Origin of the sequence: Salmonella sp. 2020_1395 (genome assembly GCF_043848115.1) — a bacterium.
Lineage (GTDB): Bacteria > Pseudomonadota > Gammaproteobacteria > Enterobacterales > Enterobacteriaceae > Salmonella > Salmonella enterica.
In genome coordinates this window covers 282,597-338,649 of the sequence record NZ_JBCMFH010000004.1, presented here as the reverse complement: position 1 = coordinate 338,649, position 56,053 = coordinate 282,597, and the positions used below count along the sequence as shown (strand labels likewise).

Annotated in this window: 60 protein-coding genes, 3 tRNA genes and 1 pseudogene (1 of these 64 running past the window's edge); 45 read left to right on the top strand and 19 right to left on the bottom strand. The window is 51.4% G+C overall.

Annotated features, from left to right (window positions below):
• Positions 1-207: 207 nt before the first annotated feature.
• On the top strand, positions 208-522 hold the full coding sequence (fliE, locus tag ACH0WD_RS09065) for a flagellar hook-basal body complex protein FliE (RefSeq protein WP_000719037.1): 315 nt from the start codon (positions 208-210) through the stop codon (positions 520-522).
• A gap of 119 nt (positions 523-641) precedes the next feature.
• On the opposite strand, the gene ACH0WD_RS09060 is transcribed toward fliE, so the two are convergent.
• The 3 genes from ACH0WD_RS09060 to yedE all read right to left on the bottom strand — a co-directional run bounded on the left by ACH0WD_RS09060 (position 642) and on the right by yedE (position 2,729).
• Positions 642-1,028 (bottom strand): hypothetical protein, encoded by a 387-nt coding sequence (locus ACH0WD_RS09060; RefSeq protein ID WP_077905751.1) that lies wholly within the window; start codon positions 1,026-1,028, stop codon positions 642-644.
• Between the two features lie 265 nt (positions 1,029-1,293).
• Positions 1,294-1,527 (bottom strand): sulfurtransferase-like selenium metabolism protein YedF, encoded by a 234-nt coding sequence (gene yedF / locus ACH0WD_RS09055; protein ID WP_000790504.1) that lies wholly within the window; start codon positions 1,525-1,527, stop codon positions 1,294-1,296.
• On the bottom strand, positions 1,524-2,729 hold the full coding sequence (yedE, locus tag ACH0WD_RS09050; protein ID WP_001519382.1) for a selenium metabolism membrane protein YedE/FdhT: 1,206 nt from the start codon (positions 2,727-2,729) through the stop codon (positions 1,524-1,526). Before yedE ends, yedF begins: the two co-directional genes overlap by 4 nt.
• Before the next feature lie 185 nt (positions 2,730-2,914).
• Between yedE and yedD the strand changes: the two genes are divergently transcribed.
• Positions 2,915-3,328 (top strand): lipoprotein YedD, encoded by a 414-nt coding sequence (gene yedD, locus ACH0WD_RS09045; RefSeq protein ID WP_000754694.1) that lies wholly within the window; start codon positions 2,915-2,917, stop codon positions 3,326-3,328.
• Between the two features lie 39 nt (positions 3,329-3,367).
• On the opposite strand, the gene amyA is transcribed toward yedD, so the two are convergent.
• The 4 genes from amyA to fliD all read right to left on the bottom strand — a co-directional run bounded on the left by amyA (position 3,368) and on the right by fliD (position 7,120).
• Positions 3,368-4,852: an alpha-amylase gene (gene amyA, locus ACH0WD_RS09040; protein ID WP_000795484.1), complete on the bottom strand. Its 1,485-nt coding sequence runs from the start codon at positions 4,850-4,852 to the stop codon at positions 3,368-3,370.
• Between the two features lie 71 nt (positions 4,853-4,923).
• Positions 4,924-5,292, bottom strand: a complete 369-nt coding sequence (gene fliT / locus ACH0WD_RS09035) for a flagella biosynthesis regulatory protein FliT (protein ID WP_000204899.1) — start codon at positions 5,290-5,292, stop codon at positions 4,924-4,926.
• A complete protein-coding gene (gene fliS / locus ACH0WD_RS09030) occupies positions 5,292-5,699 on the bottom strand; it encodes a flagellar export chaperone FliS (protein WP_000287760.1) in 408 nt (135 codons plus the stop codon). Before fliS ends, fliT begins: the two co-directional genes overlap by 1 nt.
• Positions 5,700-5,713: 14 nt before the next feature.
• Positions 5,714-7,120, bottom strand: coding sequence for a flagellar filament capping protein FliD (fliD, locus tag ACH0WD_RS09025; RefSeq protein WP_000146815.1), 1,407 nt, complete (start codon positions 7,118-7,120; stop codon positions 5,714-5,716).
• Here fliD and ACH0WD_RS09020 point away from each other — a divergent pair.
• The 10 genes from ACH0WD_RS09020 to sdiA all read left to right on the top strand — a co-directional run bounded on the left by ACH0WD_RS09020 (position 7,119) and on the right by sdiA (position 16,182).
• Positions 7,119-7,358, top strand: a complete 240-nt coding sequence (locus ACH0WD_RS09020) for a hypothetical protein (protein WP_001141165.1) — start codon at positions 7,119-7,121, stop codon at positions 7,356-7,358. The genes fliD and ACH0WD_RS09020 overlap by 2 nt on opposite strands.
• A gap of 17 nt (positions 7,359-7,375) precedes the next feature.
• Positions 7,376-8,893, top strand: coding sequence for a flagellin (locus tag ACH0WD_RS09015; protein ID WP_000079835.1), 1,518 nt, complete (start codon positions 7,376-7,378; stop codon positions 8,891-8,893).
• Positions 8,894-8,971: 78 nt separating this feature from the next.
• Positions 8,972-10,177: a flagellin lysine-N-methylase gene (fliB, locus tag ACH0WD_RS09010; protein ID WP_000659243.1), complete on the top strand. Its 1,206-nt coding sequence runs from the start codon at positions 8,972-8,974 to the stop codon at positions 10,175-10,177.
• Positions 10,178-10,373: 196 nt separating this feature from the next.
• Positions 10,374-11,093 (top strand): RNA polymerase sigma factor FliA, encoded by a 720-nt coding sequence (locus ACH0WD_RS09005; RefSeq protein WP_001087453.1) that lies wholly within the window; start codon positions 10,374-10,376, stop codon positions 11,091-11,093.
• A gap of 58 nt (positions 11,094-11,151) precedes the next feature.
• A complete protein-coding gene (gene fliZ, locus ACH0WD_RS09000; RefSeq protein WP_000218080.1) occupies positions 11,152-11,703 on the top strand; it encodes a flagella biosynthesis regulatory protein FliZ in 552 nt (183 codons plus the stop codon).
• Positions 11,704-11,849: 146 nt separating this feature from the next.
• Positions 11,850-12,650 (top strand): cystine ABC transporter substrate-binding protein, encoded by an 801-nt coding sequence (tcyJ, locus tag ACH0WD_RS08995; protein WP_000761640.1) that lies wholly within the window; start codon positions 11,850-11,852, stop codon positions 12,648-12,650.
• A gap of 153 nt (positions 12,651-12,803) precedes the next feature.
• The gene (gene dcyD / locus ACH0WD_RS08990; protein ID WP_001128188.1) at positions 12,804-13,790 is read left to right on the top strand and encodes a D-cysteine desulfhydrase; all 987 of its coding nucleotides are present in this window, start codon (positions 12,804-12,806) and stop codon (positions 13,788-13,790) included.
• A gap of 20 nt (positions 13,791-13,810) precedes the next feature.
• Entirely contained in the window at positions 13,811-14,479 is a 669-nt protein-coding gene (gene tcyL / locus ACH0WD_RS08985) for a cystine ABC transporter permease (protein ID WP_001158238.1), read from the top strand.
• Positions 14,476-15,228, top strand: a complete 753-nt coding sequence (gene tcyN, locus ACH0WD_RS08980; protein ID WP_001273038.1) for an L-cystine ABC transporter ATP-binding protein TcyN — start codon at positions 14,476-14,478, stop codon at positions 15,226-15,228. The genes tcyL and tcyN overlap by 4 nt, the downstream gene beginning before the upstream one ends.
• A gap of 231 nt (positions 15,229-15,459) precedes the next feature.
• Positions 15,460-16,182, top strand: a complete 723-nt coding sequence (gene sdiA / locus ACH0WD_RS08975) for a transcriptional regulator SdiA (RefSeq protein WP_001157167.1) — start codon at positions 15,460-15,462, stop codon at positions 16,180-16,182.
• 66 nt (positions 16,183-16,248) lie between these two features.
• Here sdiA and ACH0WD_RS08970 read toward each other — a convergent pair whose 3' ends face one another.
• Together ACH0WD_RS08970 and ACH0WD_RS08965 are read right to left on the bottom strand one after the other, a co-directional pair.
• Positions 16,249-16,473, bottom strand: coding sequence for a DUF2594 family protein (locus tag ACH0WD_RS08970; RefSeq protein ID WP_000106483.1), 225 nt, complete (start codon positions 16,471-16,473; stop codon positions 16,249-16,251).
• The gene (locus tag ACH0WD_RS08965; protein ID WP_000546186.1) at positions 16,470-16,625 is read right to left on the bottom strand and encodes a hypothetical protein; all 156 of its coding nucleotides are present in this window, start codon (positions 16,623-16,625) and stop codon (positions 16,470-16,472) included. Before ACH0WD_RS08965 ends, ACH0WD_RS08970 begins: the two co-directional genes overlap by 4 nt.
• A 311-nt stretch (positions 16,626-16,936) precedes the next feature.
• Between ACH0WD_RS08965 and uvrY the strand changes: the two genes are divergently transcribed.
• From uvrY to ACH0WD_RS08915, 10 genes are all read left to right on the top strand, one after another.
• Complete coding sequence (uvrY, locus tag ACH0WD_RS08960) at positions 16,937-17,593, top strand: UvrY/SirA/GacA family response regulator transcription factor (protein ID WP_000611323.1); 657 nt, start codon at positions 16,937-16,939, stop codon at positions 17,591-17,593.
• On the top strand, positions 17,590-19,422 hold the full coding sequence (uvrC, locus tag ACH0WD_RS08955; protein ID WP_001289467.1) for an excinuclease ABC subunit UvrC: 1,833 nt from the start codon (positions 17,590-17,592) through the stop codon (positions 19,420-19,422). Before uvrY ends, uvrC begins: the two co-directional genes overlap by 4 nt.
• Before the next feature lie 56 nt (positions 19,423-19,478).
• Positions 19,479-20,027, top strand: a complete 549-nt coding sequence (pgsA, locus tag ACH0WD_RS08950) for a CDP-diacylglycerol--glycerol-3-phosphate 3-phosphatidyltransferase (protein ID WP_001160192.1) — start codon at positions 19,479-19,481, stop codon at positions 20,025-20,027.
• Between the two features lie 151 nt (positions 20,028-20,178).
• A tRNA-Gly gene (locus ACH0WD_RS08945) sits at positions 20,179-20,254 on the top strand.
• Positions 20,255-20,306: 52 nt separating this feature from the next.
• Positions 20,307-20,380: transfer RNA gene (locus ACH0WD_RS08940), tRNA-Cys, on the top strand.
• An 11-nt stretch (positions 20,381-20,391) separates the two neighbouring features.
• Positions 20,392-20,478, top strand: a tRNA-Leu gene (locus ACH0WD_RS08935).
• Positions 20,479-20,728: 250 nt separating this feature from the next.
• Entirely contained in the window at positions 20,729-21,061 is a 333-nt protein-coding gene (locus ACH0WD_RS08930) for a hypothetical protein (protein WP_001747701.1), read from the top strand.
• Between the two features lie 213 nt (positions 21,062-21,274).
• The gene (locus ACH0WD_RS08925) at positions 21,275-22,714 is read left to right on the top strand and encodes an SH3 domain-containing C40 family peptidase (protein ID WP_077905752.1); all 1,440 of its coding nucleotides are present in this window, start codon (positions 21,275-21,277) and stop codon (positions 22,712-22,714) included.
• Between the two features lie 212 nt (positions 22,715-22,926).
• Positions 22,927-23,253, top strand: coding sequence for a glucose-6-phosphate dehydrogenase (locus ACH0WD_RS08920; RefSeq protein ID WP_000240837.1), 327 nt, complete (start codon positions 22,927-22,929; stop codon positions 23,251-23,253).
• Positions 23,254-23,491: 238 nt separating this feature from the next.
• Positions 23,492-24,157, top strand: a complete 666-nt coding sequence (locus ACH0WD_RS08915) for a YecA family protein (RefSeq protein ID WP_000781522.1) — start codon at positions 23,492-23,494, stop codon at positions 24,155-24,157.
• Between the two features lie 74 nt (positions 24,158-24,231).
• On the opposite strand, the gene tyrP is transcribed toward ACH0WD_RS08915, so the two are convergent.
• Positions 24,232-25,443 carry a tyrosine transporter TyrP gene (gene tyrP / locus ACH0WD_RS08910; protein ID WP_001747700.1) on the bottom strand — a complete coding sequence of 404 codons (1,212 nt, stop codon included), beginning with the start codon at positions 25,441-25,443 and terminating at the stop codon, positions 24,232-24,234.
• Positions 25,444-25,669: 226 nt separating this feature from the next.
• On the opposite strand from tyrP, the gene ACH0WD_RS08905 reads away from it, so the two are divergent.
• Positions 25,670-25,909, top strand: coding sequence for a YecH family metal-binding protein (locus tag ACH0WD_RS08905; RefSeq protein WP_000377238.1), 240 nt, complete (start codon positions 25,670-25,672; stop codon positions 25,907-25,909).
• A gap of 45 nt (positions 25,910-25,954) precedes the next feature.
• On the opposite strand, the gene ftnA is transcribed toward ACH0WD_RS08905, so the two are convergent.
• Together ftnA and ACH0WD_RS08895 are read right to left on the bottom strand one after the other, a co-directional pair.
• A complete protein-coding gene (ftnA, locus tag ACH0WD_RS08900; protein ID WP_000920619.1) occupies positions 25,955-26,452 on the bottom strand; it encodes a non-heme ferritin in 498 nt (165 codons plus the stop codon).
• Between the two features lie 239 nt (positions 26,453-26,691).
• On the bottom strand, positions 26,692-27,027 hold the full coding sequence (locus ACH0WD_RS08895; protein ID WP_000803229.1) for a YecR-like lipofamily protein: 336 nt from the start codon (positions 27,025-27,027) through the stop codon (positions 26,692-26,694).
• A gap of 255 nt (positions 27,028-27,282) precedes the next feature.
• Between ACH0WD_RS08895 and ACH0WD_RS08890 the strand changes: the two genes are divergently transcribed.
• Positions 27,283-27,921, top strand: coding sequence for an RpiB/LacA/LacB family sugar-phosphate isomerase (locus ACH0WD_RS08890; RefSeq protein ID WP_000684811.1), 639 nt, complete (start codon positions 27,283-27,285; stop codon positions 27,919-27,921).
• A gap of 178 nt (positions 27,922-28,099) precedes the next feature.
• On the opposite strand, the gene ACH0WD_RS08885 is transcribed toward ACH0WD_RS08890, so the two are convergent.
• Complete coding sequence (locus ACH0WD_RS08885) at positions 28,100-28,603, bottom strand: non-heme ferritin-like protein (protein ID WP_000741707.1); 504 nt, start codon at positions 28,601-28,603, stop codon at positions 28,100-28,102.
• A gap of 550 nt (positions 28,604-29,153) precedes the next feature.
• Between ACH0WD_RS08885 and ACH0WD_RS08880 the strand changes: the two genes are divergently transcribed.
• The 4 genes and pseudogenes from ACH0WD_RS08880 (at position 29,154) to otsA (ending at position 32,544) form a co-directional block, all read left to right on the top strand.
• Positions 29,154-29,711 carry a DJ-1/PfpI family protein gene (locus ACH0WD_RS08880; RefSeq protein WP_000754792.1) on the top strand — a complete coding sequence of 186 codons (558 nt, stop codon included), beginning with the start codon at positions 29,154-29,156 and terminating at the stop codon, positions 29,709-29,711.
• 228 nt (positions 29,712-29,939) lie between these two features.
• Positions 29,940-30,122, top strand: a pseudogene (gene araH / locus ACH0WD_RS08875) (L-arabinose ABC transporter permease AraH); the annotation flags it as partial.
• 222 nt (positions 30,123-30,344) lie between these two features.
• Positions 30,345-31,148, top strand: coding sequence for a trehalose-phosphatase (gene otsB, locus ACH0WD_RS08870; RefSeq protein WP_000830109.1), 804 nt, complete (start codon positions 30,345-30,347; stop codon positions 31,146-31,148).
• Positions 31,123-32,544 carry an alpha,alpha-trehalose-phosphate synthase gene (gene otsA, locus ACH0WD_RS08865; RefSeq protein WP_000089042.1) on the top strand — a complete coding sequence of 474 codons (1,422 nt, stop codon included), beginning with the start codon at positions 31,123-31,125 and terminating at the stop codon, positions 32,542-32,544. Before otsB ends, otsA begins: the two co-directional genes overlap by 26 nt.
• A gap of 17 nt (positions 32,545-32,561) precedes the next feature.
• Here the strand turns inward: otsA and uspC are convergent, their stop codons facing one another.
• Both uspC and ACH0WD_RS08855 read right to left on the bottom strand, forming a co-directional pair.
• Positions 32,562-32,990 (bottom strand): universal stress protein UspC, encoded by a 429-nt coding sequence (gene uspC / locus ACH0WD_RS08860; RefSeq protein WP_000122606.1) that lies wholly within the window; start codon positions 32,988-32,990, stop codon positions 32,562-32,564.
• On the bottom strand, positions 32,987-33,106 hold the full coding sequence (locus tag ACH0WD_RS08855; RefSeq protein ID WP_031602422.1) for a hypothetical protein: 120 nt from the start codon (positions 33,104-33,106) through the stop codon (positions 32,987-32,989). Before ACH0WD_RS08855 ends, uspC begins: the two co-directional genes overlap by 4 nt.
• 678 nt (positions 33,107-33,784) lie before the next feature.
• Between ACH0WD_RS08855 and flhD the strand changes: the two genes are divergently transcribed.
• From flhD to ACH0WD_RS08780, 15 genes are all read left to right on the top strand, one after another.
• Positions 33,785-34,126, top strand: a complete 342-nt coding sequence (gene flhD / locus ACH0WD_RS08850; protein WP_001518146.1) for a flagellar transcriptional regulator FlhD — start codon at positions 33,785-33,787, stop codon at positions 34,124-34,126.
• The gene (gene flhC, locus ACH0WD_RS08845) at positions 34,123-34,707 is read left to right on the top strand and encodes a flagellar transcriptional regulator FlhC (RefSeq protein WP_000605987.1); all 585 of its coding nucleotides are present in this window, start codon (positions 34,123-34,125) and stop codon (positions 34,705-34,707) included. The genes flhD and flhC overlap by 4 nt, the downstream gene beginning before the upstream one ends.
• Positions 34,708-34,831: 124 nt before the next feature.
• The gene (gene motA, locus ACH0WD_RS08840; protein ID WP_000906312.1) at positions 34,832-35,719 is read left to right on the top strand and encodes a flagellar motor stator protein MotA; all 888 of its coding nucleotides are present in this window, start codon (positions 34,832-34,834) and stop codon (positions 35,717-35,719) included.
• Complete coding sequence (motB, locus tag ACH0WD_RS08835; protein WP_000795653.1) at positions 35,716-36,645, top strand: flagellar motor protein MotB; 930 nt, start codon at positions 35,716-35,718, stop codon at positions 36,643-36,645. Before motA ends, motB begins: the two co-directional genes overlap by 4 nt.
• 4 nt (positions 36,646-36,649) lie before the next feature.
• The gene (cheA, locus tag ACH0WD_RS08830; protein ID WP_000061314.1) at positions 36,650-38,665 is read left to right on the top strand and encodes a chemotaxis protein CheA; all 2,016 of its coding nucleotides are present in this window, start codon (positions 36,650-36,652) and stop codon (positions 38,663-38,665) included.
• 20 nt (positions 38,666-38,685) lie between these two features.
• Positions 38,686-39,189, top strand: a complete 504-nt coding sequence (gene cheW, locus ACH0WD_RS08825) for a chemotaxis protein CheW (protein WP_000147295.1) — start codon at positions 38,686-38,688, stop codon at positions 39,187-39,189.
• A 236-nt stretch (positions 39,190-39,425) separates the two neighbouring features.
• Positions 39,426-41,087, top strand: a complete 1,662-nt coding sequence (tar, locus tag ACH0WD_RS08820; protein WP_000483264.1) for a methyl-accepting chemotaxis protein II — start codon at positions 39,426-39,428, stop codon at positions 41,085-41,087.
• 160 nt (positions 41,088-41,247) lie between these two features.
• On the top strand, positions 41,248-42,114 hold the full coding sequence (gene cheR, locus ACH0WD_RS08815) for a protein-glutamate O-methyltransferase CheR (protein WP_000204365.1): 867 nt from the start codon (positions 41,248-41,250) through the stop codon (positions 42,112-42,114).
• Complete coding sequence (gene cheB / locus ACH0WD_RS08810; protein ID WP_000036392.1) at positions 42,111-43,160, top strand: protein-glutamate methylesterase/protein glutamine deamidase; 1,050 nt, start codon at positions 42,111-42,113, stop codon at positions 43,158-43,160. The genes cheR and cheB overlap by 4 nt, the downstream gene beginning before the upstream one ends.
• Positions 43,161-43,177: 17 nt before the next feature.
• Positions 43,178-43,567, top strand: a complete 390-nt coding sequence (gene cheY, locus ACH0WD_RS08805) for a chemotaxis response regulator CheY (protein ID WP_000763861.1) — start codon at positions 43,178-43,180, stop codon at positions 43,565-43,567.
• 10 nt (positions 43,568-43,577) lie between these two features.
• The gene (gene cheZ, locus ACH0WD_RS08800; RefSeq protein WP_000983586.1) at positions 43,578-44,222 is read left to right on the top strand and encodes a protein phosphatase CheZ; all 645 of its coding nucleotides are present in this window, start codon (positions 43,578-43,580) and stop codon (positions 44,220-44,222) included.
• A 193-nt stretch (positions 44,223-44,415) separates the two neighbouring features.
• Entirely contained in the window at positions 44,416-45,567 is a 1,152-nt protein-coding gene (gene flhB / locus ACH0WD_RS08795) for a flagellar biosynthesis protein FlhB (RefSeq protein WP_000797081.1), read from the top strand.
• A complete protein-coding gene (gene flhA, locus ACH0WD_RS08790) occupies positions 45,560-47,638 on the top strand; it encodes a flagellar biosynthesis protein FlhA (RefSeq protein ID WP_000002394.1) in 2,079 nt (692 codons plus the stop codon). Before flhB ends, flhA begins: the two co-directional genes overlap by 8 nt.
• Entirely contained in the window at positions 47,638-48,030 is a 393-nt protein-coding gene (gene flhe / locus ACH0WD_RS08785) for a flagellar protein FlhE (RefSeq protein ID WP_001233617.1), read from the top strand. The genes flhA and flhe overlap by 1 nt, the downstream gene beginning before the upstream one ends.
• Positions 48,031-48,266: 236 nt before the next feature.
• The gene (locus ACH0WD_RS08780; protein WP_000989908.1) at positions 48,267-49,406 is read left to right on the top strand and encodes a glycoside hydrolase family 105 protein; all 1,140 of its coding nucleotides are present in this window, start codon (positions 48,267-48,269) and stop codon (positions 49,404-49,406) included.
• 53 nt (positions 49,407-49,459) lie between these two features.
• Here ACH0WD_RS08780 and mrdA read toward each other — a convergent pair whose 3' ends face one another.
• Together mrdA and argS are read right to left on the bottom strand one after the other, a co-directional pair.
• On the bottom strand, positions 49,460-51,331 hold the full coding sequence (gene mrdA, locus ACH0WD_RS08775; protein ID WP_000142859.1) for a penicillin-binding protein 2: 1,872 nt from the start codon (positions 51,329-51,331) through the stop codon (positions 49,460-49,462).
• Between the two features lie 188 nt (positions 51,332-51,519).
• Entirely contained in the window at positions 51,520-53,253 is a 1,734-nt protein-coding gene (argS, locus tag ACH0WD_RS08770) for an arginine--tRNA ligase (protein ID WP_001025363.1), read from the bottom strand.
• Positions 53,254-53,489: 236 nt separating this feature from the next.
• Here argS and ACH0WD_RS08765 point away from each other — a divergent pair, with 236 nt between their 5' ends.
• Positions 53,490-54,059, top strand: coding sequence for a VOC family protein (locus tag ACH0WD_RS08765; RefSeq protein WP_000024796.1), 570 nt, complete (start codon positions 53,490-53,492; stop codon positions 54,057-54,059).
• A gap of 19 nt (positions 54,060-54,078) precedes the next feature.
• Complete coding sequence (gene cutC / locus ACH0WD_RS08760; protein ID WP_001185770.1) at positions 54,079-54,825, top strand: copper homeostasis protein CutC; 747 nt, start codon at positions 54,079-54,081, stop codon at positions 54,823-54,825.
• A gap of 235 nt (positions 54,826-55,060) precedes the next feature.
• Here cutC and cmoB read toward each other — a convergent pair whose 3' ends face one another.
• Both cmoB and cmoA read right to left on the bottom strand, forming a co-directional pair.
• Positions 55,061-56,032 (bottom strand): tRNA 5-methoxyuridine(34)/uridine 5-oxyacetic acid(34) synthase CmoB, encoded by a 972-nt coding sequence (gene cmoB, locus ACH0WD_RS08755; protein WP_000569026.1) that lies wholly within the window; start codon positions 56,030-56,032, stop codon positions 55,061-55,063.
• Positions 56,029-56,053, bottom strand: partial view of a carboxy-S-adenosyl-L-methionine synthase CmoA gene (cmoA, locus tag ACH0WD_RS08750; RefSeq protein WP_000019609.1) — the final stretch only. The gene runs 719 nt beyond the window's last position; the window shows 25 of its 744 coding nt (coding positions 720-744); the start codon falls outside the window, past its right edge; its stop codon occupies positions 56,029-56,031. Before cmoA ends, cmoB begins: the two co-directional genes overlap by 4 nt.

Here is a 56,053-nt window from a genome sequence, read left to right as displayed (position 1 = left end):
CGTGACTGATCGTGGACGGCGTTTTTTGCAAAGTGGAACAAGACTCACTCCCGGGTCAGCAAACTCGAAAAATTGACGGTCTCATTATTTGTGGTTTCGAATTTTTCTATGCGCTAAAAACCGAGGTTTTTTATCGTTATTTAACGCCTTTATCTTATTGACAAACTGGTAATCTCTGCTGCGTAAAAAATCATCCAGGGGAATAGCATGGCAGCAATACAGGGGATTGAAGGGGTTATTAGCCAGTTACAGGCGACGGCGATGGCCGCGCGCGGGCAAGACACGCACTCGCAGTCGACGGTGAGTTTTGCCGGCCAGCTACATGCTGCGCTGGATCGTATTAGCGACAGACAAACGGCGGCGCGCGTTCAGGCGGAAAAATTCACTCTGGGTGAGCCGGGCATTGCGCTTAATGACGTGATGGCTGATATGCAAAAAGCGTCCGTCTCTATGCAAATGGGGATTCAGGTGCGCAACAAGCTGGTCGCCGCGTATCAGGAAGTCATGTCCATGCAGGTTTAAGCCAGGGCTGACAACACATCCGCAGCGAACTCCCGGGCGCTTACCTACGTCAGCGGCGGGGGACGCGACGCCCATGCAACCAGTGCGTGATTATGTGGGCTTATTTTTGCGAGGCGCGCTCATTTTATTGATAAGCGGGTTGCACATTGTTGCAGGGACTTATTAAAAATAGGGTACGCCTGTTTACTGACGCCATTCATTCCTACTATTCGTTCTGAGGCTATTGTCATTGAGTTTGCAATCCAGAATGTTCCTGCAATATATGCGCCGTTGCGATAATACACGGTAAATTCTTTATTAATGCCTGGAATATCTGTTTCATGGAGATCCAGTATATACCCATACGGGGACAGATTATCAGCGAGACAGCGGGCAATGACGCTCGGATGTGCATTGACCACTGTGACGGGTGAGTAACGGGCAGCGGCAAGACAGACGACTCCAATAATGGAGATGAAAATAATTTTTATCATTTTTTTGGCTTCTGCTGTGCATAAATAAATCATCACCTGATGATGTCAGTGAGTAAAAATATAAATACCTGATAGTCTTTTATGGCGTAGACGGAAAATAATAATTATTTTATGTTTTGCTTAAAATAGTCATGGATTTTTCATCGGCTCAACCAAAATTAAAACGGTATACGTTATATAATAGATTTATGCCACGGCGCACAAGACGACCTTGTCTGATTTCTTTTATGCGTTTTAGATTTTTGCCGGTTATGCCGTAAAAAGGTCTCCCGCCGTAACGTACAGCGGGAGTATGCGCTTATTTTTGAATCAGATAACGAATTGTTGGGCCATCCTGCTGAATATCCAGCACCGTATAGCCGTGATTGCGCGCATCCAGTGGAATATTATTAATGGACTGCGGACAGTCGCTCACCACTTCCAGGATCTCCCCTTTTTTTAGCTGCGGCATCGCTTCCAGAGTGGCGACCGCCGGGTACGGGCAAGGTTCGCCAACCATATCCAGACGGTAATCAGGGACGATATTTTTCATACAGATTCCTTAGCAGGCGTCAGCCCCGCACGGCGGAAAAAACGTTTTTCCCAGCCGATGATTAACATCAGCGCGGTAAATAATAACAGGTAGGTGACCAGCAGACCGCCCAGCGGACCAAAAGTATTCAGCAGGTTAACTTTATCCCAACTGGTCGCCAGCGCGGGTGCGAAATCATCCCAGTAGTAAGCCAGGATGGTCGAACCGATGACATTGCCGAGGCCCACCCACCAGTAATGCACCTGGCCTTCTACGGCGCGGTACATCCAGCCGGTTTCGCAGCCGCCCGCCAGCACGATGCCAAAACCGAACAGCAGTCCGCCAATGACCGCATTCGGGCCAGCCCACATAATTTTAGGTGCAACGCCCAACTGCACGTAGCTGAAAATACCAATGGCGCTGACCGCCATGCCAAAAATAATCGCTTTCGCCATATGGGCGCGTCCGGAGATCCACAGGTCGCGAAAGGCCGAAGTAAAGCAGATTTGCGCGCGCTCGATCAGCAGCCCAAATCCGACGCCGAACAGCATCGCCAGCCCCAGTTTCGGCTGATGCATTGCCGTTAATAACGCCCAGCCAATCATGCCGATAAAGACCAGCATACCGAGCCTGAAACGCCGTCTTGCCTGATCCGGTTTCTGCGTCAGTGGCGAAGCCGCGGAGACCTTTTGCATTTTCACCGGTATGCGAAATATCGGCAGCAACGTAAAGCGGGCGCCGAACCAGGAGCCGATAGCGGTCGCCAGCGCAAAGAACCACGCGTGTAGGGAGAACTGCGGGATTCCGGTAAAAAAGGCGGCCAGGTTACACCCCATCGCCAGACGCGCGCCGAAGCCAGCGATCATGCCTCCGACCACCGCCTGTACGATACGGATTCGGCTGCGCGGCATACGCAGTTTTACGTTGTTGGCCCACAGCGCCGCGGCGAAACAGCCGCCGAACATGCCGAGGATCATCATGCCGTCGATACGCGTCAGCGGCGTACCTTCCAGATGAATCAGCTTGTAGTAGCCCCACTGTTCGGCATGAACGCCAAAAAGCTGCAAAATTTGCCCGCCCCAGCGGGTAAATTCGCCCGTCACGGCCCAGAACGTGCCGGTGATGCCAAAATAGTAGGTAGAGAGAATACCGGCTGCGATCACCGCAGGGGCCGGCGCCCAGAATTTAATTAACCAGGTTTGCTTGAAGTGTTGCCATGACATGTGTTTAGCCTCTGAACTCAGAAGGTGTGAAACAAGAAGTGCGCATACTACACCGATCACAGAATTTGCCTACACCTAATAAGCGGTAATACCGACTGGATCAAATTGCGGCCAGCGCCTGGAAAGGCTGGCGGCGTCAGGGCTTTAATGCCACAATTCCTCTTTCTTCTGATGCAGGATGAATGATGAAAAAAGTAGCGATCGTTGGCGCATTGCTGGTTCTGGCCGGATGCGCCGAGGTGGAAAACTATAATGATGTGGTGAAAACGCCCGCGCCGGCCGGTCTGGAAGGGTACTGGCAGTCAAAAGGCCCGCAACGTAAGCTGGTGAGCCCTGAAGCTATCGCCAGCCTGGTAGTGACTAAAGAAGGCGATACGCTGGACTGCCGCCAGTGGCAGCGCGTTATTGCTCTGCCGGGCAAGCTGACCATGCTCTCCGATGACTTAACCAATGTTACGGTTAAGCGTGAGCTCTATGAGATTGAGCGCGACGGGAATACCCTGGAATATGATGGCATGACGCTGCAACGGGTCGCTCGTCCGACGCCGGAGTGCGCCGCCGCGTTAGAAAAAACGCCGCTGCCGACGCCGCTGCCGTAATTTCGCTTCCCGGCAGCGCTCTGCCGCCGGGAACGCTCATCACACGTCCTCAATGACCCACACGCTGACGCTGCCTGCGTTGCAGAAGAACGTCGCTTCGCCTTGATCATTAGTTACAACATGCTCACTGCGGTTTCCCAGAAAATCACGCCAGGTCTTGTTAGCGTAATTGTCGCCGAGCAGGAGGGTTTTTTCACCGTCGTCGCCATTGGAAAGTACAACCACACAGCCTGGATTCTCTTCAGTACCGCTGCGACTAAAGGCGATACAGTTAGGATGATCGAAAAAGAGAGTTTGTATACCGTGCGCAAAACGCTGACGAGCAAGGATCAGCCGATCCAGTTGGTTAATCACCGGCATGTCGACCCGACAGGTCTCGCCATTTTCGCCGCTATCCTCATAGCTGGCGCCGTATAAATCGGGATAAAACACTGACGGTACGCCGTTTTCACGAAGCAAGATCAGCGCATAGGCCAATGGTTTGAACCAGGGTTCTACCGGCGCTTCCAGCGCCTGTAACGGTTGTGTATCATGGTTAGCGACCAGCGTCACCGCATGAAAAGGGTCGGCTTCTACCAGCGTGCCGGTGAAAATGTGGCGCATGTCATACTCCGCGCCCTGGCGCGAGGCCTCGTGAAATTTCATCTGCAACGGCGCGTCGAACAGCATGGTTTTCCCGTCGACCTGATCGATGTACGTTTGCAGTTTATCCACTTCATGCGACCAGTATTCTGCGACAATAAACAGCGGTTTTGGCGCAACCGCCTGTACATGATCAATCCATTCTTTATAAAACCAGGCGGGTATATGTTTTACCGCGTCCAGGCGAAAGCCGTCACAGTGGGTTTGTTCCATGACCCAACGAGCCCAATATTTAATCTCTTCCGTAACCGCGTGATTGCGAAAATCGATATTTTCACCCATCAGATAGTCGAAATTACCCATCTCATCATCAACCTGATCGTTCCAGCCATCGCCGGTATAGTCATTGACGATCTTAAAAATGCCGTCTTCGTCGGGATTCTCGATGTGATCAATGCCGCTGAAACAGTGATAGTCCCAAATAAAGTTGGAATACTGGCCCGCGCGGGCAGGGAAGGTGTAGCGCGTCCAGCCTTCGCATTCAATGATGTTGTCATCGATTTGCGTGCGGTCATCCTGATTCACGCGCTGAACGCGAATACGTTCTTTTTCGTCTGCGCCCATTTTGTGGTTCACGACGACGTCGAGCAGCACCGCAATATTATTTTTTTTGAGCGCGTCTATCGCCGTCAGTAACTGGCGTTTATCGCCGTACTTTGTCGCGATAGTTCCTTTTTGGTCAAATTCGCCGAGGTCAAACAGGTCGTAGGTATCATAGCCTACGGAATAGCCGCCGGAGGCGCCTTTACAGGCGGGCGGTAGCCAGACCATATTGATACCGATATCATTCAGCCCATCAGCACGTTCCGCCAGCTCAGACCAGAGTTTACCGCCGTCGGGATAATACCAGTGGAAGTACTGCAATAACGTGGGGTTTTTCATCTTCCGTGCTCCAGAAGTCGTTTAGCCGACCTCTGGAGTATGGAAGAATTTTCATACGAGACGGGAAAATATTATGAGGCGCCAGGCGCGTCTGGCACGAGTAACATACCGGAAAGACGGCCATAAGCGTTGTTGAGTGATTTTTGGCGGGTGGATTGTCCGATCAAACTACTGAGTTCATCCAGTCGCTGTTGCAGCAGCCCTTTCAGGAGCTGCTCATTATCCAGCGTTTGTTTGATGTATCCGGCGACCATATCCTGAATACTTCGCGTAATGCCCGGTGGAGTTTGCTTTTCCATCACCGTTTCAATACTTTGCAGATAGGAGACCTCTTGTTGCAGTAAGAGATCCCATTCACCTCGCTGCGCAAGTTCAAGCAGCGATTGACTGAGCAGCGCAATACGCTGCCAACGGTTGATAAACTCCACGGTTGAGGTCATTAACGAGACTCCTGGAAAGATGCTTTCGGTGAAATCTGCTTCCAGGCTTCTGCAATATTGCTGAGTAACCCTTCCACTTCTTCGATGGCCTGAGCGTCGTTACGCAAATTAGCCTGCAGTAAACGGCGAATCATATAGTCGTATAGCTCGGAAAGATTCGTCGCAATCTCACCGCCTTTTTCCTGATCGAGGCCGGCTTTCAGCCCGTTATCGATAATATTGATGGCTTTGCTTAACGCTTCACCTTTCGCGACAACATCGCCTTGTTCTAAAAACAGGCGAGCGCGCACCAGAGCGCTATTCGCGCCATCAAACAACATTTCAATCAACTGATGCGGGCTGGCGCTCATCACGGCGCTTTCCACGCTGATTTGCGCATAAGCTTTGATACCGCTCGCGGTGTACATGGTAACCTCTGTTATCAGGACTTGTTCATAGCATTAAATTGCTGGGTCAAATAAGTACTGGTGTTATTCAGCTTACTCATCATGGTATCCAGTTGGGTAAACTGGGCCTTGTAACGGGCAACGGTGTCGTCAATGCTACTGCTGACGGTCAGATATTGCTTAGTCAGTTTTTTCAGCGTGGCGTTAATACTGTCCTGGGCGCTGTCAATAATGCCGTCATCGGCCAGATAACCTTTCACTTCGGTGGCAATTTTGGTGGTGATCCCCGTTTCTTTACCATCACCTACCAGCAGCTCACGTACAGAAGCGGTATTTTCATCCAGCGCTTTTTTAAGCTTGGTATCATCAATTTTTAGTTTTCCGGTGGTACCATCAGAAGTAATACCAATTTCATTCAGGGTCTTAAATGTACCTGTACTTGCACCATTAGCGAACTGAGCGCGGATTCCAGTTTGAATCGTTCGCACCACGGTATCTCCAAGTAGTGCACCGTTGTTTTTGTCCTGTTCTTCAGCCCCTGGATCAACCTCTGTATATTTTGTTAATGAACTAAAGGTATCAAGCAGCGAGTTGTAGGCATCAACCCAACCTTTGACGGCTTCGGTCGCCTTTTCATTATCTTTTGTGACAGTAATACGGGCGTCTTTTACTTCTTTGGTTAGTTCAAGCGTCACACCTTGTGGAGCGTCAGTGATTTTATTACTCGGTCGCTCAATATCAATGCCGTTAACGGTTAACAAAGCATTATCTGCAGCAACCAGTTGCTTCATTTTGCCCGTGCCAGTACTACTATCATAGGACAACAGATCGCTGAGTTTGCTATCGCCTTCCACAGAGATAGTCATTTGATTATCCGTGCCACTATCTGCGGTCAGTACAAGCTGATAATCGCCTTCTTTAACTTTAACGATACTGGCGGAAATACCACTGTCAGCATCATTAATGGCGTCACGGATACCCTCTAAAGAGGTTTGATCTTTAGTGAGCTTGATTTCAAGTGGTTCTTTACGGCCTTTCTGTTCAATTTTTATGGTACGGCTGTCAGATGTGGTATCTCCCAGCACTTCTTTGGTAGATGTAATTTTGGTTGCTGTACTCAAAGATTGTGCTTGTGCTAACTGAGTTACGCTAACCACATAAGTTCCAGGTGCGGCCCCAGCTTCCGTCGAGACTTTCAGGTCTTCTGTACTGCTGGTGACATTCGTACTTTTAAACAGATCGGCTTTATTTAACGCCGTGTTTGCTGTTTGAAACTTCTCCAGTGCACTTTTTAAAGTACCGTATGCCGTTAGACGGGCCGTATTAGCACTCTGCTGCTGTGTGATCGGCGTTAAGCGTCCTTTTTCAGCGTTGGTCAGTTTAGTCAGCAGTGAATCCAGAGGTAAGTTTGACCCTACACCTAATGATGAAATTGAAGCCATGCCATCTTCCTTTCGATTGCAAACAGTAGTTAAACGCGTTATCGGCAATCTGGAAGCAAAGTTTAATGATAATTTTGCAAAAATAATGCGTGGAATAATGATGCATAAAGCGGCTATTTCGCAGGCTAAGAAAAAGATCGGGGGAAGTGAAAAATTTTCTAAAGTTCGAAATTCAGGTGCCGATACAAGGGTTACGGTGAGAAACCGTGGGCAACAGCCCAATAACATCAAGTTGTAATTGATAAGGAAAAGATCATGGCACAAGTCATTAATACAAACAGCCTGTCGCTGTTGACCCAGAATAACCTGAACAAATCTCAGTCCTCACTGAGTTCCGCTATTGAGCGTCTGTCCTCTGGTCTGCGTATCAACAGCGCGAAAGACGATGCGGCAGGTCAGGCGATTGCTAACCGCTTCACTTCTAATATCAAAGGTCTGACTCAGGCTTCCCGTAACGCTAACGACGGCATTTCTATTGCGCAGACCACTGAAGGTGCGCTGAATGAAATCAACAACAACCTGCAGCGTGTGCGTGAGTTGTCTGTTCAGGCCACTAACGGGACTAACTCTGATTCCGATCTGAAATCTATCCAGGATGAAATTCAGCAACGTCTGGAAGAAATCGATCGCGTTTCTAATCAGACTCAATTTAACGGTGTTAAAGTCCTGTCTCAGGACAACCAGATGAAAATCCAGGTTGGTGCTAACGATGGTGAAACCATTACCATCGATCTGCAAAAAATTGATGTGAAAAGCCTTGGCCTTGATGGGTTCAATGTTAATGGGCCAAAAGAAGCGACAGTGGGTGATCTGAAATCCAGCTTCAAGAATGTTACGGGTTACGACACCTATGCAGCGGGTGCCGATAAATATCGTGTAGATATTAATTCAGGTGCTGTAGTAACTGATGATGCAGCACCGGATAAAGTATATGTAAATGCAGCAAACGGTCAGTTGACAACTGACGATGCGGAGAACAACACTGCGGTTAACCTATTCAAGACGACTAAATCTACTGCTGGTACCGATGAAGCCAAAGCGATAGCTGGTGCCATTAAGGGTGGTAAGGAAGGAGATACCTTTGATTATAAAGGCGTGACTTTTACTATTGATACAAAAACTGGTAATGACGGTAATGGTAAGGTTTCTACTACCATCAATGGTGAAAAAGTTACGTTAACTGTCGCTGATATTACCGGTGGTGCGGCGAATGTTGATGCTGCTACCTTACAATCAAGCAAAAATGTTTATACATCTGTAGTGAACGGTCAGTTTACTTTTGATGATAAAACCAAAAACGAGAGTGCGAAACTTTCTGATTTGGAAGCAAACAATGCTGTTAAAGGCGAAAGTAAAATTACAGTAAACGGGGCTGAATATACTGCTAACGCCACGGGTGATAAGGTCACCTTAGCAGGCAAAACCATGTTTATTGACAAAACAGCTTCTGGCGTTAGTACATTAATCAATGAAGACGCTGCCGCTGCCAAGAAAAGTACCGCTAACCCACTGGCTTCAATTGATTCTGCATTGTCAAAAGTGGACGCAGTTCGTTCTTCTCTGGGGGCAATTCAAAACCGTTTTGATTCAGCCATTACCAACCTTGGCAATACGGTAACCAATCTGAACTCCGCGCGTAGCCGTATCGAAGATGCTGACTATGCAACGGAAGTTTCTAATATGTCTAAAGCGCAGATTCTGCAGCAGGCTGGTACTTCCGTTCTGGCGCAGGCGAACCAGGTTCCGCAAAACGTCCTCTCTTTACTGCGTTAATCCGGCGATTGATTCACCGACACGTGGTACACAATCAAGGCAGCGAAAGCTGCCTTTTTTAATTCCGGAGCCTGTGTAATGAAAGAAATCACCGTCACTGAACCTGCCTTTGTCACCCGCTTTTCCTGTTCTGGCTCGGCCTGCCGCGATCACTGTTGTAAGGGCTGGAAAATCACGCTGGATAAGACGACGGTCAAAAAGTACCTTACCAGCAAGGATGTAACCATCAGAGAGATTGCCAAAAATAGTATTATTCTTTTAAAGAAAGACCCAAATAACTGGGGGGAGATTAAATTACCATCTGGGACAGGAAGCTGCCCTTATCTGGATGACGATCGTCTGTGCAAGGTACAAAAAACACTGGGGGCTAAAGCATTAAGTTATACCTGCACTACGTTTCCGCGAGTGTTCCATACTTATAAAAACGAGGTTCGACATTCTCTAAGCCTTGCCTGCCCGGAAGTGACTGCGCATATTTTAAACGATGCTGATGCGGTAGCACTCAATGAAAAGGCGATCATTCAGCAGAAGTACAATACCGCGCCGCTATTCTCCCCACAGCAAAAACTACTTAACTTGTTTTGCCTGAGTTTGATTAACCATGCTGCCAGCAATCCGGATGCGGCATTATACGCGTTGATCAAGTTTGTAATGTATGTGCAGAAGTTTCCCCGGATTGATGACGCTGCATTAGGGGAGATTGAGCAAGTGTATGGCACGTTAGTTTCCCAGTTGCAGTCCGGTTCGTTAACTCAGGAACTCGCTAACATTACGCCGGATAAGAAATTCAAAACATCCCTGGTACTGTTGATGCAGGATTATTTCAGGGCGCTCCCACCGAGCAGAGGAAGCTATGTCCTCGATCACTACATCCAGTGCCTTCTGCGGGTGCTGACGGCGGAAGAGGGCGTTTCAATGGAGCAGAAGGTTAGCGATATTGAGTCCTCATTAGCGCGCTGTTTACAGGCGGATGAGCAGCAGAAGAACTGGGCTTTCAGAAATTTAATTCTCTATAAAATTTGGGAAAATAATTTCCCCAACCAGCCGAATGTCGACCCGTTACGCGCGCTGTATATTATCGTGGCGGAATATGCGTTTATTAAGCTATTAACGGCAGCCAGCGTGCATGAGCGCGGGCGGCTTGAGTGGGATGACGTTACTAATATTGTGTATAGCTTTCACTCCCGCAGCCAGCATAACAGCGAGGTGGCGGCGAATTTTCATCGCCATATAGAAACGGTGCGTACTGGCGACGATCTGTCGATGATTCATCTTCTGACATAGTTTTGTTCGGGGTGGGCTTTTGCGCATCCCGTTTATCCTATCTGGCTGATTTTATTCTGCTCTTTTAGCCGCTAAAAAGGCGCTACAGGTTACATAAGTGAAATAACCCTTCTTTTATAGCCTTATTCCTTCGATAGAACCCTCTGTAGAAACGGATAATCATGCCGATAACTCATTTAACGCAGGGCTGTTTATCGTGAATTCACTGTATACCGCTGAAGGTGTAATGGATAAACACTCGCTGTGGCAGCGTTATGTACCGCTGGTGCGTCACGAAGCATTGCGCCTGCAGGTGCGATTGCCGGCGAGCGTGGAACTGGACGATCTGCTACAAGCGGGCGGCATCGGGTTATTAAATGCGGTCGACCGATATGACGCTTTGCAAGGAACGGCATTTACCACTTACGCAGTGCAGCGTATTCGTGGGGCGATGCTGGATGAATTACGCAGCCGCGATTGGGTGCCGCGTAGCGTCCGGCGTAATGCCCGCGAAGTGGCGCAGGCGATGGGACAACTGGAGCAGGAACTGGGGCGTAATGCGACGGAAACCGAAGTGGCGGAACGTCTTGGCATCCCTGTTGCGGAGTATCGTCAGATGTTGCTCGATACCAACAACAGCCAACTTTTCTCTTACGATGAGTGGCGGGAAGAGCATGGCGATAGCATCGAACTGGTGACTGAAGAACATCAACAGGAAAACCCGTTACATCAACTGCTGGAGGGCGACCTGCGACAGCGGGTAATGGACGCGATTGAATCGCTGCCGGAACGCGAGCAACTGGTGTTAACGCTGTATTACCAGGAAGAGCTCAATCTCAAAGAGATTGGCGCGGTACTGGAAGTTGGCGAATCGCGGGTCAGCCAGTTGCATAGTCAGGCCATCAAACGATTACGCACCAAACTGGGTAAGTTATAGGTCGCGCATGGTCGCACCCGAAAAGTGCCGCACAACGTATAGACTACCAGGAGTTCTCATGACGGTGCAGCAACCTAAAAGGCGGCCCTTGAGCCGCTATCTTAAAGACTTTAAACACAGCCAGACGCATTGCGCGCATTGTCACAAACTGCTCGACCGCATTACGCTGGTTCGCCGTGGCAAGATCGTTAATAAAATCGCTATTTCACAGCTGGATATGCTACTTGACGACGCTGCCTGGCAGCGGGAGCAGAAGGAGTGGGTGGCGCTATGTCGCTTTTGCGGCGATTTGCACTGCAAAAAGCAGAGTGATTTTTTCGATATTATCGGTTTCAAACAGTATTTGTTTGAACAAACCGAGATGAGTCATGGCACGGTGCGGGAATATGTCGTGCGTTTACGACGTCTTGGCAACTACCTCAGCGAGCAAAACATTTCCCACGATCTGCTGCAGGACGGTTTTCTCGATGAAAGCCTGGCGCCATGGTTGCCGGAAACCAGCACCAATAATTACCGTATCGCACTACGTAAATACCAGCAATATAAAGCGCATCAGCAGATTGCGCCCAGACAGAAATCCCCCTTTACCGCCAGTTCTGATATATATTAAAAAAGCATAAGATGTAGCAGAGTCGTGTTGGTGAAACGTGGCAAACCTTCTACATTAGGCTGAGTCCCCCAAAGGTTCGCGAGACGTGACGATGCGCCATGGCGGGACACAGTCTATGGTCATTAACGGCAATATTCGGGGTTACTATGAAATTAGCACTGCTGGGACGTCGGGCACTGATGGGAGTAATGGCTGTAGCGCTGGTGGCGGGAATGAGCGCGAAGAGCTTTGCCGATGAGGGTTTGCTGAACAAAGTTAAAGAACGTGGCACGCTGCTGGTAGGGCTGGAAGGTACCTATCCGCCGTTTAGTTTTCAGGGCGAAGACGGCAAATTAACCGGTTTTGAAGTCGATTTCGCCGAGGCGTTGGCAAAACATCTGGGCGTTAAAGCGTCGTTGAAGCCGACCAAATGGGACGGAATACTGGCGTCGCTGGACGCTAAACGCATTGATGTGGTGATAAACCAGGTCACGATTTCAGACGTCCGCAAGAAAAAATATGATTTCTCTACGCCTTATACTGTCTCCGGCGTTCAGGCGCTGGTGAAAAAAGGCAATGAAGGCACGATCAAAACGGCTGCCGATCTGCAGGGCAAAAAAGTCGGCGTTGGGCTGGGGACTAACTATGAAGAGTGGCTACGTCAACATGTGCAGGGCGTGGATATCCGTACCTATGACGATGATCCTACAAAATATCAGGATCTGCGCGTAGGCCGTATTGACGCGATTTTAGTCGATCGTCTGGCGGCGCTGGATCTGGTGAAAAAAACCAAAGGTACGCTGGCTGTCACCGGTGATGCGTTTTCGCGTCAGGAGTCCGGCGTTGCGTTACGTAAAGGCAACGAAGACTTGCTGAAGGCGGTAGATAACGCCATTGCGGAAATGCAAAAAGATGGCACCTTAAAAGCGCTCTCTGAAAAATGGTTTGGCGCTGACGTGACCCAATAATGCTCTACGTTGCCCGGCAGGCTGAGCGCCGCCGGGCAATATCAACCTCATACTATGTCAGCAAACGGAGGCGCGTGAATCGGCGCCTTTTTTATTTCCGTTGGATCAACGTGCATAATAAAAAGAACACACCACAACGTTACCGGAGGCTCAATGCCACTACATCACTTAACGCGCTTTCCTCGCCTGGAGCTTATTGGCGCGCCGACCCCGCTCGAATACCTGCCGCGATTGTCTGATTATCTTGGCCGTGAGATTTACATTAAGCGCGATGACGTTACGCCCATTGCAATGGGCGGCAATAAACTGCGCAAGCTGGAGTTTCTGGTGGCCGACGCGCTGCGAGAAGGGGCGGATACGCTGATAACCGCAGGGGCGATTCAGTCGAACCATGTCCGTCAGACGGCGGCGGTCGCGGCCAAATTGGGACTACATTGCGTCGCCTTGCTGGAAAATCCAATCGGTACCACCGCGGAAAATTACCTGACGAATGGTAATCGCCTGTTACTGGATTTATTTAATACGCAAATTGAGATGTGCGATGCGCTAACCGATCCGGATGCGCAGCTGCAAACGCTGGCGACGCGCATTGAAGCGCAAGGGTTCAGGCCCTATGTGATTCCGGTCGGCGGCTCCAGCGCGCTGGGCGCAATGGGATACGTAGAGAGCGCCCTGGAAATCGCCCAGCAGTGTGAAGAAGTCGTCGGGCTCTCTTCGGTGGTGGTGGCCTCCGGCAGCGCCGGAACGCACGCCGGGTTAGCTGTCGGGCTGGAACATCTGATGCCGGATGTCGAACTGATTGGCGTGACCGTTTCACGTTCTGTCGCCGAGCAGAAACCCAAAGTGATTGCCTTACAGCAGGCTATTGCCGGTCAGCTGGCGCTGACGGCGACGGCGGATATTCATTTATGGGATGACTATTTTGCCCCGGGTTACGGCGTGCCAAATGACGCGGGGATGGAGGCGGTGAAACTGCTGGCGAGCCTGGAGGGGGTGCTACTGGATCCGGTATATACCGGTAAAGCGATGGCGGGTCTGATAGACGGCATCAGCCAGAAACGCTTTAACGATGACGGGCCGATTCTCTTTATTCACACCGGTGGGGCGCCTGCGCTGTTTGCCTACCATCCTCATGTATAACCTCCAGGTAATCAACGCGAATGCAAGAAAGTATCCAACTGGTTATTGAATCGCTGCCGTATTTGCTTAAAGGCGCCGTCTTTACCCTGCAACTGAGTATTGGCGGTATGTTTTTTGGTCTGCTGCTGGGATTTGTGCTGGCGCTGATGCGGATGTCTCCGCTATGGCCGGTTCGCTGGCTGGCGCGCTTTTATATCTCGATTTTTCGCGGTACGCCGCTTATCGCCCAGTTATTTATGATTTATTACGGCCTGCCGCAATTTGGGATTGAGCTGGACCCTATCCCGGCGGCGATGATTGGTTTATCGCTCAATACCGCGGCTTACACGTCCGAGACGCTGCGCGCGGCGATCTCGGCTATCGACAAGGGACAATGGGAAGCGGCGGCGAGCATTGGCATGACGCCGTGGCAAACGCTACGTCGCGCTATTTTGCCGCAGGCGGCTCGTGTCGCGCTTCCGCCGTTGAGCAACAGCTTTATCAGCCTGGTGAAAGATACGTCGCTCGCCGCGACGATTCAGGTGCCGGAGTTGTTCCGCCAGGCGCAGTTAATTACCTCGCGAACGCTGGAGGTGTTTACCATGTATCTGGCCGCGTCGTTAATCTACTGGGTAATGGCGACCGTCTTATCGGCACTGCAAAACTATTTTGAAAACCAGCTTAACCGCCAGGAGAGAGAGCCAAAATGAGTGCGATCGAAGTCACCAACCTGGTCAAAAAATTTCATGGTCAAACGGTGCTGCACGGTATCGACCTTGAGGTGAAGCCCGGAGAAGTCGTCGCCATTATCGGCCCGAGCGGCTCAGGGAAAACAACGTTATTACGCTGCATTAACCTGCTGGAACAACCGGAAGCGGGCACCATTAAAGTAGGCGATATTATCATCGATACCGCCCGCCCATTCAGCCAGCAAAAAGGGTTGATTCGCCAGCTACGTCAGCATGTCGGCTTTGTCTTTCAGAGTTTTAACCTGTTCCCGCATCGTACCGTGCTGGAAAATATCATTGAAGGTCCGGTGATTGTAAAGGGAGAGCCGAAAGCCGAGGCGACGGCGCTGGCGCGGGAACTGTTAGCCAAAGTCGGGTTGGCCGGTAAAGAGACCCGTTATCCGCGCCGCCTGTCGGGCGGGCAACAGCAGCGCGTGGCGATTGCACGCGCGCTGGCGATGCGCCCGGAAGTGATTCTGTTTGATGAGCCCACGTCGGCGCTTGATCCTGAATTAGTCGGCGAGGTGCTTAATACGATTCGCCAGCTGGCGCAGGAAAAGCGCACGATGGTGATCGTCACTCACGAAATGAGCTTTGCGCGTGACGTGGCTGACCGGGCGATATTTATGGATCAGGGGCAAATCGTTGAGCAGGGTCCGGCGAAAACCTTGTTCGCCGACCCTCAGCATCCGCGTACCCGCCAGTTCCTTGAGAAATTTTTAGTGAAATAATGCCTTTTCAACGCTCGCCCGAATTAGCCGCGCCTTGGGCGAGCGCAATGAATAATTATGAAGTCATTCTGCCAGATTATTAATCTCGCTCTCAGGCGGAAGCCAAAAAGTGTAATGCCGCTCAAGTATTCTACGTTTCGTCCGATATTTCTTATATATAAACACTATTTATGTGTTAATTTAAATCATTCATAATAATGATTATCAATATCAAAGGCGTGACCATAAAATATGCAGGAAAATGATTTCTTCACCTGGCGACGCGCAATGTTGTTACGCTTTCAGGAGATGGCGGCAGCAGAGGATGTTTATACTGAATTGCAATATCAGACACAGCGGCTGGAATTTGATTATTATGCCCTGTGTGTTCGTCATCCCGTCCCCTTTACCCGGCCTAAAATATCGCTTCGTACCACTTATCCTCCGGCGTGGGTAACGCATTACCAGTCCGAAAACTATTTCGCGATCGATCCGGTATTAAAGCCGGAAAATTTCAGGCAAGGTCATTTACATTGGGATGACGTGCTATTTCATGAAGCGCAGGCGATGTGGGATGCCGCCCAGCGTTTCGGATTACGCAGAGGCGTAACCCAGTGTGTGATGTTGCCGAACCGGGCGCTGGGCTTTTTATCTTTCTCTCGTAGCAGTTTACGCTGCTCCTCGTTTACCTACGATGAAGTGGAGCTGAGGTTGCAACTGCTGGCGCGGGAGAGTCTTTCGGCGCTGACAAGATTTGAAGACGACATGGTGATGGCGCCTGAGATGCGTTTCAGTAAACGTGAGAAAGAGATTCTGAAGTGGACGGCGGAAGGGAAGACCTCATCGGAGATCGCCATTATTCTGTCGATTTCTGAAAATACCGTTAACTTCCATCAGAAAAACATGCAGAAGAAATTCAATGCGCCAAATAAAACACAGATTGCCTGCTACGCTGCGGCGACAGGTCTGATATGACGTGCTGACGATGCTTCGCGCCAGACGCGAAACCGGCTGAAAGCGATGCTAACAGCCGGTTTTTTACTACTGGCGGTAAGCCTGTTTAATTTGCTTAACCGTACTGGAAAATACCGCAGCTTGTGCTTCATCATCCATCTGCGCGATCTGTTTTTCCATTTTAAGAATCACGCGCCCTGCATCGGCCTGGCCCATCGCCTGCAGCATCAGCGTTAACATGGCTTTCAGGCAGTTGACTTCAGTAGCCAGTTCTTGATTATTCTCAGCGGTGGAAAAATCAGGCGTACTCATTTATTTTCCTCGTTATGTTTCAGTGAAAATGTGCGATAGCAGATGTTAAGGCGGCGGAGTATACCATAAGCTACGCTAAAAATAGCAGTGGTTGTTTTTTGATCAAAAAGCGGAGGGGTTACCCACAAAATAAACGTTGCCGCGTGATGCATATATTTTCTTCATTCTTTGTTTATTACGCGTATTTTACTCGTTAATTATTGTTACAAAGTTGATTCCCTAATTAGTGTTTAGACAGCGGAACGTGAAATTTTTGTCACCATTATGAAATAGCAGCCCGGGACAGCGCCGTCAGAAGGGGCTACAACGTTGGCAGTTGCCACACGACGTACAACATAATTTCCAAAAACGAGAGCAAAATCGAATACCCGGTGTTTTTTTACGTTTCAAAGTTGAGATAAAACCAGCTAATATAAGGGCGATTAACTATCAGTAGCGTTATCCCTATTCTGGAGATATTCCTTTGATCAACGTTCTTCTTGTTGATGACCACGAACTGGTGCGCGCAGGGATACGACGCATTCTTGAAGATATAAAGGGCATTAAAGTTGTCGGTGAAGCGTGCTGCGGAGAGGATGCGGTAAAATGGTGCCGTACTAACGCCGTTGACGTCGTGCTGATGGATATGAACATGCCCGGTATTGGCGGCCTTGAGGCGACGCGTAAAATTGCCCGCTCGACAGCGGATATCAAAGTGATCATGCTGACCGTCCATACGGAGAACCCGTTGCCCGCCAAAGTGATGCAGGCTGGCGCAGCTGGCTATCTCAGCAAAGGCGCTGCGCCTCAGGAGGTGGTGAGCGCTATTCGTTCGGTGTATTCCGGACAACGTTATATCGCCTCCGATATCGCTCAGCAGATGGCGCTCAGTCAGATCGAGCCTGCAAAAACGGAAACGCCGTTCGCCAGTTTGTCTGAACGCGAGTTGCAGATTATGCTGATGATCACCAAGGGTCAGAAGGTCAATGAGATTTCAGAACAGCTGAATCTCAGTCCTAAAACGGTGAACAGCTATCGCTATCGTATGTTCAGTAAATTAAACATTCATGGTGATGTTGAGCTGACTCACCTGGCAATCCGCCATGGCCTGTGTAATGCGGAGACGTTAACAAGCCAGTGAGTGAAATATTTGACGCAAAGGCGTTTTTGAAAACCGTTACCAGCCAACCCGGTGTCTATCGTATGTATGACGCCGGCGGTACGGTTATCTATGTCGGTAAAGCAAAAGACCTGAAAAAGCGTCTTTCCAGCTACTTTCGCAGCAACCTGGCTTCGCGTAAAACCGAAGCGCTAGTTGCGCAAATTCAACACATTGATGTCACGGTAACACATACCGAAACGGAAGCGCTGCTGCTTGAGCATAATTACATCAAGTTGTATCAACCGCGTTACAACGTGTTGTTGCGTGATGATAAATCCTATCCTTTTATTTTTCTGAGCGGCGATACCCATCCGCGTCTGGCGATGCACCGTGGCGCCAAACATGCGAAAGGCGAGTACTTCGGCCCATTTCCTAATGGCTATGCCGTGCGGGAAACGCTGGCGCTGTTACAGAAAATTTTCCCTATCCGCCAGTGCGAAAACAGCGTATATCGCAACCGCTCGCGTCCTTGCCTGCAATACCAGATTGGCCGCTGTTTAGGCCCCTGCGTTGCAGGACTGGTCAGCGAGGAGGAGTATGCGCAACAGGTGGAGTATGTCCGGTTGTTTTTGTCCGGTAAGGACGACCAGGTCTTAACACAGCTGATTGCCCGGATGGAAAAGGCCAGCCAGGATTTAGCATTTGAAGAGGCGGCGCGTATTCGCGATCAGATCCAGGCGGTACGCCGGGTCACGGAGAGACAGTTTGTCTCCAATGCGGGCGACGATCTCGACGTTATCGGCGTGGCTTTTGATGCGGGTATGGCCTGTGTGCATGTGCTGTTTATTCGCCAGGGTAAGGTGCTGGGCAGCCGCAGCTATTTTCCAAAAGTGCCTGGCGGTACGGAACTGGGCGAAGTGGTGGAAACCTTTGTCGGGCAGTTTTACCTGCAGGGTAGCCAGATGCGCACGCTACCGGGCGAGATACTGCTCGATTTTAATCTGAGTGATAAAACGCTGCTGGCCGATTCGTTGTCGGAACTTGCCGGACGGCGTATTCATGTCCAGACAAAACCGCGCGGCGATCGCGCCCGTTATCTCAAGCTGGCGCGGACCAACGCGGCAACGGCCTTAATCACTAAACTCTCGCAGCAGTCCACCATCACGCAGCGTTTGACCGCGCTGGCGGCGGTATTAAAACTTCCTGCGATCAAGCGGATGGAATGTTTTGACATCAGCCATACCATGGGGGAGCAAACGGTCGCATCCTGTGTGGTATTTGACGCTAACGGGCCGTTACGCGCCGAGTATCGTCGTTATAATATCGCGGGCATCACGCCGGGTGATGACTACGCGGCGATGAATCAGGTGCTACGTCGGCGTTATGGCAAGGCCATAGAAGAAAGTAAGATTCCGGATGTTATTCTGATCGACGGCGGAAAAGGGCAGCTCGCCCAGGCGAAAGCCGTTTTCGCTGAGCTGGATGTCCCCTGGGATAAGCATCACCCTTTGCTGCTTGGCGTCGCCAAAGGCGCGGACAGAAAGGCCGGTCTGGAAACACTCTTTTTTGAACCGGAAGGCGAGGGGTTTAGCCTGCCGCCGGACTCGCCGGCGCTGCATGTTATTCAGCATATTCGCGATGAGTCGCACGATCACGCGATCGGCGGGCACCGTAAAAAACGCGCGAAGGTTAAAAATACCAGTACGCTGGAAACTATTGAAGGCGTTGGGCCTAAACGTCGCCAGATGCTGCTGAAATATATGGGCGGTTTGCAAGGGCTACGTAACGCCAGCGTAGAAGAAATTGCAAAAGTGCCGGGTATTTCGCAAGGTCTGGCAGAAAAGATCTTCTGGTCGTTGAAACATTGAGGCCACTGTAGCAACATAGGGGTAATTTCACTGACAACAGATAGTTACCCGTCACTATGCAATTTAATATCCCTACGTTGCTCACGCTGTTTCGCGTCATCCTGATTCCATTCTTTGTCGTGGTGTTTTATTTGCCGTTCGCCTGGGCGCCGATGGTCAGCGCGCTGATTTTCTGTATTGCTGCTATTACCGACTGGTTTGACGGCTTTCTGGCGCGACGCTGGAACCAGAGTACGCGTTTCGGCGCTTTCCTCGACCCCGTCGCCGACAAGGTGCTGGTGGCGATCGCCATGGTGCTGGTCACCGAGCATTATCATAGCTGGTGGGTGACGTTACCTGCGGCGACGATGATAGCCCGCGAAATTATTATCTCTGCTCTGCGTGAATGGATGGCGGAGCTGGGCAAACGCAGTAGTGTAGCGGTCTCCTGGATCGGTAAAGTCAAAACTACCGCGCAGATGGTGGCGCTGGCGTGGCTCTTGTGGCGTCCGAATATCTGGGTAGAGTATGCCGGGATCGCGCTTTTCTTTGTCGCAGCGGTGCTAACGTTGTGGTCCATGTTGCAATATTTGAGCGCTGCACGCGGAGATTTGCTTGATCAGTGATCGTTTCGCCGCAAATTTCAGCAAACGATCGTGAGTGACGAAAAATATCGTTGACTCAGTGCGTCAGGTAAGTAGAATGCAACGCATCGAACGGCAGCACTGATTGCCAGACGATAACAAAATCAAGTGATTAACAAAGTTGCTTGATACTGCGGGAATAGCTCAGTTGGTAGAGCACGACCTTGCCAAGGTCGGGGTCGCGAGTTCGAGTCTCGTTTCCCGCTCCAGTTTAAAAGCATTGGCGTAAAGCGGATGCTGGCTGAAAAGCCAAAAAAATTTGGCGCGTTAACAAAGCGGTTATGTAGCGGATTGCAAATCCGTCTAGTCCGGTTCGACTCCGGAACGCGCCTCCAATTTTTCCCGAGCCCGGATGGTGGAATCGGTAGACACAAGGGATTTAAAATCCCTCGGCGTTCGCGCTGTGCGGGTTCAAGTCCCGCTCCGGGTACCATGGGAAAGACAAGAATAATCAAAGCAATAAGCAGTGTCGTGAAACCACCTACGGGTGGTTTTTTTGTGCCTTCAGTTTGTATGCCGACCGCGAGCGTGAACTTTCCAGCGCGATACACAGTAAAAAAACACCGGTAGCGGCATTTCTGCCAGTACAGCAGTTATGTGCTACCGACCCGCAAGAACTTATGGCTGGTAAATACTAAACATCGGGTAAATCAGCCGATAAAATCCATTAATCTCTATAAAAAATGCTGATATGTTTTATGCCTGCTTTATTAAAGAGAGTAGGTCTGCCAGTGAAATATACCGATAATGCAAAATTATTTATTAGCTTCATTAATATTGGGATTGTAGGTTGCGCTTTGCTACTTTTTTTTATTTTGTATGAGCCTGAGAGTGCAATCGTAACCTACTCTCTTCCCGGTGAGCTTTCCTCTTCGACATGTGATGCGCGTAATTTTATTGGCAACGTCGATGAAAATGACTTTGCAGAGTATATAAAAAAAGTAGAACTGACGCGCTACAGTATGTATTGTCTGAAAAAAACAGGGGCGGGCCAGTGGAGTATTTATGCAAATTAAACGAGTATATAACTGTTCAGGGGTATTTTCTGCACAATTTAATTAAAGGTAGATAGCGAACTAATATTCATCATAAGGTAATGTGATCCGCTTCATGCTTTAATCACGTTTTGCAATATTGTCTTAATAACAGGTCAACTACAGATAATTTCGGGTTTTCGTGAATGGCGGTTTTGGTCAGTCTCTATATTATGCTTTCCCCGCTTTACGGAGATGATGATGCAAAAGAAAACCTGGGCCGTTTTATTGATACCATTGTGCCTCACCGCTTGCCACCAGACGACCAACCGATCAACAGCCAAAGATGAAATTGTCGCAGGGAGCTATATTGACCCGACAAAAACACGCTTTCCGTTAGCGGATTATTCACAGTCGGTTGATAAATGGATACCTCCGGACTCGGCTGATTACACTATTCCGGTTATTGATAGTGCTACCCAACAACGCTACTTTAACGCACTAAAATCTCATTATTTCGGAATGGACAGTGAAGCGCACTCGCCGTGGAATGGTTTTTATATTACCGCATTGCTGAAAAAAAACGCAGCACAGGCGCGGGATGCCAGTATTAAGCAGTTTCTTAGCGACGGCAGTGCTTATTGGGGAGAAAACTTCAGACTTTATACCTCTCGCTGGAAAGAGGAGGTTAGAGGGAATACGGATACGCAGATTGACAATATCTATCATGCCTCCCGGCGAGGCATTATGGTCAGAGAAAGTTTAGTCAGAGCGCTGCCAACGGACGACCCGCTCTTTAATGATCCCCGTCAGGCGGGCGAGGGGTATCCGTTTGATAATTTACAAATGTCTTCGCTGCGTCCCGGTACGCCGGTCTATACGCTGACGAAGAGCAAAGACCAACGCTGGCAATATGTCGTTTCACCAGCGGTAACTGGCTGGGTTCATAGTGAAGATATTGCCAGTACGGATCAGAAATTTATAACACAGTGGGTTTTGCTTGCTCATAAGCAACTGGGGGCATTTATCAACGCGCCGGTTTCTGTCCATGCCGCAGGCGTCTATTATTTCACCGGGCGACCGGGCACTATTTTACCGTTCCGACATCAACGGGCGGGCCAGTTCCTGATTGCGGCGCCAGTTCGCGGCAGCAACGGTCGCGCGTTTATCCATTGGGTCTGGCTAAGCGGTAACGAGTTTACGGCTATGCCGTGGAAAATGACGCCGGAAAATATCGCCGTGCTAATGAAAGCAATGCATGGAGCCCCCTACGGTTGGGGAAATTTTAACTTTTATAATGATTGTTCAGCCGAAGTCCGCAGCCTGTTAATGCCGTTTGGCATATTCCTGCCCAGACATTCATCCGCGCAGGTAGAGTCTGCTGGACGGGTGGTCGATCTTAGTCATAAAAATCCCCAAATGCGGATCGATTATCTCACCAGATACGGAAAACCGTTTACTACGCTGGTCTATATTCCAGGGCATATTATGTTGTATATCGGTAACACAACCATGAATGGGCAGGTCGTGCCGATGACTTATCAGAATATCTGGGGATTGCGCCCAAACCATGCTAATAGCCGGAGCATTATCGGTGAGGCGGTATTTTTGCCGTTACTGCGTTTTTATCCTGAAAATCCTGAGCTGATATCGCTGGCTGGTAAGGTTCTGTTTAAGCTTGGTTATATAGAATAGGTTGACAAACTGTGTTATCGCGGAAGACATGATTAAGACAACCGTGCGCGTGGATATAAAGAGAGTATCCCTGTAAACTGTGTCTGAAAAAAGTATGCGCTATAGTGCGGGCTGTTTATTTGAAATACTATCTGGAGCTGATTCTGGATGTGATTATGTGCCTCACACATTGAAGTGAGAGTTATTGTTGGCGGTATCTGGCTGGAGGCTGGGTGGTAAAAAGACGTAATTTATTGCATTTTAATAACGGTGCCCGGTCAGAGCGCGATCTTGGGGATCTGGTCACTAAAGTTTTTGAGAAAGCGGCGAAAAAAGAACCGCAACCGCTATACACATTTAGCCTGCCGTTGCTGAGTGTGCAGGATGAGATCCGTGTTTACTGTAAGAAAAAAAATATCAAAATAGGGTACGATACGCTGTTTATGGAAATAACCTTTTCTGCTGACAGAGAAGCGGTAGACGAACTCATTAAACACTTTTTTACTGAAAATAAGCTCTATTTGAGAGGGCGGTTTTATCTGTCCGCGGCGGTGGTATAAGTTAGCATGAGTATAATATAGCGAGAAACCCATCTCTCGCTTTTGTGTGGGGCGAGCGTTTCCTGGCGGAAAATCTGCGCCCTGATCCTCCTTTTGTGCGTTAACTTCCGGAATCCTCCTCATTTCGTGTTAATCTGGCCCCTGATGGTTGCCATCCAAACTGCCTGCAAAAAAATTATTTTTATCCGCTGCAATGTAAGAGGCCTACAGGCGGAAGTCATCACTGAGGAAAAGCGTTATGAAAATGGAACCATTAAACGAGAACGAGCTGGAATGGCTGGATGATGTGCTGACGAAATACAATACCGATCAGGCCATTTTGGATGTCGCGGAGCTGGACGGTCTGATTACTGCGGTACTAAGTTCTCCGCGTCCCATCGAGCCGGAACAGTGGCTGGTCGCGATATGGGGGGGACCCGCGTACGTACCGCGCTGGACATCTGAAAAAGAAATGACGCGATTTATGGATCTGGTGTTCCAGCACATGGCGGACACAGCCGCCCGGCTTGAAGATTATCCAGAACAGTTCGAGCCGCTGTTTGGCCTGCGAGAAGTTGATGGCCATGAATTAACGATTGTTGAAGAATGGTGCTTTGGTTACATGCGCGGAGTGTCGCTGTCCGACTGGTCTGACTTGCCGGATACGCTAAAACCGGCGCTGGAAGCGATTGCCTTACACGGCACGGAAGAAAACTTTGCGCTGTTGGATAAAATGAGCCCGGAAGCGTTCGATAAAAGCGTTGACGCTATCCGTAGCGCGGCGCTTGAGCTGCATGCCTGGTGGATGGCGCATCCGCACACGACGCCGCTACAGATGCCGATAAAAGCAGAGGTGAAAGTGGGGCGTAACGATCCTTGTCCATGCGGGAGCGGCAAAAAATTTAAGCAGTGCTGCCTGCATTAATGGCTCGTAAACGGCCATAGCGTGATGATTATCGAGCCTGGACGGTGTCCGGGCCCGGTAATCTTTGCCTGGCGTTAACCTGGATCGGGCAGGAACCCCAGAGCGATCGAAAACTGGACGCCAATCACGATAATGCCGCAGATAAACACCAGCGCCAGCGCTGGGGTGCCGCCTGCCACACGATAGCCCGCCTGAGGGATCTGTTTACGGCACTGCCAGACCAGCATGGCAGGGATGAGCAGTGCCAGCACTGCCAGCGCTACGCCGGCATAGCCTAATGCCATCACAAATCCACGTGGGTAGAAAAGCGCAAACGCCAGCGGCGGCAGAAAGGTAATCAGCCCGGTTTGCAGGCGTCCGGACACCGTACTGCGGCGCTGGAATAGATCGGCCAGGTAATCAAATAATCCTAGCGCTACGCCCAGAAAAGAGGTCGCCAGCGCCAGATCGGCGAACAGGTGGACCGCCAGTTCGACATGTGGCGAAGCGACCACTTCTCTGAGCGCCTGCAGCAGGCCATTTAACCCGGCATGGCTGGCCAGTAGCCCTCTGAATGTCGGCGAGTCGATACTTCCCAGCGTGGCGAGCTGCCAAAAAATATAGGCCACTAGCGGAATGGCGCTACCCGTCATAAAGACCCAACGCAGCCGGCGAATGTTGCCGTTCATATAACTCACAATACTCGGTACGCTTCCGTGAAAACCAAACGAGGTGAAAATGACCGGTATGGCGGACAATGCCAGCCCCTGCTGTAAAGGAAGCGTAAGAAGATTTACTTTATGAATATGTGGCGTGAGCAACGCAAGCATGATGACCAGAAAAATGATCTTTGCGCTAAACAGGAAGCGGTTAAAAAGGTCGACCAGCGAGGTGCCCACACATACCACCCCACCGGCAACAAAGGTGAACAGCAGTACTCCGGCAGCGGGCGAGAGCGTGGCGCCAAGCCAGTTATTAATACTGGATGCCAGTAATTCTCCGGCTCCGGAAATGTAGGCGGCAGTGAGCGCATACATTAAGAACATCATACTGAATCCCGTAAGCCACTGTCCGTAACGCCCAAGATAGCGTTTTGCCAACGAGCCCAGCCCGGTATCCGCCGGAACGTGTTGATATACCTCCAGTAATAGTAGCGCGGTATAACACATCAGCGCCCACAGGCCAATCAACAATCCCAGCGTGACGCTGAAACCAACGCCAGCCGCTGCCAGCGGCATTGCCAGCATCCCGGCGCCGATAGTGGTGCCTGCCACGATAAAAATACTGCCCAGAGTTCTGTTTTTCACGCTTTCTACTACCCCGGTAACAAAGAACGGTGATATCCGCGGCGCAGGGTAAGGCATTACGCTATTTTCGTCAAATGGTCGTTACAATAGGTGTACTGTAAAATTTACAGTTACTGGCATAAAAGCGAGTATGGGAGGAGACGCGGACAACCGCCGCAAACCTGCGCTAGCGCAAAGTCGCTCGCACAAGGACACATTAGGCTACGAGTTTTATTCAGGAGGGGTTATGGATTCCATTCACGGTCACGAAGTGCTCAACATGATGATTGAGTCTGGCGAGCAGTACACGCATACCTCGCTGGAGGCGGCAATAAAAGCGCGCTTTGGCGAGCGGGCACGATTTCACACCTGTTCAGCGTCAGATATGACGGCGGCGGAACTGGTCGCGTTTCTGGCGGCGAAAGGAAAATTTATTGCGGTGGAGGACGGTTTTTCAACGCATGAGAGTAAAATCTGCCGCCATTAATACGCCACGGTGAGAGCGCGTCTCACCGTGTAAGGACGTGTTGGATTAATTTTGCGTATCCAGGGTGGAGAGTTCTTTATCAATGAAATAAAGCCCTTCGCCGCTTTTTCCCGCCAGCGTTAATTTATCAATAATAGATTTGAACAATTTTTCTTCTTCATGCTGTTCTGCCACATACCACTGCAAGAAATTAAATGTCGGATAATCCTGGCTGGTCATTGCGGCATGAGCCAGTTCATTAATTTTTTGCGTAATAAGCTGCTCATGCTCATAGGTCGCGCGGAACAGCTCATCCAGTGAGGTGTACTCAGCGAAGGGCGAAGAAACGGTATTAATGCGCGGCAGGCTTCCGGTATCGGTAAGGTAGTCAAACAGGCGCTGCATATGCGTCATCTCTTCTTGCGCATGGCGACGAAGAAATGCGGCCGCGCCTTCAAAACTGTGATAGCTGCACCACGCGCTCATTTGTTGATAGAGCAGGGAGGAGTACAACTCCAGATTCATTTGCTCATTCAGTTTGTCGATCATTTCTGTTTTCAGCATGGTTCCGCTCCACAAATAGCAAAAGATATACAGTAATGTGGCGCCACTATAATTTGTTATTTTATTATTTGCAAAAGGTAAAATATTAAATTTAATTATTAAAAATACGAATGGGAATAAAACGCATTAACGCCAGTGTATAGGGTATAAAAATAAAGGAAAGCCAGCATCTTCATGCTGGCAATAGCGACCCTGCACTCTCCTCCATTGTACATGGTGTCGGCGTTAAGCCAGCCGCCTTAATAATAAAGCGGCATAATTTGCGGGACGGCAACGCCCCGGCACTGCCAGGAGAGGGTAAATCGGGTGTTCAGACACAACGAGCCCGCATAAATGCTACAGGTTCCTACCGGCTGACCAAACGAAACGGCATCGGCATAGCCCATCTGCTGGCATTCGCGTGTTGCGGTCCCGTGAGATACATAGTCATCTGTCCGTGAAGTAAAAAATAGCGGCTGGTTATACGTCAGGCGCACGATGCCGCTTATCGGGCTGGCTTCGCTGACCTGCGCTTGTCGAGTAATGGTGCATCCCGTCAGGGCTAGCAGTGAAAGAGTAAAAATAAGAGGCTTCATAAAATCGCTCCGACAATTCGGTATCAGACCATGCTACCTCGTGTCTTGCACCGTCAATGGCTGGAATAACTTACGGATTCGCCTTGATTAAAGGTAACGGCAGGAGGTTTACAGCGGGAACAGAAAATGTGTGAGCGTCTCTTCATTTAATGAAACTTAGTTTCATTAAATTTGAATGCGTGTTCTTAAGTGTGTAGTGTGGGCAAAACGTCATGATTTACGCAGGCGTGGCCGTCTGCATTCAGGAGGAACACGATGAAAATTGCACTGATGATGGAAAATAGCCAGGCCAGCAAAAATGCCATCATTTATAACGGACTTAGCGCCGTCGCCAATGAAAAGGGATTTCCCGTTTTTAATGTCGGCATGTGCGACGAAAATGACCATCACCTGACGTACATTCATTTAGGCATCATGGCGAGTATTTTGCTTAATGCAAACGCGGTTGATTTTGTGGTTACTGGCTGTGGCACCGGGCAGGGCGCGCTGATGTCGTTAAATATTCATCCAGGTGTCATTTGTGGCTATTGCATCGATCCGGCAGATGCTTTTCTGTTTGCGCAGATCAACAACGGCAATGCGTTGTCCCTGCCATTTGCGAAAGGCTTTGGCTGGGGCGCTGAGCTGAACGTGCGTTTCATCTTTGAAAAAGCGTTTACCGGGCGTAAAGGCGAGGGGTATCCGCCTGAGCGCAAAGCGCCGCAGGTACGCAATGCGGGCATTTTGAACCAGGTTAAGGCCGCGGTCGTCAAAGAGAATTATCTGGATACACTACGGGCTATCGATCCTGAACTGGTTAAAACGGCGGTTTCAGGGCCGCGTTTCCAGCAATGTTTGTTTGAAAACGGCCAGAATAAAGAAATAGAAGCGTTTGTACGTGAGATGCTGAGGTAATGCCTGGACAAGACAGAGACGTTTCGCGCCTGTCGGCTGGCATGATGTGCCGATAATACGCCAGTAGCGACAGGCACCACCTCTGGCAAACAGATCAGAAACGGTGTAGGCCGGATAAGCTGCTTCGCGTTGCTATCCGGCTAATAACGTCTCAATATTGTCGCTCGGGGTGCCGCTATCAGTGATGCTGATAGGTCACGACGTTAAGGAGATGCTGATCGGTTTGCGCCAGGCATAACCCTGCTCGTTTAGCGCTGCGAACTTCTTCGAGAATAGTTTGTAAAAGTACGCCATCCTGCTGCTGCTCTTTTTCCAGTGTATGGAGAAAATCGAGCGTTGAGGCATCATTCAGCGCTTTCGCTTCATCTGCCAGACGCGACAGCGTGCTGGCGCGTTGCTGATAATCCTCCAGGGTTTTCTGGAACAATTCTTCCAGAGAGCAGAGCTCTTCACCCGGAACGTCAATGGCTTTAACGATAGGGGTGGCGCCGGCGTTTTTCATAAAATTAAACATGCGCATCATTTGCGTCACGTTGCCTTGCGCCTGGGTACGAAGAAAGGTGGCGGTGCCTGTTAAACTGTGTTCAGAACACCATTCGCTTAGATGGAGGTAAAGATTTGATGCGTAAAACTCAAGGTTCATTGGCGTGTTGAGCTTTTGAACCATTCCTACAGCTGCCATAACAATATCCTTATTTCCAGAAAGTGTTGATGTGCATGACAGACGAGAATGCAACGGGCCGTTGTCACATTCTTACCTCTATGCACAATAAATACTCTTAGCAGAAGAACTCCGTTCCGCCAGTCCCTTATGCGATCTCATTTCCTGTTTATCGATCGGTAATGAGAATAGCGCGTCAATAAAAATAAGAAAATCCTTAAATGCAATTGTTTATCTTTTTTTACATTTTCAGCGGTGTGATTTTTTCAAGTGTAATGATTTTGAGTGTGGAGAGATTGCAACTGTTTGAAAGTTAAATGATATTATATAGATTTGTAATTTATGAAACATTGTTTCAGATCATGGGTTAAGCCTTTCAAGTATGTTAATTTCAATAAAATAAACATTAGTCAGTCTGGATATCACACGCATAAACGGTTGAGAGCAAATATGCCTGTTTTTATAAACTAGCCGATTTTGCGGTAGATCATTTTTAATGTCATTAATCATACGAGCACGTTATTCGGTTGAGCGCAGTTTTGATGGGTGACTCGTTAACAAGGAGCAGTCAATGAAAAAGGTCGCGGTGCTGTTGGCACCAGGATTTGAAGAAGCAGAGGCCATTGTTACTCTTGATATTCTGCGACGTTTGCATATCGACGTCGAAACGCTGGCGTGTGCTGAATCACGGGCGGTGGTGAGTTACCATGATATTCCTATGGTTGCGGACAGCACGCTGAGTGAACGCCAGCAGGCGCTTTTCGATGCGGTAGTGCTGCCGGGCGGTCCGCAGGGGAGCGCTAATCTGGCGGCTAATCCGGCGGTGATCGCTTTCGTTGCGTGTCATGATGCGGCAGGCAAATTAATTTGTCCTATCTGTTCCGCGGCGGCAAGGGTGCTGGGTGCTCACGGATTGCTGAAGGGGCGTCGTTATGTCTGTTCCGGCGACCTGTGGAAAGCGGTTCCGGAAGGTGTCTATGTGGATGCGCCCGTTGTTGAAGATGGTAATTTAATTAGCGGCAAAGGCTTGGGTCATGTCTTTGATTTCGCGCTAACCCTTTCCGCCAGACTGCTGGGAGACGATGCGCCGGTTCGCGAACAGGCTGAACATATCTATTATCCCTGGTAATCGTTATTCACCCAGGGCCATAAGGATTAGCTGGCTGATGTTATGGATTAATGTGCTGGCTTTTCTGCCTTTTGGCTGATGAATTCGCTCTGGGTTATGTCATTTTCCGCTAAAACTATTCCCGCCATCAGCATTTATCTAATGAATGAAAGACAGTGCACCGTTTTACGTCTTCTCTAATAAAAATCGTTTGATTTTACCCTACATAAAAAACGCTAAAGCTGGTCAATGACTTCCCTGGGTTATGAGCTAATCGTTATTTCTGCGTGTGTCTTAGGGGGCGTTTTCCTGAAAGGCGGCCTCGGAAAAGTCTCATATGTGGTGGCGAGCGTACTGATATCAGGAGCAGTGGAGAACGCGATGAACCTGCTCAACATTTCACCTTTTGCACAGTACGTGGTTCGCGGCTGAATCCTTCTGACAACAGTTATCTTCGACCATTATAAGTAAAAAGCGAAGCGTATGATTTGATGAATTAACACTCAACTAAACAGTATAGCTTCACGTCATCGCCAACCGCTACCCCGGCTGGCGATGGTCTTTCTAAATGGCGAGCAGCGTCACACTGTCTATACTTACATGACTAATGAGACCGTTTGTGAATCTCAATATGATGATAAGGAGGAGACCAGGGTGGCAGAACCGTTAACCGTATCCCCCGAACTCACTGCGAACTATGCGTATTTTTTTGACCTTGATGGCACATTGGCAGAGATAAAGCCTCATCCCGATCAGGTAGTGGTACCGCATAAAATCCTTCAGTTGTTAGACCGTCTCGCGGCGCACAACGCAGGGGCACTGGCATTGATTTCAGGGCGTTCAATGACTGAGCTGGATGCTTTGGCGAAGCCTTTTCGCTTTCCGCTCGCTGGCGTTCACGGGGCAGAGCGTCGTGACATCAATGGTAAAACCCATATCGTGCGCCTTCCTGAAGCGGTAGTCCGTGAGGTGGAGGCGTTATTACGTTCGACGCTTGCAGCGCTGCCCGGAACGGAGCTGGAGACGAAGGGGATGGCGTTTGCGCTGCACTACCGTCAGGCTCCGGAACATGAAGCGGCGCTGTTGGCGCTTGCGCAACACGTTACGCAGCACTGGCCGCAACTGGCGTTGCAGCCTGGTAAATGTGTTGTGGAAATCAAACCTAAGGGAACCAATAAAGGCGAAGCGATTGCCGCCTTTATGCAGGAGGCGCCCTTTGCGGGACGGATTCCCGTTTTTGTGGGCGACGATTTGACCGATGAGGCTGGCTTTGGCGTGGTGAATCACGCTGGCGGAATTTCCGTAAAAGTGGGCGTCGGGGCAACCCAGGCGGCATGGCGGCTGGAAAGCGTACCCGATGTCTGGCGCTGGCTGGAGCAAATCAATTATCCACAACAAGAACAACAAGTAATGAATAACAGGAGAGATGGCTATGAGTCGTTTAGTCGTAGTATCTAATCGAATTGCCCCCCCGGATAATAAAGGCGGCGCCGGCGGCCTCGCCGTTGGCGTGCTTGGCGCGCTAAAAGCGGCTGGCGGGTTGTGGTTCGGCTGGAGTGGCGAGACAGGTAACGAGGATGAGCCATTAAAAAAGGTGACAAAAGGTAATATTACCTGGGCATCGTTTAACCTGAGTGAACAAGATTACGAAGATTATTACTGTCAATTTTCCAATGCGGTTCTCTGGCCTGCGTTCCACTATCGTCTGGACCTGGTACAGTTTCAGCGTCCTGCATGGGAAGGCTATATGCGGGTGAATGCGCTATTAGCGGATAAGTTATTGCCCCTCATTAAAGAGAACGACATCATTTGGGTGCATGACTACCACCTGTTACCGTTTGCCAGCGAGCTGCGTAAACGCGGCGTGAACAACCGAATTGGTTTTTTCCTGCATATTCCATTCCCGACCCCGGAGATTTTTAACGCTTTACCGCCGCATGATGAACTGCTGGAGCAGTTGTGTGACTTTGATCTGCTAGGGTTCCAGACGGAAAATGATCGCCTGGCTTTTCTGGATAGTCTTTCGAGTCAAACGCGAGTCACGACTCGCAGCGGCAAGCAGCATATCGCGTGGGGTAAAGACTTCCAGACAGAAGTGTATCCCATCGGTATTGAGCCCGATGAGATTGCTCTGCAGGCTGCCGGGCCATTGCCGCCTAAACTGGCGCAGCTCAAGGCGGAACTGAAAAATGTGAAGAATATTTTTTCCGTTGAGCGGCTGGATTATTCGAAAGGGCTGCCGGAACGTTTTCTGGCGTATGAAGCGCTACTGGAAAACTATCCGCAGCATCGGGGAAAAATTCGTTATACCCAAATTGCGCCTACGTCACGCGGCGAAGTACAGGCATATCAGGATATTCGCCACCAGCTTGAGACGGAAGCAGGCCGGATTAATGGGAAATATGGACAATTGGGCTGGACGCCGCTCTATTATCTGAATCAGCATTTCGACCGTAAACTGTTAATGAAGATATTCCGTTATTCAGACGTCGGGCTCGTCACCCCGTTGCGTGACGGGATGAACCTGGTGGCGAAAGAGTTTGTCGCCGCGCAGGACCCCGCTAATCCTGGCGTACTGGTACTGTCACAGTTTGCCGGCGCGGCGAATGAACTGACGTCGGCGTTAATCGTCAATCCTTACGATCGGGATGACGTGGCGGCGGCGCTCAATCGCGCGTTAACGATGCCCCTTGCCGAGCGTATTTCGCGTCATGCGGAAATGCTGGACGTGATCGTTAAAAATGACATTAACCGCTGGCAGGAGCGTTTTATTCATGACCTAAAGGAGGTCACGCCGCGTAGCCCTGAGCGTCAGCAGCAGAACAACGTGGCGACGTTCCCTAAGCTGGCCTGAGATATCGCGAGCGGCGACTAGTCGCCCGCTAACGGTACCAGCAACACATCTACCTGACTGGCGCTGACGACACTTTTTGCCGAGCAGGACGCGCGCGAAAAGAAACTGTGGTTATGGTTGCCGCAAATGACCAGATCAACATGGTGTTTGCGGCACACAGCCAAAATATGCTGGCTTAACTCACCTGATGCGATGAAAGTTTGTTCAATCGGATAATCCGCCTTTTCCCCCAGCATCTTAAGAAAATTCTCGGTTTCCTCATGCATAACCGCGCGTAAATCCTCCATCATGGGCGCGGCGAACTGGTTATACAGTTCAGGATCGGAAGCGAGAGTAATCAGGCTTACTTTCGCCTGAACAGGGCGGGCGATAGAGACCGCTTTAGCCAGTAGCTGGTGACTTTCCGGGGTGACGGCAACGGCGACAAGAATATGGGTGTAGCTCATAACTCGCTCCTTGATTGCAAGAATATGAGATTGTGCTTTAGCTTTACTCTGTTTATCGCATTTCTGCAATGCGCTAATGCCACATTAATGTGAAGGACATCATAATTAACATTAATTATTCTTATGTAAAGAATCGTGGCATAAGACACTTTTTACACACCATCAGGATGCTTCATTTAAACGGGTGAACAAGGAAAGCTAAAAGTTAAATCAAATGAGCTTATTTTTAACAGCGGAGGGCGTATGCTGTGACGAGATTAATTAATAACGTTTAATATTTAAGCCACTGTTTACTAAAGGTAAAATAAAATCGTTTCTAAAATAGAAATAATAGCCTGTTATCTATTATCCTGGCGTTATTTTAACAGAGAGAAACAAAAAAGAATTTGGTGTTGACGTACCCCTATTCAGCAGTGTGGAATAGAAAAAGTGAACATTAGGTTATTAATTAAACAAAGTAAAAGCCATGCTGATGGTTTTATCGTAAGTATTCCGTTAAATTATGTGATCTACATCACATATTTTCTAAAATCGCCGTCCCGCTCCGTTGTATGTCACGAAGCTGACGAGTAGAGTTGCGTCGAATTAGGAAAAATCTTAGGCATTTGTAAAAATTGATGTAAACGTGTAAGGCGAATCTCAGTGGGAAGCTGCGTTATACGTCACAATGTCCACAATGTCTGAGCGCTGCTATGCATTTGACCTTTTTGCTTCTTTTACCGGGCCTTCCCGGCGACATCACGGGGTGCGGCTACGTCGCACAAAAATAAAGTTGGTTATTCTGGATGGGAACAATGCATACATCCGAGTTGCTAAAACACATTTATGACATCAATTTGTCATATTTACTCCTTGCACAGCGTTTGATCGTCCAGGACAAAGCATCTGCGATGTTCCGCCTCGGTATCAACGAAGAGATGGCAAACACACTGGGCGCGTTGACCCTGCCGCAGATGGTCAAACTGGCGGAGACGAACCAGTTAGTTTGTCATTTCCGGTTTGACGATCATCAGACGATCACCCGTTTGACTCAGGATTCGCGCGTCGATGACTTACAGCAGATTCACACAGGTATCATGCTTTCAACGCGTCTGCTCAATGAAGTGGACGATACGGCGCGTAAGAAAAGGGCATGATAATGAGTGAAAAAAGCATTGTTCAGGAAGCTCGCGATATCCAGTTGGCGATGGAGTTGATTAATCTTGGCGCTCGTCTACAAATGCTGGAAAGCGAAACACAGCTCAGCCGTGGTCGCCTCATCAGGCTGTACAAAGAATTACGCGGTAGCCCGCCGCCTAAAGGGATGCTGCCATTTTCGACAGACTGGTTTATGACCTGGGAGCAAAATATTCATGCCTCCATGTTCTGCAACGCCTGGCAATTTTTACTGAAGACCGGCTTATGCAGCGGTGTGGATGCGGTTATTAAAGCTTATCGGCTTTATCTTGAGCAGTGTCCGCAACCGCCTGAAGGGCCGTTGTTGGCGCTGACTCGCGCATGGACGCTGGTGCGTTTTGTTGAAAGTGGGTTGCTTGAATTGTCGAGCTGTAACTGCTGCGGTGGGAACTTTATTACCCATGCGCATCAGCCCGTAGGCAGCTTTGCGTGTAGTTTATGCCAGCCGCCATCCCGCGCAGTAAAAAGACGTAAACTTTCCCGAGATGCTGCCGATATTATTCCACAACTGCTGGATGAACAGATCGAACAGGCTGTTTAACCGAAACGGTGTGGACAAACACTCCAGCAGCGGTAAGTCATTACCGCTGCTTTTTTTTGCCTTGCCTTCGCGTTAATCGCCCGACTGCGCATCCTGTCATAGTCAACAGCGGAAGGATGATGTCGTGCTTATCTTATTAGGTTACCTGGTGGTTATCGGTACAGTTTTCGGCGGTTATGTCATGACCGGCGGACACCTTGGGGCACTCTATCAACCTGCTGAACTGGTCATCATTGGCGGCGCGGGGATAGGGGCGTTCATTGTCGGCAACAACGGGAAGGCCATCAAAGGCACGATGAAAGCGATCCCGTTGTTATTTCGTCGTTCGAAATACACGAAATCTATGTACATGGATTTGCTGGCGTTGCTCTATCGCCTGATGGCCAAATCACGCCAGCAGGGGATGTTCTCCCTTGAACGCGATATTGAAAATCCGAAAGAGAGTGAAATCTTCGCCAGTTATCCGCGTATTCTGGCCGATGCGGTAATGCTTGATTTTATTGTCGATTATCTGCGCCTGATCATCAGCGGCAACATGAATACGTTCGAAATTGAAGCGTTGATGGATGAAGAGATTGAAACCCATGAAAGCGAGGCGGAAGTCCCGGCCAACAGTCTGGCGATGGTGGGGGATTCGCTGCCTGCCTTTGGTATCGTCGCGGCGGTAATGGGGGTGGTTCACGCTCTGGCTTCAGCCGATCGTCCGGCAGCGGAGTTGGGGGCGCTGATTGCCCATGCCATGGTAGGTACGTTCCTCGGTATTTTACTGGCTTATGGATTCATTTCACCGTTAGCGACCGTTTTGCGCCAGAAGAGCGCCGAAACCACCAAGATGATGCAGTGCGTAAAAATCACACTGCTGTCTAATCTGAACGGCTATGCGCCGCCGATTGCCGTGGAATTTGGTCGTAAAACGCTTTATTCCAGTGAGCGTCCATCGTTTATTGAGTTGGAAGAACACGTTCGCGCAGTGAGAAACCCAAACCAGCAGCAGACGACTGAGGAAGCATGAAAAATCAGGCTCATCCCATTGTCGTCGTAAAACGCCGCAGGCACAAACCGCACGGCGGCGGGGCGCACGGTTCCTGGAAAATTGCCTACGCCGATTTTATGACGGCGATGATGGCTTTTTTTCTGGTGATGTGGCTGATTTCCATCTCCAGCCCTAAAGAATTAATTCAGATTGCCGAATATTTTCGTACGCCGTTGGCCACCGCGGTAACGGGGGGGAATCGGATTGCCAATAGCGAGAGCCCGATACCAGGCGGCGGCGATGATTACACCCAACAGCAGGGTGAAGTGGAAAAGCAGCCGAATATCGACGAGCTGAAAAAACGGATGGAGCAGAGTCGGTTAAACAAACTGCGCGGCGATCTGGATCAACTGATCGAATCCGATCCCAAACTGCGCGCGTTACGTCCGCATCTGAAAATTGATTTAGTTCAGGAGGGGTTGCGCATCCAGATTATCGACAGCCAGAACCGCCCGATGTTTAAAACCGGTAGCGCCGAAGTTGAGCCGTATATGCGCGATATCCTGCGTGCGATTGCGCCAGTGTTAAACGGTATACCTAATCGCATTAGCCTGGCCGGCCATACCGATGACTTTCCCTACGCGAACGGCGAAAAAGGCTATAGCAACTGGGAGTTATCCGCCGATCGCGCCAATGCCTCGCGTCGCGAACTGGTCGCTGGCGGGCTGGATAACGGAAAAGTATTACGGGTGGTTGGCATGGCCGCCACGATGCGGCTGAGCGATCGCGGTCCTGATGACGCCATCAACCGCCGTATAAGCCTGCTGGTGTTAAACAAACAGGCGGAACAGGCCATTTTGCATGAAAACGCTGAAAGCCAGAATGAGCCGGTAAGTGTATTACAACAGCCTGCGGCAGCCCCGCCGGCAAGCGTACCCACATCGCCAAAAGCGGAACCGAGGTGATAGCGTGAGCATGGATATTAGCGATTTTTATCAGACATTTTTTGATGAAGCTGACGAGCTGTTGGCTGATATGGAGCAGCATCTGCTGGATTTGGTGCCGGAATCCCCGGACGCTGAACAACTGAACGCCATTTTTCGCGCGGCGCACTCCATTAAAGGCGGCGCGGGCACATTCGGCTTCACTATTCTGCAGGAAACCACACATTTAATGGAAAACCTGCTGGATGAAGCCCGACGCGGTGAAATGCAGCTCAATACCGACATTATCAACCTGTTTTTGGAAACGAAAGATATTATGCAGGAACAGCTCGACGCCTATAAAAACTCCGAAGAGCCGGATGCCGCAAGCTTCGAATATATCTGCAATGCGCTACGCCAGTTGGCGCTGGAGGCGAAAGGCGAAACCACGCCGGCGGTCGTAGAAACCGCGGCACTAAGCGCGGCGATCCAGGAAGAGAGCGTAGCCGAAACCGAATCGCCTCGTGACGAGAGTAAACTGCGCATTGTACTTTCACGGTTGAAAGCCAGTGAGGTCGATCTGCTTGAAGAAGAGCTGGGCAATCTGGCTACTCTGACGGATGTCGTTAAGGGGGCGGATTCACTGTCGGCAACTCTGGATGGCAGCGTCGCGGAAGATGACATTGTCGCGGTGCTCTGTTTTGTCATTGAGGCCGATCAGATCGCTTTTGAAAAAGTGGTCGCCGCGCCGGTTGAAAAAGCGCAAGAGAAAACCGAGGTAGCGCCGGTAGCGCCTCCGGCAGTTGTTGCGCCAGCCGCCAAAAGCGCGGCCCATGAACATCATGCGGGGCGCGAAAAACCTGCGCGTGAACGCGAGTCCACCAGCATTCGCGTGGCGGTAGAGAAAGTGGATCAGCTCATAAACCTGGTCGGCGAGTTAGTGATTACCCAGTCAATGTTGGCCCAGCGTTCTAACGAGCTGGACCCGGTAAACCACGGCGATCTCATTACCAGTATGGGGCAGTTACAACGTAACGCCCGCGACTTACAAGAGTCGGTGATGTCGATTCGTATGATGCCTATGGAGTACGTCTTCAGCCGTTTCCCGCGTCTGGTACGCGATTTAGCGGGCAAACTGGGCAAGCAGGTAGAGCTGACGCTGGTGGGGAGCTCCACTGAACTTGATAAAAGCCTGATCGAACGCATTATCGACCCGCTGACGCACCTGGTGCGCAACAGTCTCGACCACGGGATTGAAATGCCGGAAAAACGCCTTGAGGCGGGGAAAAATGTTGTCGGCAACCTGATTCTTTCCGCAGAACATCAGGGCGGGAATATTTGTATTGAAGTGACCGATGACGGCGCGGGGCTTAACCGTGAGCGTATCCTGGCGAAGGCCATGTCGCAGGGGATGGCGGTGAATGAAAACATGACCGACGATGAAGTAGGCATGTTGATCTTCGCGCCGGGATTCTCAACTGCGGAACAGGTCACGGATGTCTCCGGTCGCGGCGTTGGCATGGATGTGGTGAAACGTAACATTCAGGAGATGGGCGGTCACGTTGAGATCCAGTCAAAACAAGGCTCCGGCACCACGATTCGTATTCTGCTGCCGCTGACGCTGGCCATCCTCGATGGGATGTCGGTTCGCGTGGCGGGGGAAGTTTTTATCCTGCCGTTAAATGCGGTGATGGAGTCGCTGCAACCGCGTGAAGAGGATCTTCATCCGCTGGCGGGCGGCGAACGGGTTCTGGAAGTTCGCGGCGAGTATTTGCCGCTGGTCGAATTGTGGAAAGTGTTTGACGTGGACGGGGCGAAAACCGAAGCCACGCAGGGCATTGTTGTGATCCTGCAAAGCGCGGGACGCCGTTACGCGCTGCTGGTCGATCAGCTCATCGGTCAGCACCAGGTGGTGGTCAAAAATCTGGAAAGCAATTATCGCAAGGTACCGGGGATTTCCGCCGCGACGATCCTGGGCGACGGCAGCGTCGCGCTGATTGTTGATGTTTCCGCATTGCAGGGTTTAAACCGCGAACAACGTATGGCGATCACAGCCGCCTGATTGAGTGAGAAGGGAATAATATGACCGGTATGAGTAATGTAAGCAAACTGGCCGGCGAGCCGTCAGGTCAGGAATTCCTGGTGTTTACACTGGGAAATGAAGAGTACGGCATCGATATCCTGAAAGTGCAGGAGATCCGTGGCTATGACCAGGTGACGCGTATCGCCAATACACCGGCCTTTATAAAAGGGGTGACTAACCTGCGCGGCGTGATTGTACCCATTGTCGATCTGCGCGTGAAATTCTGTGAAGGCGACGTTGAGTATGATGACAATACGGTAGTGATCGTACTGAATCTGGGGCAACGCGTCGTCGGGATAGTGGTAGACGGTGTGTCTGACGTACTGTCGTTAACGGCGGAACAAATCCGTCCGGCGCCAGAATTTGCCGTGACCTTGTCAACAGAATATTTGACGGGATTGGGCGCGCTCGGCGAGCGTATGCTGATTCTGGTGAATATCGAAAAACTGCTTAACAGCGAAGAGATGGCGCTGCTGGATATCGCAGCATCACACGTCGCGTAATAACGTTGCCGGATGGCGTCGCGCCATCCGGCAATATTCACCGTTATGCTTCCGCCAGCGGTGAGAGTGCCTCTTCATCGCCCGCGCCCAGCCCCTGCATTTTGCGCCGGCATCGCCGCTGCGACACTGTTATTGTCAATATCGTCTTCCGGAACAGCGTATTTCCTTTTTGCAAAAGTAAAGTTATCACCGCAGGTGCCGATAACGTTGATAACTCGTTATCAGGAAGGTGCCTTATGTTTAACCGTATCCGCGTTGTCACAATGCTGATGATGGTGCTGGGGGTTTTCGCACTGCTACAGCTTGTTTCCGGTGGTTTGCTGTTTTCTTCATTACAGCATAACCAGCAAGGTTTTGTTATTTCTAACGAATTACGCCAGCAACAAAGCGAACTCACGTCGACATGGGACTTAATGCTGCAAACGCGCATTAACCTGAGCCGCTCCGCCGCACGCATGATGATGGACGCTTCTAACCAGCAGAGCAGCGCCAAAACGGATTTACTCCAGAATGCAAAAACGACCCTCGCACAGGCGGCGGCGCACTACGCCAATTTCAAAAACATGACGCCATTGCCAGCGATGGCGGAGGCCAGCGCGAACGTCGATGAAAAATATCAGCGCTATCAGGCCGCATTAGCCGAACTTATTCAGTTTCTGGACAATGGCAATATGGATGCCTACTTCGCCCAGCCAACCCAGGGAATGCAAAACGCGTTGGGCGAGGCGCTGGGCAATTACGCCCGGGTGAGCGAAAACCTGTACCGCCAGACATTTGATCAAAGCGCTCATGACTACCGTTTTGCGCAATGGCAACTGGGGGGGCTTGCGGTCGTGCTGGTGCTGATTTTGATGGTGGTTTGGTTCGGCATTCGTCATGCCCTGCTTAACCCATTAGCGCGAGTGATTACTCATATCCGTGAAATTGCCAGCGGCGATCTGACGAAAACGCTCACTGTCTCAGGACGTAATGAAATTGGCGAACTGGCGGGAACGGTTGAACATATGCAACGCTCGCTGATTGACACCGTGACGCAGGTTCGTGAAGGTTCGGATGCGATTTATTCCGGCACCAGTGAAATTGCCGCCGGTAATACCGACCTCTCTTCCCGTACCGAACAACAAGCCTCCGCTCTGGAGGAGACGGCGGCCAGCATGGAACAACTGACGGCCACCGTGAAGCAAAACGCCGATAATGCCCGTCAGGCTTCGCAACTGGCGCAAAGCGCCTCCGAGACCGCGCGTCATGGCGGCAAAGTGGTCGACGGCGTAGTAAACACCATGCACGAAATTGCCGACAGTTCGAAAAAAATCGCTGACATTATCAGCGTTATCGACGGTATTGCCTTCCAGACTAACATTCTGGCGCTGAACGCGGCGGTAGAAGCGGCGCGCGCGGGAGAGCAGGGGCGCGGTTTTGCGGTCGTGGCAGGCGAGGTGCGTAATCTGGCCAGCCGCAGCGCCCAGGCGGCGAAAGAAATAAAAGCGTTGATTGAAGATTCCGTCTCGCGTGTCGATACCGGTTCAGTGCTGGTGGAAAGCGCCGGGGAAACCATGACTGACATCGTCAATGCCGTTACGCGCGTCACGGATATCATGGGCGAAATCGCCTCCGCCTCGGATGAGCAAAGCCGGGGTATCGATCAGGTCGCTTTGGCCGTTTCCGAAATGGATCGCGTAACGCAACAGAACGCCTCGCTGGTTCAGGAATCCGCAGCGGCCGCCGCCGCGCTGGAAGAGCAGGCCAGCCGTCTGACCCAGGCGGTATCGGCTTTCCGCCTGGCATCGCGACCGCTGGCGGTAAATAAACCTGAGATGCGTTTATCAGCGGACGCTCAGTCCGGCAATACGCCGCGGCCCTTAGCCGCCGGGGATGATGCGAACTGGGAAACCTTCTGATCGACGTGCGCTGTGTGCTGTCGGTTCTCGATTAATTTGCGAACCCGCCGATCCCTTTCGTCTGGTTCGCATAGATAAAAGCAAAAAATGTGTAATACGGGAAGCATGGCGCTGCCGCAGGGCGCGCCCGTTGTACTTTGAATGTGATTAAGAAGGCGCTATGACATCATCTCTGCCCTCCGGGCAAACGTCAGTATTGTTACAGATGACACAGCGCCTCGCGCTGTCCGACGCGCATTTTCGTCGGATATGTCAATTAATCTACCAGCGCGCAGGGATCGTGCTGGCCGACCATAAGCGGGATATGGTTTATAACCGCCTGGTCCGTCGGCTGCGTGCCCTGGGACTGGATGATTTTGGCCGTTATCTCAGTATGCTGGAGGCTAATCAAAACAGCGCTGAGTGGCAGGCTTTTATCAACGCTCTGACTACCAACCTGACCGCCTTTTTTCGCGAGGCGCACCATTTTCCCATCCTTGCGGAACATGCGCGTCGCCGCCACGGCGAGTACCGCGTCTGGAGTGCGGCGGCATCGACAGGAGAAGAACCTTACAGTATCGCCATTACGCTGGCGGATGCGTTGGGGGTGGCCCCCGGTCGCTGGAAAGTATTCGCCAGCGATATTGATACTGAAGTGCTGGAAAAAGCGAGAAGCGGTATTTATCGCCTCAGCGAACTGAAAACGTTATCGCCGCAGCAGCTACAACGTTACTTCATGCGCGGTACGGGGCCGCATGAAGGACTGGTGCGCGTGCGTCAGGAACTGGCCAATTATGTTGAATTTTCCTCCGTTAATTTGTTGGAAAAGCAGTACAACGTACCCGGTCCCTTTGACGCGATTTTTTGCCGTAACGTCATGATCTATTTTGATAAAACGACTCAGGAGGACATTCTGCGCCGTTTTGTTCCACTCCTTAAACCTGACGGACTGTTGTTTGCCGGTCACTCAGAAAACTTTAGCAACCTCGTGCGCGAGTTTAGCCTGCGCGGACAGACGGTGTATGCGCTAAGTAAGGATAAAGCATGAGTAAAATCAGGGTATTGTCAGTTGATGATTCCGCGCTAATGCGCCAAATCATGACTGAAATTATTAATAGCCATAGCGATATGGAGATGGTGGCGACTGCGCCGGACCCGTTGGTCGCCAGGGATCTCATCAAAAAATTTAATCCGGACGTATTGACCCTGGACGTTGAGATGCCGCGTATGGACGGCCTCGATTTTCTGGAAAAACTGATGCGCCTGCGACCGATGCCGGTGGTGATGGTCTCTTCGCTGACCGGGAAAGGTTCTGAAGTGACGCTACGGGCGCTGGAGTTGGGGGCCATCGATTTTGTCACTAAACCGCAGCTTGGCATTCGTGAAGGTATGCTGGCGTATAGCGAGATGATCGCCGAAAAAGTGCGTACCGCCGCGCGGGCCCGCATCGCCGCACATAAACCGATGGCGGCCCCGACAACCTTAAAAGCCGGTCCGCTGCTCAGTTCGGAAAAACTGATTGCTATCGGCGCTTCAACGGGCGGTACTGAAGCTATCCGACATGTGCTGCAACCGCTGCCGCTTTCCAGTCCGGCAGTGATTATTACGCAGCATATGCCGCCTGGCTTTACCCGCTCGTTTGCCGAGCGTCTGAATAAACTCTGTCAAATCAGCGTGAAGGAGGCCGAGGACGGCGAACGCGTATTGCCAGGTCATGCCTACATTGCGCCCGGCGACAAGCATATGGAGCTGGCGCGTAGCGGGGCGAATTATCAAATCAAAATTCATGATGGCCCGCCGGTAAACCGACATCGGCCTTCCGTGGATGTGCTGTTTCATTCGGTGGCGAAACACGCGGGGCGCAACGCCGTAGGCGTCATTCTTACGGGGATGGGCAACGATGGCGCCGCTGGAATGTTAGCGATGTACCAGGCTGGCGCCTGGACCATTGCGCAAAACGAAGCAAGTTGTGTGGTGTTCGGCATGCCGCGCGAGGCCATCAATATGGGTGGCGTAAGCGAAGTGGTCGATCTTAGCCAGGTAAGCCAGCAGATGCTGGCGAAAATCAGTGCCGGACAGGCGATACGTATTTGAACCAGGAGTAGTATTTTATGGCGGATAAAGAGCTTAAATTTTTGGTTGTGGATGACTTTTCGACCATGCGTCGTATCGTGCGCAACCTCTTAAAAGAGCTTGGATTTAACAATGTGGAAGAGGCCGAAGACGGCGTCGATGCGCTGAACAAGCTCCAGGCGGGCGGCTTTGGTTTTATTATCTCCGACTGGAACATGCCGAATATGGATGGCCTGGAGCTGCTGAAAACCATTCGCGCCGATAGCGCCATGTCGGCGTTACCCGTGTTGATGGTCACGGCGGAAGCCAAGAAAGAGAATATTATCGCCGCCGCACAGGCTGGCGCCAGCGGTTATGTCGTAAAACCGTTCACCGCAGCGACTCTGGAAGAGAAGCTCAACAAAATCTTTGAGAAACTGGGCATGTGAGGATGCGATGATGATGCAACCATCTATCAAGCCTGCTGATGAAGGCTCAGCAGGAGACATCATTGCGCGCATCGGTAGTCTGACCCGAATGCTGCGCGACAGCCTGCGTGAACTGGGGCTGGACCAGGCGATTGCCGAAGCGGCGGAGGCGATCCCTGATGCGCGCGACCGTCTGGATTATGTCGTCCAGATGACGGCGCAGGCGGCGGAACGCGCGCTAAACAGTGTCGAAGCCTCGCAGCCGCATCAGGATGCGATGGAAAAAGAGGCGAAAGCGCTAACCCAACGTTGGGACGAGTGGTTTGACAATCCGATCGAGCTTTCCGACGCCCGTGAACTGGTGACGGATACGCGCCAGTTTCTCAGGGATGTCCCGGGCCATACCAGCTTTACTAACGCGCAACTGCTGGACATCATGATGGCGCAGGATTTCCAGGATCTGACGGGTCAGGTGATCAAACGCATGATGGACGTGATTCAGGAGATTGAGCGCCAGTTGTTAATGGTGCTGCTGGAAAACATCCCGGAACAGAGCGCGCGACCAAAACGCGAGAACGAAAGCTTGCTCAACGGCCCGCAGGTGGATACCTCGAAAGCTGGCGTCGTCGCCAGTCAGGATCAGGTGGACGACCTGCTGGACAGTCTTGGCTTTTAAGCTTTTTTGACCTGATGGCGCTGCGCTTATCGGGTCCGAATCCGTCAACCCGGCCGGATACGAGACTTTCTTATCGTATCCGGCTATCTCTATTAACGCCATAAACCCCGCCTTTTTTACCGCTTACTCTGCCCATTGGCGTAAAGCGGTTCTGGCATCATTCTCGCTTATCAATCTATCCAGGGTTTGCTGCGTGGCAGAAGAGAGCGACGACGACAAAACAGAAGCCCCCACACCCCACCGACTTGAAAAAGCGCGGGAAGAAGGGCAGATCCCCCGTTCCAGAGAACTGACCTCACTGCTGATATTGCTGGTGGGCGTTTGTATTATTTGGTTCGGCGGCGAGTCGTTAGCGCGGCAGCTGGCGGGAATGCTTTCAGCAGGCCTGCACTTCGATCACCGTATGGTGAACGATCCTAACCTGATCCTGGGGCAGATAATTTTGCTGATTAAAGCGGCGATGATGGCACTGCTACCGCTCATCGCGGGCGTGGTGCTGGTGGCGCTTATCTCGCCGGTTATGCTTGGCGGCCTGATTTTTAGCGGTAAGTCGCTACAGCCAAAATTTTCTAAATTAAACCCGCTGCCGGGAATTAAGCGCATGTTTTCGGCGCAGACCGGCGCGGAACTGCTAAAAGCGGTGTTGAAATCCACGCTGGTCGGCTGCGTTACCGGCTTTTATCTCTGGCATCACTGGCCGCAAATGATGCGCCTGATGGCAGAGTCGCCGATCGTCGCAATGGGGAATGCGCTGGATCTGGTTGGACTCTGCGCGTTACTGGTGGTACTGGGCGTGATTCCGATGGTGGGATTTGACGTGTTTTTCCAGATCTTTAGCCACCTGAAAAAATTACGCATGTCGCGGCAGGACATTCGCGACGAATTTAAAGAGAGCGAAGGCGATCCGCATGTTAAGGGCAAAATTCGCCAGATGCAACGCGCCGCCGCGCAGCGCCGCATGATGGAAGATGTGCCGAAAGCGGACGTCATTGTCACTAACCCGACGCACTATTCCGTGGCGCTGCAGTATGACGAAAACAAAATGAGCGCGCCGAAAGTGGTCGCGAAGGGGGCTGGATTAATAGCGCTACGCATTCGCGAGATCGGCGCTGAACATCGGGTTCCCACTTTAGAAGCGCCGCCGCTGGCGCGGGCATTATATCGCCACGCCGAAATCGGTCAGCAAATTCCCGGGCAGTTATATGCTGCCGTTGCGGAAGTGTTGGCCTGGGTCTGGCAGCTTAAACGCTGGCGGCTTGCTGGCGGGCAACGTCCTCCACAACCTGAGAACCTTCCGGTGCCAGAAGCGCTGGATTTTATGAACGAGAAGAATACTGATGGCTAATCTGGTCGCGATGCTGCGCCTGCCCAGCAACCTGAAATCGACGCAATGGCAAATTCTTGCCGGGCCGATCCTCATTCTGCTGATTTTGTCGATGATGGTGCTGCCGCTGCCTGCTTTTATCCTCGACTTATTATTTACCTTTAATATTGCGCTATCAATCATGGTGCTGCTGGTGGCAATGTTTACCCAGCGCACTCTGGATTTTGCCGCGTTTCCGACCATCCTGCTGTTTACCACGCTACTGCGTCTGGCGCTTAACGTAGCCTCAACGCGCATTATTTTGATGGAAGGGCATACCGGCGCGGCGGCGGCGGGAAAGGTGGTAGAGGCGTTCGGTCATTTCCTGGTCGGCGGTAACTTCGCGATCGGGATTGTGGTTTTTATCATCCTCGTCATTATCAACTTCATGGTCATCACCAAAGGCGCCGGACGTATTGCCGAAGTCGGCGCGCGCTTTGTGCTGGACGGTATGCCCGGCAAGCAAATGGCGATTGACGCCGATCTTAATGCCGGTCTGATTGGTGAAGACGAGGCCAAAAAACGGCGTTCGGAAGTCACTCAGGAAGCCGACTTCTACGGCTCGATGGACGGGGCAAGTAAATTTGTGCGCGGCGACGCCATCGCCGGTATTCTCATCATGGTCATTAACGTGGTCGGCGGGCTGCTGGTCGGCGTATTGCAGCACGGAATGAGCATGGGCAGCGCGGCGGAAAGCTACACCCTGCTGACCATTGGCGACGGCCTGGTCGCCCAGATCCCGGCGCTGGTTATCTCCACGGCGGCGGGCGTCATTGTGACCCGCGTTAGTACCGATCAGGATGTTGGCGAGCAGATGGTTGGCCAACTGTTCAGTAATCCAAGGGTGATGCTGCTGGCGGCGGCGGTGCTGGGGCTGCTTGGCATGGTGCCAGGAATGCCTAACCTGGTATTTTTACTTTTTACCGCCGCTTTGCTCGGCCTGGCATGGTGGTTGCGCGGGCGTGAAGAAAAAGCGCCGGAGGAGTCGCAGCCGGTAAAAATGCCGGAAAATAACTCGGTGGTCGAAGCCACCTGGAATGACGTACAGCTTGAGGATTCACTGGGAATGGAAGTGGGCTACCGCCTGATCCCGATGGTGGATTTTCAACAGGATGGCGAATTGCTCGGACGTATTCGCAGCATTCGTAAAAAATTCGCGCAGGATATGGGGTTCCTGCCGCCGGTGGTCCATATTCGCGACAATATGGATTTACAGCCTGCGCGCTACCGTATTTTGATGAAAGGGGTAGAGATTGGCAGCGGGGACGCCTATCCGGGACGTTGGCTGGCTATTAACCCCGGCACGGCGGCGGGAACGCTACCGGGCGAGAAAACCGTCGATCCAGCTTTTGGCCTTGATGCCATCTGGATTGAAAGCGCCCTGAAAGAGCAGGCGCAAATTCAGGGCTTTACCGTTGTTGAAGCCAGTACCGTTGTGGCGACGCACCTTAACCACTTGATTGGCCAATTCTCCGCCGAACTGTTTGGCCGCCAGGAAGCGCAGCAACTGTTGGATCGTGTCTCTCAGGAGATGCCTAAACTCACGGAAGATCTGGTCCCAGGCGTCGTGACCCTCACGACTTTACACAAAGTCCTGCAAAACTTACTGGCGGAAAAAGTCCCTATTCGCGATATGCGCACCATTCTGGAAACGCTGGCGGAACATGCGCCGTTACAAAGCGATCCGCATGAATTAACCGCCGTGGTACGCGTGGCATTAGGGCGAGCGATTACGCAACAGTGGTTCCCCGGTAATGAAGAAGTGCAGGTGATTGGCCTGGATACCGCGCTGGAGCGTTTGCTGCTTCAGGCATTGCAGGGCGGCGGTGGACTTGAGCCTGGGTTGGCGGATCGCCTGCTGGCGCAGACGCAAGAAGCGCTTTCTCGCCAGGAGATGCTTGGCGCGCCGCCGGTATTACTGGTTAACCATGCGCTACGTCCATTATTGTCCCGCTTTTTGCGGCGCAGTTTACCGCAGCTGGTGGTGTTGTCGAACCTTGAGCTTTCCGATAACCGTCATATCCGCATGACGGCGACCATTGGAGGAAAATAATGCGTAAATGGCTGGCGTTGTTGCTCTTTCCCCTGGCGGTTCAGGCCGCAGGCGAAGGCGCGTGGCAGGATAGCGGTATGGGTGTAACCTTAAATTACCGGGGTGTTTCCGCATCGTCTTCGCCATTGTCGGCGCGCCAGCCGGTTTCCGGTGTGATGACGCTGGTCGCCTGGCGTTATGAACTGAATGGCCCGACTCCCGCGGGCTTACGGGTACGTTTATGTTCCCAGTCCCGTTGCGTAGAACTTGATGGTCAGAGTGGCACGACCCACGGTTTTGCTCATGTTCCCGCAGTCGAGCCGCTCCGCTTTGTCTGGGAAGTCCCCGGCGGCGGCCGACTTATCCCGGCGTTAAAAGTGCGGAGCAATCAGGTGATTGTGAACTACCGCTAACCGCCCCTTTCTTTGCCAGGTAGCAGATCTGACTCTCTTTTTGAATAAATAGAAACGCTGTTTTATAAAATGGTGAGGTAGGTTGCCGGACTCTTTGTGTTTTTGCCATTTACGCTCTGGCAATGGCAGAAACAAAAAGGTTTCCGCCCGGCTTAGCTTTTACTGTAGCGAATCGACTGCGTCGGCGGTAAAACTGCACGCAGCACTGAATTCGACATTACACAGAGGTTAAGCAAATGATGGTTTATCCAGTCAAACACAGTCCGCTATTGCGTCAGCCTGAGCATTTTATCGCCAGAGATGAACTAAAAGCCCTGGTGCAAAAGGTGACGCATAACCTGGTCAATATTAAAGATGAGACAGGCGAATTTTTATTGCGACTGGACGACGGACGCGTGATCGATACTAAAGGCTGGGCCGGATGGGAGTGGACGCACGGCGTGGGCCTGTACGGAATGTATCACTATTACCAACAGACCGGCGACCAGACGATGCGTAAGATCATTGATGACTGGTTTGCCGATCGTTTTGCGGAAGGCGCGACGACGAAAAACGTTAATACGATGGCGCCGTTTTTAACGTTGGCGTATCGCTATGAAGAGACGCGTAATCCAGCGTATTTACCGTGGCTGGAAACGTGGGCCGAATGGGCGATGAATGAAATGCCCCGTACCGATCACGGCGGAATGCAGCACATCACGCTGGCGGAGGAAAATCATCAGCAGATGTGGGACGACACGCTAATGATGACGGTGCTGCCGCTGGCGAAAATCGGTAAGCTGTTGAACCGGCCGGAATATGTGGAAGAGGCAACCTATCAGTTCCTGCTACACGTGCAGAATTTGATGGATAAAGAGACGGGGCTGTGGTTCCACGGCTGGAGCTATGACGGTCATCATAACTTCGCTAACGCTCGCTGGGCGCGCGGCAACAGCTGGCTGACCATTGTGATCCCGGATTTTCTTGAACTGCTGGACTTGCCGGAAAATAATGCCGTGCGCCGTTATCTGGTCCAGGTACTGAATGCGCAGATCGCCGCGCTGGCGAAATGTCAGGATGAAAGCGGTTTGTGGCATACGCTGCTTGACGATCCGCACTCTTATCTTGAGGCGTCGGCGACGGCGGGTTTTGCCTACGGTATTCTTAAAGCGGTGCGCAAACGCTATGTCGAACGGCACTATGCGCAGGTGGCGGAAAAAGCTATTCGGGGGATAGTGAAACATATCTCGCCGGAAGGCGAACTGCTGCAAACATCATTTGGCACTGGCATGGGCCACGATCTCGATTTTTACCGTCATATTCCGTTGACCTCTATGCCTTACGGGCAGGCGATGGCAATGCTGTGTTTGACGGAATATCTGCGTAACTATTTCTGATGTATGCAGATATTCCGGTCGTATCCTTGTCTGATGGCGCTTTGCTTATTTGACTATGGCGCCTGACCCGACTGTGTGGTATCAGCCTGTGGATCAAACAGGTGGTCAAGGATTTTTCGCATGATGGGCGCGGCGGTAACGCCGTCGCTTCCGCCGTTTTCCAGAATCAAGGCAATAGCGACCTTAGGGTTTTTATACGGTGCAAAAGCGGTATAAAACACATGATCGCGCAGGCGAATGGGGATCATTTTCGCATTGTAGGTCTGATTTTCTTTCAGGCTAAACACCTGCGACGTGCCGCTTTTGGCCGCAATGCCGTAGGGCGCGGTGTGAAAGAACTTATAGCCCGTTCCGTTGGGTGCATTCGCCATGCCGTACATCGCCTGACGCACCAGTCCCCAGTATGGCGACGCCGGATCGGCTATCTGTGCCGGTGTTCCTGAAGGGCGATACGGAACCACCGTTTTGCCGCTCTCTTCATTGAGTAACAGGTGAGGGGCAATCACCTTACCGTTGTTGATGAGCGCCACCATCGCTTTTACCATCTGGATGGGGGTGGCAATCCAGTAACCCTGGCCGATGCCGACAGAGATGGTATCGCCCTGATACCAGGCTTTTTTATGGACCCGCTGTTTCCATGCGCGGCTGGGAAGCAGCCCGTCATACTCTTCATTAAGGTCGATACCCGTCGGTTTGCCATAGCCGAACTGAGACAACATCGTGTCGATACGGTCAATACCCATCATATAAGCGACCTGATAGAAAAAGGTATCCGCAGATTCCTCAATCGCTTTAGTGACATCCAGCATACCGTGTCCGGTTTTTTTCCAGTCCCGGTAATGACGCTGCGTGCCGGGAAGCGTCCAGGTTGGCGCGCCAAAGAAGGTGGTTTGCGGCGTAATAATCCCGCTTAACAGCGCGGACATCGCCATATAGGGTTTAACCGTTGACGCCGGGGGATAAAGCCCTTGCGTCACGCGGTTGATCAGCGGCAGATTTTTATCGTGCAGCAGTTTGCCGTAATCCTGATAGCTAATGCCTTTTACAAAGGGGTTCGGGTCGTAGCTGGGCATAGATACCATCGCCAGCACTGAACCATCGTGCGGATCTTCAACCAGTACGGCAGCACGCTGCCCGGCCAGCAAACTTTCAATGTACTCTTGTAAATGGAGATCCAGCGTCAGGTGAATGTTCTTACCCGCGATGGGAGGAACGTCTTTCAGCAGGCGGACAATACGCCCGTGATTATCCACCTCGACCTCCTGATAACCGGTTTTGCCATGAAGATCGTTTTCGTAGTAACGCTCAATCCCCTGTTTACCGATGTTATGGTCCGCCGCGTAATTCTCTGCCAGCCCTTTTTTATCCAGCGCTTTAAGGTCGTTATCGTTTATCTTTGACACGTAACCGAGAACATGCGCCAGCTCCGCGCCGTAAGGATACTGCCGATCCTGATAGCTATTGATCGTGACGCCGTTGAAATGAAACTGATTGACCGCAAAGCGTGCGATTTCAACATCCGTTAGCGCGTTTTTGAGCACCACCGGACGATAGCGGCTACTGGATTTTAGCGCATGGCGAAAGTCGGCGATATCATCGGGGGAGAGATCAACAATAGGGGTGAGCTGTTTTAGCAGCGCATCCATATCGGCAATTTTATAGGGCGTAACCGCGATATCATACCAGGTTACGTTACGCACCAGCGGAATGCCGTTGCGATCGTAAATGATGCCGCGCGTGGGCGCGACGGGTAGCATCTTGATATCGTTCTCATTCGAACGGGTGGTGTAGTAGTGGTGCTGGCGGATTTGCAAGTTATAGAGGTTGAAGATCAGGATACCAAAGCAGACAACCACTACACCAAACGCCACAATCACACGTCTCAGGAAGAGTTTCTCTTCCGCATCAAAGTCTTTAAAAGTCATTACCTGTACCTGAACAATCCGCCGCCTAATGATACGGGGCGGTCAGCGCCAGCACAGGTAAAAGATGTTCCATCTCTCTATAGAAATGTGTCATTCCTTGTGATTTGTTACAGATATACCGCAGTGGCAATAAAAAGGCCTGAGTCCGTTACCCGGAGTCAGGCCTGATGATGTTAACGACGGCGCGTTTACATGCGTTCTACGGTTTCGATACCCAACGTATCCAGACCCAGTTTCAGCGTCTTCGCCGTCAGTTGCGCCAGTTTTAGGCGGCTATTGCGAACCGCGTCATTCTCGGCGCTGAGAATAGGGCAGTGCTCGTAGAAGCCGGAGAACAGCCCGGCGACGTCATACAGATACGCGCACATGACGTGCGGCGTACCTTCACGCGCGACCACCGTCAGGGTTTCTTCAAACTGCAGCAGACGGGCAGCGAGCTGCGCTTCGCGATCTTCGCTAATGATAACCGGCGCGCTCGCCAGCGCCTGCTCGTCGATGTCCGCTTTACGGAAAACAGACAGCACACGCGTATAGGCATACTGCATATAAGGTGCGGTATTGCCTTCGAAAGCCAACATATTATCCCAGTCGAAGATATAGTCAGTGGTGCGGTTTTTTGACAGATCGGCGTATTTCACCGCGCCAATACCGACGGCGTTAGCCAGTTTTTCCAGCTCGTCAGCCGGCATATCCGGGTTCTTCTCCGCCACCAGACGACGCGCGCGCTCCAGCGCCTCATCCAGCAGGTCCGCCAGCTTCACCGTACCGCCCGCGCGAGTTTTAAACGGTTTACCGTCTTTACCCAGCATCATGCCGAACATGTGGTGTTCCAGCGGAACGGAATCCGGTACATAACCGGCTTTGCGCACAATGGTCCAGGCTTGCATCAGGTGCTGGTGCTGACGGGAGTCAATGTAGTAGAGCACGCGGTCGGCGTGCAGCGTTTCGTAACGGTATTTGGCGCAGGCGATATCGGTAGTGGTATACAGATAACCGCCATCTTTCTTCTGAATAATGACGCCCATCGGGTCGCCTTCCTTGTTTTTAAACTCATCAAGGAAAACCACCGTTGCGCCTTCGCTTTCAACCGCCAGGCCTTTGGCTTTCAGATCGGCGACGATGCCCGGCAGCATCGGATTATACAGACTTTCGCCCATCACATCGTCACGCGTCAGAGTGACGTTCAGACGATCATAGGTGATCTGGTTTTGCGTCATCGTGATATCAACCAGCTTACGCCACATCTCACGGAAATAGGCATCACCGCTCTGCAATTTGACGACGTAGTTACGCGCGCGCTCGGCAAACGCTTCATCTTCGTCATAATGCTTTTTCGCATCGCGGTAGAATCCTTCGAGATCCGCCAGCGCCATGTCGCCCGCGTTTTCCTGCTGCTGTTTTTCCAGCCAGGCGATAAGCATACCGAACTGGGTGCCCCAGTCGCCGACGTGGTTAGCGCGAATAACATGATGGCCCAGAAACTCCAGCGTGCGTACTGCCGCATCGCCGATAATCGTGGAGCGTAGATGACCGACGTGCATCTCTTTCGCGACGTTGGGCGCGGAGTAGTCGACGACAATCGTCTGACGAGTCGGCTGAGAAACGCCCAGACGTTCGGAGGCCAGCGCCTGCTGCACCTGTTCAGCGAGAAAAGCCGGTTCGAGGAAAATATTGATAAAGCCAGGGCCGGCGATTTCAACCTTGCTGGCGATGCCGCTGAGATCCAGATGAGTCAGCACCTGCTCTGCAAGTTGTCGGGGGGCCATACCCAGTTTTTTCGCAACTGCCATCATGCCGTTGGCCTGATAGTCGCCGAACTGAACTTTGGCTGACTGACGAACCTGGGGCTCGCAATCTGCAGGCGCGCCTGCAGCAATCATGGCCTGACTAACTTTTTCTGAGAGAAGAGCCTGAATATTCACCGGAATACCTTACGTTTATGAAGCGGACTGTATTGCCCGCGCCAGTTTAAGAATTAGGGCGGGAGTATACTGCAAATGCCCGTTGGCGTCAGCATTGCGCGCGCGGCGCGTCGCCTGAAATATACGCAACAATAATCTGCATAAGCATTCAATAAACGCCCAACCAAATCAAAGGTTGGTTGCCGGGGCGCAACAGCGTAAATTAGCGGTTTTCACAGCAAGAAGAGCGTCCTGATATGGCGAACTGGCAACACATTGATGAACTGCATGATATTTCCGCAGATTTACCGCGATTCACTCTGGCGTTCAGAGAACTTTCCACTCGCCTTGGTCTGCAGATTAGCGCCCTTGAGGCCGATCACATTTCATTGCGCTGTCACCAGAATACGACGGCGGAGCGTTGGCGTCGCGGTTTTGAACAATGCGGCGAGCTACTGTCGGAAAATATCATCAACGGCAGGCCGATTTGTCTGTTTAAACTGCATGAACCGGTATGTGTGGAACACTGGCGGTTTTCTGTTATTGAATTACCGTGGCCGGGAGAAAAACGCTATCCACACGAAGGGTGGGAGCATATTGAAATCGTGCTGCCCGGCGAGCCGGAGACCTTGAACGCGAGGGCGCTGGCGTTGTTGTCGGATGAGGGGCTTAGTCAGCCGGGGATCGTGGTTAAAACCAGTTCGCCACAGGGCGAGCATGAACGTTTGCCAAACCCTACGCTGGCTGTGACCGATGGCCGCGTCACGGTAAAATTTCATCCATGGTCGATTGAAGCGATTGTCGCCAGCGAACAGGCGGCCCATTAACCTGCCGAGCGGAGTGAATATGGCGTTACTTGAGATCTGTTGTTACAGCATGGAATGCGCGCTCACCGCGCAGCGAAACGGCGCGGATCGTATCGAACTGTGCGCCGCGCCGAAAGAAGGGGGGCTTACGCCTTCTTTCGGCGTCTTACGCAGCGTACGCGAGCATATTACGATTCCCGTACATCCGATTATTCGTCCTCGCGGCGGGGATTTTTACTACACTGACGGCGAATTTGCCGCCATGCTGGAAGATATCCGCCTCGTCAGAGAGTTGGGGTTTCCCGGGCTGGTTACTGGCGTGTTGACCGTTGATGGGGATGTCGATATGTCGCGAATGGAAAAAATAATGGCGGCGGCCGGGCCGCTGGCGGTGACATTCCACCGCGCCTTCGATATGTGCGCTAATCCCTTCAATGCGCTAAAGAATCTGGCTGACGCAGGCGTAGCAAGAGTACTGACTTCCGGGCAAAAAGCCGATGCGGCGCAAGGTTTATCAATAATTATGGAACTTATTGCCCAGGGGGATGCTCCAACCATTATGGCTGGTGCGGGGGTTCGTGCAAATAACCTGCAGAATTTCCTCGATGCCGGAGTACGGGAAGTACACAGTTCCGCCGGAGTCTTACTGCCTTCGCCGATGCGCTATCGCAATCAGGGGTTATCGATGTCTGCCGATATACAGGCGGACGAGTATTCTCGCTATAGGGTAGAGGGTGCGGCGGTCGCTGAAATGAAAGGAATCATTGTTCGCCATCAGGCCAAATGATTTTTACCGTTGCATCATGTCGCCCAATATGATGCTTGCTCGTACCAGGCCCCTGCCAATTCAACAGGGGCCTTTTTTTCTCCTTCATATTTCAAGCCGCAGCAGCGTTGGCCGCCTCGCGCACCCCGGTCACGTAGCTACCTACGTTCCCGGGGATTTGCTGCGTTGCCGCCTTGCTGCAACTTGAACTATTTTGGAGAAACGGTGCTATACGTAACGGTCATTCGGCAATCCATCACGGTTTACGCGCAATCAGCACCGCGCGCTGCGGGGCGGGATAGCCTTCCACCGTCTTGCTGCGATCGTTCGGGTCGAGGAAATCGGCCAGCGACTCGGTAACCATCCATTCGGTACGGCGCTGCTCTTCGGTGGTAGTGACGCAGACATCGGCGATACGAACGTCAATAAAGCCGCATTTTTCCAGCCATTTTTTTAATGCCGGCGCGGAAGGAATAAAATAGACGTTACGCATCTGCGCGTAGCGGTCACCCGGCACCAAAACGGTATTTTCGTCGCCGTCGACGACCAGCGTTTCCAGTACCAGTTCACCCTCGTTGACCAACTGATCTTTTAACTGCCACAGATGCTCCAGCGGCGAGCGACGGTGATAAAGCACTCCCATCGAGAAGACGGTATCAAATGCTTTCAGCGCCGGGAGTTGTTCAATGCCCAACGGCAGCAGATGCGCGCGCTGATCGTTACCCAACAGTTTACGCACCGCCTCAAACTGGCAGAGGAAAAGCTGCGTAGGATCGATGCCGACCGCCAGATGTGCGCCCGCGCCAATCATCCGCCACAGGTGATAGCCGCTGCCGCAGCCGACATCAAGGATCGTCCGGCCGGTTAAATCTGACAGATGCGGCAGTACGCGATCCCACTTCCAGTCGGAGCGCCATTCGGTATCAATATCTACGCCATAAAGCGAGAACGGGCCTTTACGCCACGGCATCAGATTACGCAGCAATGTATCAATACGCTTTAGCTGACCTTCGCTGAGCGGCGTTTCGCTTTCCGCCGTGACGCTGTGCAGTAAATCCAGCCGCCAGGGCGTAATTTCCGGTAAAAATTCTACCGCGTTCGACCACTGTTTAAACAAGCCATGCTGCTGCTCGCGTTGCCAGGCGGCAATCTGCGCGGGCAATGTTTCCAGCCAGTGGGAGAGGTGATTTTTAGCAATGAGCTGATAAAAGTTACCAAACTCGATCATGCGGCAACTCCGGCTTTTAAC

Excerpts from the sequence above, each read along its gene's own strand:
- fliE (WP_000719037.1), top strand. The coding sequence starts at position 208 with ATGGCAGCAATACAGGGGATTGAAGGGGTTATTAGCCAGTTACAGGCG.
- ACH0WD_RS09060 (WP_077905751.1), bottom strand. The coding sequence starts at position 1,028 with ATGATTTATTTATGCACAGCAGAAGCCAAAAAAATGATAAAAATTATT.
- yedF (WP_000790504.1), bottom strand. The coding sequence starts at position 1,527 with ATGAAAAATATCGTCCCTGATTACCGTCTGGATATGGTTGGCGAACCT.
- yedE (WP_001519382.1), bottom strand. The coding sequence starts at position 2,729 with ATGTCATGGCAACACTTCAAGCAAACCTGGTTAATTAAATTCTGGGCG.
- yedD (WP_000754694.1), top strand. The coding sequence starts at position 2,915 with ATGAAAAAAGTAGCGATCGTTGGCGCATTGCTGGTTCTGGCCGGATGC.
- amyA (WP_000795484.1), bottom strand. The coding sequence starts at position 4,852 with ATGAAAAACCCCACGTTATTGCAGTACTTCCACTGGTATTATCCCGAC.
- fliT (WP_000204899.1), bottom strand. The coding sequence starts at position 5,292 with ATGACCTCAACCGTGGAGTTTATCAACCGTTGGCAGCGTATTGCGCTG.
- fliS (WP_000287760.1), bottom strand. The coding sequence starts at position 5,699 with ATGTACACCGCGAGCGGTATCAAAGCTTATGCGCAAATCAGCGTGGAA.
- ACH0WD_RS09020 (WP_001141165.1), top strand. The coding sequence starts at position 7,119 with ATGCCATCTTCCTTTCGATTGCAAACAGTAGTTAAACGCGTTATCGGC.
- fliD (WP_000146815.1), bottom strand. The coding sequence starts at position 7,120 with ATGGCTTCAATTTCATCATTAGGTGTAGGGTCAAACTTACCTCTGGAT.
- ACH0WD_RS09015 (WP_000079835.1), top strand. The coding sequence starts at position 7,376 with ATGGCACAAGTCATTAATACAAACAGCCTGTCGCTGTTGACCCAGAAT.
- fliB (WP_000659243.1), top strand. The coding sequence starts at position 8,972 with ATGAAAGAAATCACCGTCACTGAACCTGCCTTTGTCACCCGCTTTTCC.
- fliZ (WP_000218080.1), top strand. The coding sequence starts at position 11,152 with ATGACGGTGCAGCAACCTAAAAGGCGGCCCTTGAGCCGCTATCTTAAA.
- tcyJ (WP_000761640.1), top strand. The coding sequence starts at position 11,850 with ATGAAATTAGCACTGCTGGGACGTCGGGCACTGATGGGAGTAATGGCT.
- dcyD (WP_001128188.1), top strand. The coding sequence starts at position 12,804 with ATGCCACTACATCACTTAACGCGCTTTCCTCGCCTGGAGCTTATTGGC.
- tcyL (WP_001158238.1), top strand. The coding sequence starts at position 13,811 with ATGCAAGAAAGTATCCAACTGGTTATTGAATCGCTGCCGTATTTGCTT.
- tcyN (WP_001273038.1), top strand. The coding sequence starts at position 14,476 with ATGAGTGCGATCGAAGTCACCAACCTGGTCAAAAAATTTCATGGTCAA.
- sdiA (WP_001157167.1), top strand. The coding sequence starts at position 15,460 with ATGCAGGAAAATGATTTCTTCACCTGGCGACGCGCAATGTTGTTACGC.
- ACH0WD_RS08970 (WP_000106483.1), bottom strand. The coding sequence starts at position 16,473 with ATGAGTACGCCTGATTTTTCCACCGCTGAGAATAATCAAGAACTGGCT.
- ACH0WD_RS08965 (WP_000546186.1), bottom strand. The coding sequence starts at position 16,625 with ATGCATCACGCGGCAACGTTTATTTTGTGGGTAACCCCTCCGCTTTTT.
- pgsA (WP_001160192.1), top strand. The coding sequence starts at position 19,479 with ATGCAATTTAATATCCCTACGTTGCTCACGCTGTTTCGCGTCATCCTG.
- ACH0WD_RS08930 (WP_001747701.1), top strand. The coding sequence starts at position 20,729 with ATGCTGATATGTTTTATGCCTGCTTTATTAAAGAGAGTAGGTCTGCCA.
- ACH0WD_RS08925 (WP_077905752.1), top strand. The coding sequence starts at position 21,275 with ATGATGATGCAAAAGAAAACCTGGGCCGTTTTATTGATACCATTGTGC.
- ACH0WD_RS08915 (WP_000781522.1), top strand. The coding sequence starts at position 23,492 with ATGAAAATGGAACCATTAAACGAGAACGAGCTGGAATGGCTGGATGAT.
- ACH0WD_RS08905 (WP_000377238.1), top strand. The coding sequence starts at position 25,670 with ATGGATTCCATTCACGGTCACGAAGTGCTCAACATGATGATTGAGTCT.
- ftnA (WP_000920619.1), bottom strand. The coding sequence starts at position 26,452 with ATGCTGAAAACAGAAATGATCGACAAACTGAATGAGCAAATGAATCTG.
- ACH0WD_RS08895 (WP_000803229.1), bottom strand. The coding sequence starts at position 27,027 with ATGAAGCCTCTTATTTTTACTCTTTCACTGCTAGCCCTGACGGGATGC.
- ACH0WD_RS08890 (WP_000684811.1), top strand. The coding sequence starts at position 27,283 with ATGAAAATTGCACTGATGATGGAAAATAGCCAGGCCAGCAAAAATGCC.
- ACH0WD_RS08885 (WP_000741707.1), bottom strand. The coding sequence starts at position 28,603 with ATGGCAGCTGTAGGAATGGTTCAAAAGCTCAACACGCCAATGAACCTT.
- ACH0WD_RS08880 (WP_000754792.1), top strand. The coding sequence starts at position 29,154 with ATGAAAAAGGTCGCGGTGCTGTTGGCACCAGGATTTGAAGAAGCAGAG.
- otsA (WP_000089042.1), top strand. The coding sequence starts at position 31,123 with ATGAGTCGTTTAGTCGTAGTATCTAATCGAATTGCCCCCCCGGATAAT.
- uspC (WP_000122606.1), bottom strand. The coding sequence starts at position 32,990 with ATGAGCTACACCCATATTCTTGTCGCCGTTGCCGTCACCCCGGAAAGT.
- flhD (WP_001518146.1), top strand. The coding sequence starts at position 33,785 with ATGCATACATCCGAGTTGCTAAAACACATTTATGACATCAATTTGTCA.
- flhC (WP_000605987.1), top strand. The coding sequence starts at position 34,123 with ATGATAATGAGTGAAAAAAGCATTGTTCAGGAAGCTCGCGATATCCAG.
- motB (WP_000795653.1), top strand. The coding sequence starts at position 35,716 with ATGAAAAATCAGGCTCATCCCATTGTCGTCGTAAAACGCCGCAGGCAC.
- cheW (WP_000147295.1), top strand. The coding sequence starts at position 38,686 with ATGACCGGTATGAGTAATGTAAGCAAACTGGCCGGCGAGCCGTCAGGT.
- tar (WP_000483264.1), top strand. The coding sequence starts at position 39,426 with ATGTTTAACCGTATCCGCGTTGTCACAATGCTGATGATGGTGCTGGGG.
- cheR (WP_000204365.1), top strand. The coding sequence starts at position 41,248 with ATGACATCATCTCTGCCCTCCGGGCAAACGTCAGTATTGTTACAGATG.
- cheB (WP_000036392.1), top strand. The coding sequence starts at position 42,111 with ATGAGTAAAATCAGGGTATTGTCAGTTGATGATTCCGCGCTAATGCGC.
- cheY (WP_000763861.1), top strand. The coding sequence starts at position 43,178 with ATGGCGGATAAAGAGCTTAAATTTTTGGTTGTGGATGACTTTTCGACC.
- cheZ (WP_000983586.1), top strand. The coding sequence starts at position 43,578 with ATGATGCAACCATCTATCAAGCCTGCTGATGAAGGCTCAGCAGGAGAC.
- flhA (WP_000002394.1), top strand. The coding sequence starts at position 45,560 with ATGGCTAATCTGGTCGCGATGCTGCGCCTGCCCAGCAACCTGAAATCG.
- flhe (WP_001233617.1), top strand. The coding sequence starts at position 47,638 with ATGCGTAAATGGCTGGCGTTGTTGCTCTTTCCCCTGGCGGTTCAGGCC.
- ACH0WD_RS08780 (WP_000989908.1), top strand. The coding sequence starts at position 48,267 with ATGATGGTTTATCCAGTCAAACACAGTCCGCTATTGCGTCAGCCTGAG.
- mrdA (WP_000142859.1), bottom strand. The coding sequence starts at position 51,331 with ATGACTTTTAAAGACTTTGATGCGGAAGAGAAACTCTTCCTGAGACGT.
- ACH0WD_RS08765 (WP_000024796.1), top strand. The coding sequence starts at position 53,490 with ATGGCGAACTGGCAACACATTGATGAACTGCATGATATTTCCGCAGAT.
- cutC (WP_001185770.1), top strand. The coding sequence starts at position 54,079 with ATGGCGTTACTTGAGATCTGTTGTTACAGCATGGAATGCGCGCTCACC.
- cmoB (WP_000569026.1), bottom strand. The coding sequence starts at position 56,032 with ATGATCGAGTTTGGTAACTTTTATCAGCTCATTGCTAAAAATCACCTC.